The 53,395-nt window shown below is 65.2% G+C and carries 61 protein-coding genes and 2 tRNA genes (2 of these 63 running past the window's edge); 28 read left to right on the plus strand and 35 right to left on the minus strand.

Going from position 1 to position 53,395, the window contains the following annotated elements; genetic code table 11:
* The 5 genes from clpX to BMX57_RS03550 all read left to right on the plus strand — a co-directional run.
* On the plus strand, nucleotides 1–897 hold the 3' portion of the coding sequence (clpX, locus tag BMX57_RS03530; protein WP_092362588.1) for an ATP-dependent Clp protease ATP-binding subunit ClpX. The gene continues 372 nt to the left of window position 1, outside the view; the window shows 897 of its 1,269 coding nt (coding positions 373–1,269); its start codon lies beyond the left edge, outside the window; it ends in the stop codon at nucleotides 895–897.
* Nucleotides 898–1,464: 567 nt separating this feature from the next.
* Complete coding sequence (locus BMX57_RS03535; RefSeq protein WP_092362590.1) at nucleotides 1,465–1,848, plus strand: RidA family protein; 384 nt, start codon at nucleotides 1,465–1,467, stop codon at nucleotides 1,846–1,848.
* A 64-nt stretch (nucleotides 1,849–1,912) separates the two neighbouring features.
* A complete protein-coding gene (locus BMX57_RS03540; protein WP_092362592.1) occupies nucleotides 1,913–2,296 on the plus strand; it encodes an NADH:ubiquinone oxidoreductase subunit NDUFA12 in 384 nt (127 codons plus the stop codon).
* A gap of 12 nt (nucleotides 2,297–2,308) precedes the next feature.
* On the plus strand, nucleotides 2,309–2,764 hold the full coding sequence (mlaD, locus tag BMX57_RS03545) for an outer membrane lipid asymmetry maintenance protein MlaD (protein ID WP_092362594.1): 456 nt from the start codon (nucleotides 2,309–2,311) through the stop codon (nucleotides 2,762–2,764).
* Nucleotides 2,761–3,120, plus strand: coding sequence for a DUF2155 domain-containing protein (locus BMX57_RS03550; protein ID WP_373283075.1), 360 nt, complete (start codon nucleotides 2,761–2,763; stop codon nucleotides 3,118–3,120). Before mlaD ends, BMX57_RS03550 begins: the two co-directional genes overlap by 4 nt.
* Here BMX57_RS03550 and aat read toward each other — a convergent pair.
* From aat to BMX57_RS03600, 10 genes are all read right to left on the minus strand, one after another.
* Complete coding sequence (aat, locus tag BMX57_RS03555) at nucleotides 3,084–3,716, minus strand: leucyl/phenylalanyl-tRNA--protein transferase (protein WP_092362596.1); 633 nt, start codon at nucleotides 3,714–3,716, stop codon at nucleotides 3,084–3,086. The two genes, BMX57_RS03550 and aat, sit on opposite strands and share 37 nt — an antisense overlap.
* A gap of 42 nt (nucleotides 3,717–3,758) precedes the next feature.
* Nucleotides 3,759–5,108 (minus strand): acetyl-CoA carboxylase biotin carboxylase subunit, encoded by a 1,350-nt coding sequence (accC, locus tag BMX57_RS03560; protein WP_092362598.1) that lies wholly within the window; start codon nucleotides 5,106–5,108, stop codon nucleotides 3,759–3,761.
* Nucleotides 5,109–5,117: 9 nt separating this feature from the next.
* Nucleotides 5,118–5,609 (minus strand): acetyl-CoA carboxylase biotin carboxyl carrier protein, encoded by a 492-nt coding sequence (gene accB, locus BMX57_RS03565; protein ID WP_092362599.1) that lies wholly within the window; start codon nucleotides 5,607–5,609, stop codon nucleotides 5,118–5,120.
* A 140-nt stretch (nucleotides 5,610–5,749) separates the two neighbouring features.
* Nucleotides 5,750–6,286 (minus strand): helix-turn-helix domain-containing protein, encoded by a 537-nt coding sequence (locus tag BMX57_RS03570; RefSeq protein WP_092363083.1) that lies wholly within the window; start codon nucleotides 6,284–6,286, stop codon nucleotides 5,750–5,752.
* Between the two features lie 91 nt (nucleotides 6,287–6,377).
* Nucleotides 6,378–7,244, minus strand: coding sequence for a glycosyltransferase family 2 protein (locus BMX57_RS03575; protein WP_092362601.1), 867 nt, complete (start codon nucleotides 7,242–7,244; stop codon nucleotides 6,378–6,380).
* Nucleotides 7,245–7,310: 66 nt separating this feature from the next.
* Nucleotides 7,311–8,066 carry an ABC transporter ATP-binding protein gene (locus tag BMX57_RS03580; protein WP_092362603.1) on the minus strand — a complete coding sequence of 252 codons (756 nt, stop codon included), beginning with the start codon at nucleotides 8,064–8,066 and terminating at the stop codon, nucleotides 7,311–7,313.
* A gap of 12 nt (nucleotides 8,067–8,078) precedes the next feature.
* Entirely contained in the window at nucleotides 8,079–8,834 is a 756-nt protein-coding gene (locus BMX57_RS03585) for an ABC transporter ATP-binding protein (RefSeq protein ID WP_092362605.1), read from the minus strand.
* Between the two features lie 11 nt (nucleotides 8,835–8,845).
* Nucleotides 8,846–10,048 (minus strand): branched-chain amino acid ABC transporter permease, encoded by a 1,203-nt coding sequence (locus tag BMX57_RS03590; protein ID WP_092362607.1) that lies wholly within the window; start codon nucleotides 10,046–10,048, stop codon nucleotides 8,846–8,848.
* 3 nt (nucleotides 10,049–10,051) lie between these two features.
* A complete protein-coding gene (locus BMX57_RS03595) occupies nucleotides 10,052–11,083 on the minus strand; it encodes a branched-chain amino acid ABC transporter permease (RefSeq protein WP_092362609.1) in 1,032 nt (343 codons plus the stop codon).
* Nucleotides 11,084–11,186: 103 nt separating this feature from the next.
* The gene (locus BMX57_RS03600) at nucleotides 11,187–12,533 is read right to left on the minus strand and encodes a substrate-binding protein (RefSeq protein WP_092362611.1); all 1,347 of its coding nucleotides are present in this window, start codon (nucleotides 12,531–12,533) and stop codon (nucleotides 11,187–11,189) included.
* A gap of 232 nt (nucleotides 12,534–12,765) precedes the next feature.
* Here BMX57_RS03600 and BMX57_RS03605 point away from each other — a divergent pair, with 232 nt between their 5' ends.
* The 5 genes from BMX57_RS03605 (at nucleotide 12,766) to BMX57_RS03625 (ending at nucleotide 18,660) form a co-directional block, all read left to right on the plus strand.
* Nucleotides 12,766–14,064 carry a helix-turn-helix domain-containing protein gene (locus BMX57_RS03605; RefSeq protein ID WP_092362612.1) on the plus strand — a complete coding sequence of 433 codons (1,299 nt, stop codon included), beginning with the start codon at nucleotides 12,766–12,768 and terminating at the stop codon, nucleotides 14,062–14,064.
* An 80-nt stretch (nucleotides 14,065–14,144) separates the two neighbouring features.
* Nucleotides 14,145–14,525 carry a response regulator transcription factor gene (locus BMX57_RS03610; RefSeq protein WP_092362614.1) on the plus strand — a complete coding sequence of 127 codons (381 nt, stop codon included), beginning with the start codon at nucleotides 14,145–14,147 and terminating at the stop codon, nucleotides 14,523–14,525.
* Nucleotides 14,522–14,848 (plus strand): hypothetical protein, encoded by a 327-nt coding sequence (locus BMX57_RS03615; RefSeq protein ID WP_092362616.1) that lies wholly within the window; start codon nucleotides 14,522–14,524, stop codon nucleotides 14,846–14,848. Before BMX57_RS03610 ends, BMX57_RS03615 begins: the two co-directional genes overlap by 4 nt.
* A complete protein-coding gene (locus BMX57_RS03620) occupies nucleotides 14,848–17,526 on the plus strand; it encodes a sensor histidine kinase (protein WP_092362618.1) in 2,679 nt (892 codons plus the stop codon). The genes BMX57_RS03615 and BMX57_RS03620 overlap by 1 nt, the downstream gene beginning before the upstream one ends.
* Before the next feature lie 78 nt (nucleotides 17,527–17,604).
* A complete protein-coding gene (locus tag BMX57_RS03625) occupies nucleotides 17,605–18,660 on the plus strand; it encodes a FliM/FliN family flagellar motor switch protein (RefSeq protein ID WP_092362620.1) in 1,056 nt (351 codons plus the stop codon).
* 8 nt (nucleotides 18,661–18,668) lie between these two features.
* On the opposite strand, the gene BMX57_RS03630 is transcribed toward BMX57_RS03625, so the two are convergent.
* A complete protein-coding gene (locus BMX57_RS03630; protein ID WP_092362622.1) occupies nucleotides 18,669–19,100 on the minus strand; it encodes a protein tyrosine phosphatase family protein in 432 nt (143 codons plus the stop codon).
* Between the two features lie 275 nt (nucleotides 19,101–19,375).
* Between BMX57_RS03630 and BMX57_RS03635 the strand changes: the two genes are divergently transcribed.
* A complete protein-coding gene (locus BMX57_RS03635) occupies nucleotides 19,376–19,591 on the plus strand; it encodes a hypothetical protein (protein WP_092362624.1) in 216 nt (71 codons plus the stop codon).
* 23 nt (nucleotides 19,592–19,614) lie between these two features.
* Here the strand turns inward: BMX57_RS03635 and BMX57_RS03640 are convergent, their stop codons facing one another.
* Nucleotides 19,615–19,833, minus strand: a complete 219-nt coding sequence (locus tag BMX57_RS03640; protein ID WP_092362626.1) for a hypothetical protein — start codon at nucleotides 19,831–19,833, stop codon at nucleotides 19,615–19,617.
* A gap of 153 nt (nucleotides 19,834–19,986) precedes the next feature.
* Between BMX57_RS03640 and BMX57_RS03645 the strand changes: the two genes are divergently transcribed.
* Nucleotides 19,987–20,247 (plus strand): DUF2312 domain-containing protein, encoded by a 261-nt coding sequence (locus tag BMX57_RS03645; protein WP_092362628.1) that lies wholly within the window; start codon nucleotides 19,987–19,989, stop codon nucleotides 20,245–20,247.
* Nucleotides 20,248–20,260: 13 nt separating this feature from the next.
* Here the strand turns inward: BMX57_RS03645 and BMX57_RS03650 are convergent, their stop codons facing one another.
* On the minus strand, nucleotides 20,261–21,136 hold the full coding sequence (locus BMX57_RS03650) for a hypothetical protein (protein WP_092362630.1): 876 nt from the start codon (nucleotides 21,134–21,136) through the stop codon (nucleotides 20,261–20,263).
* 132 nt (nucleotides 21,137–21,268) lie between these two features.
* On the opposite strand from BMX57_RS03650, the gene BMX57_RS03655 reads away from it, so the two are divergent.
* A tRNA-Thr gene (locus tag BMX57_RS03655) sits at nucleotides 21,269–21,344 on the plus strand.
* A gap of 243 nt (nucleotides 21,345–21,587) precedes the next feature.
* Here the strand turns inward: BMX57_RS03655 and BMX57_RS03660 are convergent.
* Nucleotides 21,588–21,661: transfer RNA gene (locus BMX57_RS03660), tRNA-Cys, on the minus strand.
* A gap of 226 nt (nucleotides 21,662–21,887) precedes the next feature.
* Here BMX57_RS03660 and BMX57_RS03665 point away from each other — a divergent pair.
* From BMX57_RS03665 to BMX57_RS03675, 3 genes are all read left to right on the plus strand, one after another.
* Complete coding sequence (locus tag BMX57_RS03665; RefSeq protein ID WP_092362632.1) at nucleotides 21,888–22,541, plus strand: protein-L-isoaspartate O-methyltransferase family protein; 654 nt, start codon at nucleotides 21,888–21,890, stop codon at nucleotides 22,539–22,541.
* A 120-nt stretch (nucleotides 22,542–22,661) separates the two neighbouring features.
* Nucleotides 22,662–24,080, plus strand: coding sequence for a TolC family outer membrane protein (locus BMX57_RS03670; protein ID WP_092362634.1), 1,419 nt, complete (start codon nucleotides 22,662–22,664; stop codon nucleotides 24,078–24,080).
* A 281-nt stretch (nucleotides 24,081–24,361) separates the two neighbouring features.
* Nucleotides 24,362–25,222: a prolipoprotein diacylglyceryl transferase gene (locus BMX57_RS03675; protein ID WP_177175376.1), complete on the plus strand. Its 861-nt coding sequence runs from the start codon at nucleotides 24,362–24,364 to the stop codon at nucleotides 25,220–25,222.
* Between the two features lie 4 nt (nucleotides 25,223–25,226).
* Here BMX57_RS03675 and BMX57_RS03680 read toward each other — a convergent pair whose 3' ends face one another.
* Together BMX57_RS03680 and BMX57_RS03685 are read right to left on the minus strand one after the other, a co-directional pair.
* Nucleotides 25,227–26,684, minus strand: coding sequence for a cobyric acid synthase (locus BMX57_RS03680; RefSeq protein WP_092362637.1), 1,458 nt, complete (start codon nucleotides 26,682–26,684; stop codon nucleotides 25,227–25,229).
* 139 nt (nucleotides 26,685–26,823) lie between these two features.
* Complete coding sequence (locus BMX57_RS03685; RefSeq protein WP_092362639.1) at nucleotides 26,824–27,144, minus strand: DUF6280 family protein; 321 nt, start codon at nucleotides 27,142–27,144, stop codon at nucleotides 26,824–26,826.
* 219 nt (nucleotides 27,145–27,363) lie between these two features.
* Between BMX57_RS03685 and efp the strand changes: the two genes are divergently transcribed.
* Nucleotides 27,364–27,927: an elongation factor P gene (gene efp, locus BMX57_RS03690; protein WP_092362641.1), complete on the plus strand. Its 564-nt coding sequence runs from the start codon at nucleotides 27,364–27,366 to the stop codon at nucleotides 27,925–27,927.
* 21 nt (nucleotides 27,928–27,948) lie between these two features.
* Here the strand turns inward: efp and BMX57_RS03695 are convergent, their stop codons facing one another.
* The 5 genes from BMX57_RS03695 to parE all read right to left on the minus strand — a co-directional run bounded on the left by BMX57_RS03695 (nucleotide 27,949) and on the right by parE (nucleotide 33,364).
* The gene (locus BMX57_RS03695) at nucleotides 27,949–28,872 is read right to left on the minus strand and encodes an ABC transporter transmembrane domain-containing protein (RefSeq protein WP_092362643.1); all 924 of its coding nucleotides are present in this window, start codon (nucleotides 28,870–28,872) and stop codon (nucleotides 27,949–27,951) included.
* Between the two features lie 12 nt (nucleotides 28,873–28,884).
* Entirely contained in the window at nucleotides 28,885–29,625 is a 741-nt protein-coding gene (gene ygfZ / locus BMX57_RS03700) for a CAF17-like 4Fe-4S cluster assembly/insertion protein YgfZ (protein WP_092362645.1), read from the minus strand.
* A 65-nt stretch (nucleotides 29,626–29,690) separates the two neighbouring features.
* Nucleotides 29,691–30,443, minus strand: a complete 753-nt coding sequence (locus BMX57_RS03705; protein ID WP_092362647.1) for a hypothetical protein — start codon at nucleotides 30,441–30,443, stop codon at nucleotides 29,691–29,693.
* A gap of 324 nt (nucleotides 30,444–30,767) precedes the next feature.
* On the minus strand, nucleotides 30,768–31,343 hold the full coding sequence (locus BMX57_RS20290; protein ID WP_143057874.1) for a hypothetical protein: 576 nt from the start codon (nucleotides 31,341–31,343) through the stop codon (nucleotides 30,768–30,770).
* A 62-nt stretch (nucleotides 31,344–31,405) separates the two neighbouring features.
* On the minus strand, nucleotides 31,406–33,364 hold the full coding sequence (parE, locus tag BMX57_RS03710) for a DNA topoisomerase IV subunit B (RefSeq protein WP_092362649.1): 1,959 nt from the start codon (nucleotides 33,362–33,364) through the stop codon (nucleotides 31,406–31,408).
* 259 nt (nucleotides 33,365–33,623) lie between these two features.
* On the opposite strand from parE, the gene ppk2 reads away from it, so the two are divergent.
* Nucleotides 33,624–34,499 (plus strand): polyphosphate kinase 2, encoded by an 876-nt coding sequence (gene ppk2, locus BMX57_RS03715; RefSeq protein WP_092363085.1) that lies wholly within the window; start codon nucleotides 33,624–33,626, stop codon nucleotides 34,497–34,499.
* Nucleotides 34,500–34,502: 3 nt separating this feature from the next.
* Here the strand turns inward: ppk2 and BMX57_RS03720 are convergent, their stop codons facing one another.
* On the minus strand, nucleotides 34,503–35,144 hold the full coding sequence (locus tag BMX57_RS03720) for a TIGR02453 family protein (RefSeq protein ID WP_092362650.1): 642 nt from the start codon (nucleotides 35,142–35,144) through the stop codon (nucleotides 34,503–34,505).
* A gap of 103 nt (nucleotides 35,145–35,247) precedes the next feature.
* Between BMX57_RS03720 and BMX57_RS03725 the strand changes: the two genes are divergently transcribed.
* Nucleotides 35,248–36,636, plus strand: coding sequence for an MATE family efflux transporter (locus BMX57_RS03725; protein ID WP_092362652.1), 1,389 nt, complete (start codon nucleotides 35,248–35,250; stop codon nucleotides 36,634–36,636).
* Here BMX57_RS03725 and BMX57_RS03730 read toward each other — a convergent pair.
* The gene (locus BMX57_RS03730; RefSeq protein WP_092362653.1) at nucleotides 36,623–37,024 is read right to left on the minus strand and encodes a hypothetical protein; all 402 of its coding nucleotides are present in this window, start codon (nucleotides 37,022–37,024) and stop codon (nucleotides 36,623–36,625) included. The genes BMX57_RS03725 and BMX57_RS03730 overlap by 14 nt on opposite strands.
* 12 nt (nucleotides 37,025–37,036) lie before the next feature.
* Complete coding sequence (locus BMX57_RS03735; protein WP_092362655.1) at nucleotides 37,037–38,239, minus strand: pyridoxal phosphate-dependent aminotransferase; 1,203 nt, start codon at nucleotides 38,237–38,239, stop codon at nucleotides 37,037–37,039.
* Between the two features lie 91 nt (nucleotides 38,240–38,330).
* Between BMX57_RS03735 and BMX57_RS03740 the strand changes: the two genes are divergently transcribed.
* From BMX57_RS03740 to BMX57_RS03750, 3 genes are all read left to right on the plus strand, one after another.
* Entirely contained in the window at nucleotides 38,331–38,726 is a 396-nt protein-coding gene (locus BMX57_RS03740; RefSeq protein WP_092362657.1) for a helix-turn-helix domain-containing protein, read from the plus strand.
* A gap of 38 nt (nucleotides 38,727–38,764) precedes the next feature.
* A complete protein-coding gene (locus BMX57_RS03745; protein ID WP_092362659.1) occupies nucleotides 38,765–38,983 on the plus strand; it encodes a succinate dehydrogenase assembly factor 2 in 219 nt (72 codons plus the stop codon).
* Between the two features lie 77 nt (nucleotides 38,984–39,060).
* A complete protein-coding gene (locus tag BMX57_RS03750) occupies nucleotides 39,061–39,558 on the plus strand; it encodes a MarR family winged helix-turn-helix transcriptional regulator (protein ID WP_177175377.1) in 498 nt (165 codons plus the stop codon).
* A gap of 22 nt (nucleotides 39,559–39,580) precedes the next feature.
* Here the strand turns inward: BMX57_RS03750 and BMX57_RS03755 are convergent, their stop codons facing one another.
* The 5 genes from BMX57_RS03755 to BMX57_RS03775 form a co-directional block, all read right to left on the minus strand.
* Complete coding sequence (locus BMX57_RS03755; RefSeq protein ID WP_092362663.1) at nucleotides 39,581–40,312, minus strand: DUF1194 domain-containing protein; 732 nt, start codon at nucleotides 40,310–40,312, stop codon at nucleotides 39,581–39,583.
* Nucleotides 40,309–41,028: a DUF1194 domain-containing protein gene (locus BMX57_RS03760; RefSeq protein ID WP_177175367.1), complete on the minus strand. Its 720-nt coding sequence runs from the start codon at nucleotides 41,026–41,028 to the stop codon at nucleotides 40,309–40,311. Before BMX57_RS03760 ends, BMX57_RS03755 begins: the two co-directional genes overlap by 4 nt.
* Nucleotide 41,029: 1 nt before the next feature.
* Nucleotides 41,030–41,458 carry a VOC family protein gene (locus BMX57_RS03765; protein WP_092362665.1) on the minus strand — a complete coding sequence of 143 codons (429 nt, stop codon included), beginning with the start codon at nucleotides 41,456–41,458 and terminating at the stop codon, nucleotides 41,030–41,032.
* Nucleotides 41,459–41,522: 64 nt separating this feature from the next.
* A complete protein-coding gene (locus BMX57_RS03770) occupies nucleotides 41,523–42,947 on the minus strand; it encodes a hypothetical protein (RefSeq protein WP_092362667.1) in 1,425 nt (474 codons plus the stop codon).
* A 13-nt stretch (nucleotides 42,948–42,960) separates the two neighbouring features.
* Complete coding sequence (locus BMX57_RS03775) at nucleotides 42,961–43,899, minus strand: HupA family protein (protein ID WP_143057876.1); 939 nt, start codon at nucleotides 43,897–43,899, stop codon at nucleotides 42,961–42,963.
* A gap of 221 nt (nucleotides 43,900–44,120) precedes the next feature.
* On the opposite strand from BMX57_RS03775, the gene thyX reads away from it, so the two are divergent.
* Nucleotides 44,121–45,035 (plus strand): FAD-dependent thymidylate synthase, encoded by a 915-nt coding sequence (thyX, locus tag BMX57_RS03780; RefSeq protein WP_092362671.1) that lies wholly within the window; start codon nucleotides 44,121–44,123, stop codon nucleotides 45,033–45,035.
* 95 nt (nucleotides 45,036–45,130) lie between these two features.
* Here the strand turns inward: thyX and BMX57_RS03785 are convergent, their stop codons facing one another.
* Complete coding sequence (locus tag BMX57_RS03785) at nucleotides 45,131–45,337, minus strand: cold-shock protein (protein ID WP_092362673.1); 207 nt, start codon at nucleotides 45,335–45,337, stop codon at nucleotides 45,131–45,133.
* Between the two features lie 217 nt (nucleotides 45,338–45,554).
* Between BMX57_RS03785 and BMX57_RS21045 the strand changes: the two genes are divergently transcribed.
* Nucleotides 45,555–45,872, plus strand: a complete 318-nt coding sequence (locus tag BMX57_RS21045) for an ArsC/Spx/MgsR family protein (protein WP_092362675.1) — start codon at nucleotides 45,555–45,557, stop codon at nucleotides 45,870–45,872.
* Between the two features lie 13 nt (nucleotides 45,873–45,885).
* On the opposite strand, the gene BMX57_RS03795 is transcribed toward BMX57_RS21045, so the two are convergent.
* The 5 genes from BMX57_RS03795 to thrS all read right to left on the minus strand — a co-directional run bounded on the left by BMX57_RS03795 (nucleotide 45,886) and on the right by thrS (nucleotide 50,643).
* Nucleotides 45,886–46,449, minus strand: coding sequence for a DoxX family protein (locus BMX57_RS03795; protein WP_092362677.1), 564 nt, complete (start codon nucleotides 46,447–46,449; stop codon nucleotides 45,886–45,888).
* A gap of 4 nt (nucleotides 46,450–46,453) precedes the next feature.
* Complete coding sequence (locus tag BMX57_RS03800) at nucleotides 46,454–47,206, minus strand: HvfC/BufC N-terminal domain-containing protein (protein ID WP_092362679.1); 753 nt, start codon at nucleotides 47,204–47,206, stop codon at nucleotides 46,454–46,456.
* The gene (bufB, locus tag BMX57_RS03805; RefSeq protein WP_092362681.1) at nucleotides 47,203–48,060 is read right to left on the minus strand and encodes an MNIO family bufferin maturase; all 858 of its coding nucleotides are present in this window, start codon (nucleotides 48,058–48,060) and stop codon (nucleotides 47,203–47,205) included. The genes BMX57_RS03800 and bufB overlap by 4 nt, the downstream gene beginning before the upstream one ends.
* 67 nt (nucleotides 48,061–48,127) lie before the next feature.
* Nucleotides 48,128–48,433 (minus strand): BufA1 family periplasmic bufferin-type metallophore, encoded by a 306-nt coding sequence (locus tag BMX57_RS03810; RefSeq protein ID WP_092362683.1) that lies wholly within the window; start codon nucleotides 48,431–48,433, stop codon nucleotides 48,128–48,130.
* 218 nt (nucleotides 48,434–48,651) lie between these two features.
* Nucleotides 48,652–50,643 (minus strand): threonine--tRNA ligase, encoded by a 1,992-nt coding sequence (gene thrS / locus BMX57_RS03815; RefSeq protein WP_092362685.1) that lies wholly within the window; start codon nucleotides 50,641–50,643, stop codon nucleotides 48,652–48,654.
* 238 nt (nucleotides 50,644–50,881) lie between these two features.
* Here thrS and BMX57_RS03820 point away from each other — a divergent pair, with 238 nt between their 5' ends.
* From BMX57_RS03820 to BMX57_RS03835, 4 genes are all read left to right on the plus strand, one after another.
* Complete coding sequence (locus tag BMX57_RS03820) at nucleotides 50,882–51,631, plus strand: alpha/beta hydrolase (protein WP_092362687.1); 750 nt, start codon at nucleotides 50,882–50,884, stop codon at nucleotides 51,629–51,631.
* Complete coding sequence (locus BMX57_RS03825; RefSeq protein ID WP_308419724.1) at nucleotides 51,628–52,626, plus strand: alpha/beta hydrolase; 999 nt, start codon at nucleotides 51,628–51,630, stop codon at nucleotides 52,624–52,626. Before BMX57_RS03820 ends, BMX57_RS03825 begins: the two co-directional genes overlap by 4 nt.
* A gap of 17 nt (nucleotides 52,627–52,643) precedes the next feature.
* Nucleotides 52,644–53,258, plus strand: a complete 615-nt coding sequence (locus BMX57_RS03830; protein ID WP_092363091.1) for a hypothetical protein — start codon at nucleotides 52,644–52,646, stop codon at nucleotides 53,256–53,258.
* A gap of 100 nt (nucleotides 53,259–53,358) precedes the next feature.
* Nucleotides 53,359–53,395 carry the 5' end (the start) of an alpha/beta fold hydrolase gene (locus tag BMX57_RS03835; RefSeq protein WP_092363093.1) on the plus strand. Its footprint extends 680 nt past the window's final position, so only the first 37 of its 717 coding nucleotides appear in the window; its start codon is at nucleotides 53,359–53,361; its stop codon lies beyond the right edge, outside the window.

The raw sequence follows: 53,395 nt of genomic DNA on the forward strand, positions 1-53,395 counted from the left end.
AAGACGCTTCTGGCGCAGACGCTGGCGCGAATCCTCGACGTGCCGTTCACGATGGCCGACGCCACCACGCTGACCGAGGCGGGTTATGTAGGCGAGGATGTCGAGAATATCATCCTCAAGCTGCTGCAGGCCAGCGAATACAATGTCGAACGCGCCCAGCGCGGCATCGTCTATATCGACGAGGTCGACAAGATCACGCGCAAGTCCGAGAACCCCTCGATCACCCGCGACGTGTCGGGCGAGGGGGTGCAGCAGGCGCTGCTCAAGCTGATGGAGGGCACCGTCGCCTCGGTGCCGCCGCAGGGCGGGCGCAAGCACCCGCAGCAGGAGTTCCTGCAGGTGGACACGACAAACATCCTGTTCATCTGCGGCGGCGCGTTCGCCGGGCTGGACAAGATCATTGCGCAGCGCGGCAAGGGCAGCGCGATGGGGTTCGGCGCCGATGTGCGCAACAATGACGAGCGCAATGTGGGCGAGATCTTCCAGGAGCTGGAGCCCGAGGATCTGCTGAAATTCGGCCTGATCCCGGAGTTTGTCGGCCGCCTGCCGGTGATCGCCACGCTCGAGGATCTGGACGAGGATGCGCTGGTCACCATCCTGACCCAGCCCAAGAATGCGCTGGTCAAGCAATACGCCCGCCTGTTCGAGCTGGAAGATACCGAGTTGGACTTTACCGAAGACGCGCTGTCGGCGATCGCCAAGCGCGCCATCGAACGCAAGACCGGCGCGCGGGGCCTGCGCTCGATCATGGAGGATATCCTGCTCGATACCATGTTCGACCTGCCGGGCATGGAGAACGTGACCAAGGTTGTCGTCAACGAAGAGGCCGTGACCTCGGACGCGCAGCCGCTCATGATCTATGCGGATGCCGAAAAGGGCTCGGCCTCGGCCGGGTGAGGCGTCGGCGGGCGGATCTGACCGCCGAGTATGGTGAGTTGTCGGGTGGGTGGCTTGGGTTTGCGGCCATCCTGATGCTAGCCGGCTTCGCTGTTTGGTGGCTGGTTGTCGGCTACGCTGACAAGGTTCGCCGCGCAGAAGACCCTGTATATGCAACAGAGCTTTTCGCGAATTTGCTGCCGGTTGAAGAGATCCTCGCCACGCGGAAATGGCATCCACGGGGGGCGGGCTTAGACTGGGACTGCACCTATGCCATTGCCCGGCTCAAGGACAGCCGACCTGAGGAGCCTCCGACAAGAGGTCGCGCCGAACTCGGGTGGCGGTATCAATTTGGCGGAAACTGGCGCCCGACGCCCGCGCCGAAACTTGGCGACACAACGCGAGATGCGCTGAGCTTCTGCTCCCGGTACTGGTCAGGGCCGTTGGCGGAGGAACTGAATGCAGCTCTGAAATCACCGGGGTCATGGTTCGATCGCGGTGCGGTGGGGGCAACGCTCTTCATCTATGCCCCGGATCAGAGACTTGCCGCGCGCATACGCTTTGACGACTAGCGCAACCGAGTGAACAATGGCCTCCAAGACAATCAAACGCATATCTTCCGGCGGTGAATTCGAAAAGAAGGTGGGCTATTGCCGCGCCGTGATCGCCAACGGATTTGTCTTCGTGGCGGGCACCTGCGCCCAGGGCGACGACATCCCCGAAGATGTGGTTGGGCAATGCGAGTCGGCGCTTGCCGCCATCGGCAAGGCCCTGGCCGAAGCCGGCGCCAGCTTCGCCGATGTGGTGCGGGTGAACTATTACCTGCCTGACATGCGCGAATTCGATCTGTGCTGGCCGCTGCTGCGCGAGACCTTCGGAGACAATCCGCCGGCCGCCACGGTGATCGAATGCAACCTTATCACGCCGCAGGATCGCATCGAGATCGAGGTCACGGCGGCGCTTGCGGGGTAGCAGAGGCTGGACCTTGCCGCGCACATGGTCCATATCTGCGCGGGACGAATAGCCGGAGGCACCCATGGGAATCCTGAACAGCCTGCTGCGCGCGGTCACCTGGTGGCACGGGTCCACGCTCAACACCCAGATCTACACCGCCCGCAAGGGCGTGAAGGTCGGCGAGGACAGCCAGGGCAACATCTTTTACCGCACCGCGGACGACAGCAAGCGCTGGGTGATCTTCAACGGCGAGGCCGAGGCCAGCCGGGTCGATCCGGACTGGCATGGCTGGCTGCACCGCACCTGGGACGATCCGCCATCGGACAAGCCCCTGCCTCACAAGCCGTGGGAAAAGCCGCATCAGGAGAACCTGACCGGCACGCCTCTGGCCTATGCGCCCGCCGGTTCGATCCGCCGTCCCGAACCGGTGGAGCGCAGCGACTACGAGGCCTGGAGCCCGGAATAAGCGAGTTACAGCATGTCCAGTCACAACCCAACCGAGATCCTGGTCGGCGGCGCCGTGCTGGCTGCCGCCATCGCCTTCGGTGTCTATGCCAGCCAGGCCACCGGTCTATCGCAGCGCGCGACGGGATACGAGTTGGAGGCGTCCTTCCGGTCGCTCGAAGGCGTGTCGGTTGGCACCGACGTGCGCCTGGCCGGGGTCAAGATCGGGACCGTGACCGGCGTGGATCTCAACCCCGAAAGCTACCGCGCCGACACGACCTTTTCGGTGGCCGAGGCCATCCAGATCCCCGACGACAGCGCTGCGGTGATCTCCTCCGAAGGGCTGCTGGGCGGCAACTTCCTCGAGATCATGCCCGGCGGCTCTCCGTTCTACTACGAACCGGGCGACCGGATCGAGGACACGCAGGGCGCGGTCAGCCTGATCTCGCTTCTGGTCAAGTTCGTGGCCGGCGACGGGAGTGGCGAGTGATCCGTGCGCTTGCCGCAGCCCTGACCTTCGCCGCCGGCTCGGCGCTGGCGCAAGAGTCGGTGGTCTCGGCCCCCGGTGCTGTCCTGCGCGGGCTGGACAAGGTGAACGGTCAGACCGTCGATGTCGAGGTCGCCAAGGGCGAGACTGCCGAGGTGTTCGGCCTGGACGTGGCGCTGGGCGATTGCCGCTATCCCGTCGACAACCCGACGGGGGATGCCTATGCCTATCTCACGATCTGGGAGCGGGATGCCCGGCAGGCGGTTTTCGATGCCTGGATGATCGCCTCGTCGCCGGCGCTCAGCGCACTGGATCATGCCCGCTACGATGTCTGGGTGATCCGCTGTATGACCCCCTGAGGGGTCTGCGCCACAGCCCGTCCGAATTCCGCGTCCTGGGCCAGGGCCGCGTCCAGGCGCCTGTGATACTCGGCCCGCGAGATCTCCACCGCGCCGAGCGATTCCAGATGCGGGGTGAGGAACTGGGTGTCGAAGAGCTGGAAGCCGGTCAGGCGCAGGCGATCCACCAGATAGGCCAGCGCGATCTTGGAGGCGTCCGTGCGGCGCGAGAACATGCTTTCGCCGAAAAACGCCGCGCCCAGCACGACGCCATAGACGCCGCCGGCCAGCGCCCCGTCCATCCAGATCTCGAGGGAATGGGCATTGCCGCGTTGGTGCAGGCTCAGATACTGGCGGCGGATCTCGTCATTGATCCAGGTGTCGATGCGGTCGGCGCAGCCATCGACCACACCGGAAAAGTCGCGGTCAATGGTAACCTCGAACCCGCCGCGCCGGATCCGCCGTGCCAGCGAGCGGGACAGGTGAAACCCGTCCAGTGGGAAGACGCCCCGGCGGCGCGGGTCGACCCAGAAGATCTCGGGGTCGTCGCGGTGCTCGGCCATCGGAAAGATCCCGATGGAATAGCCGTGCAACAGCAGGTCCGGCGACAGGCTCATGCGCGCTGTGCCGGGGCCGGGCGTGGCGCCCGGCCCCGGCAGTCACTCGGCCAGGTTGGACTCAAGCCAGTGCTCCAGCCAGTGGATGTTGTACTTCCCGCTCTGCACCGCCGGATCCTGCAGGAGCCTCCGGAACAGCGGGATCGTGCTGTCGATGCCGTCCACGATCAACTCTCCCAGCGCGCGGTCGAGACGGGCCAGCGCCTCGGGCCGGTCGCGGCCATGCACGATCAGCTTGGCGATGAGTGAATCGTAGTAAGGCGGGATCGAGTAGCCGTCATAGAGCGCCGAATCCATCCGTACGCCCAGGCCGCCGGGCGCGTGGAACGCGGTGATCCGGCCGGGGCAGGGCGAGAAATTCGGCAGTTTCTCGGCATTGATCCGCACTTCGATGGCGTGCCCGTTGATGGTCAGGTCGTCCTGGCTGAACGACATCGGCAGGCCCGCGGCCACCCGGATCTGCTCGCGCACCAGATCGACGCCGAAGATCCCCTCGGTCACGGGGTGTTCGACCTGCAGGCGGGTGTTCATCTCGATGAAGTAGAACTCGCCGTTCTCATACAGGAACTCGATGGTTCCGGCGCCGATATAGTTGATCTTGGCCACCGCATCGGCGCAGATCTTGCCGATCCGTGCGCGTTCCTCGGGGCTGATGGAGGGGCCGGGGGCCTCCTCGAACACCTTCTGGTGCCGGCGCTGCAGCGAGCAGTCGCGTTCGCCCAGATGCACCGCGTTGCCCTTGCCGTCGCCGAAGACCTGGATCTCGATATGCCTCGGCGTGGTGAGGTATTTCTCGATATAGACCTCGTCATTGCCGAAATTGCTCTTGCCCTCGGCGCGGGCGGTCTGGAAGGCGGATTTCATCTCGGCCGCGGTCCTGGCGACCTTCATGCCCTTGCCGCCGCCGCCGGCGGTGGCCTTGATGATCACCGGATAGCCGATTTCCTCGCCGAGGCGTTCGGCCTCCTCCAGCGAGGCGACGCCGCCTTCGCTGCCGGGCACGCAGGGCACGCCAAGCGCCTTCATCGTGTCCTTGGCGGTGATCTTGTCGCCCATCACGCGGATATGCTCGGCGGTGGGGCCGATGAAGGTGATGTCGTGATCCTCGACGATTTGCACGAAGCCGGCATTCTCGGACAGGAAGCCATAGCCGGGATGGATCGCCTGTGCGCCGGTGATCTCGCATGCCGAGATGATCGCGGGGATCGACAGGTAGCTTTGCGGGCTGGGCGCGGGGCCGATGCAGACGGATTCATCGGCCATGCGCACATGCATCGCGTCGCTGTCGGCGGTGGAGTGCACGGCCACGGTGGCAATGCCCATCTCGCGCGCGGCGCGGATCACGCGCAGGGCGATCTCGCCCCGGTTGGCAATCAGGATTTTGTCGAACATCTGTGCGGCCTATTCGATGATGACAAGCGGCGTGCCGAACTCGACGGCGGCCCCGTCTTCGACCAGGACACGCTTGACCGTGCCCGCATGCGGCGCATGGATGTGGTTCATCGTCTTCATGGCCTCGACGATCAGCAGCGTGTCGCCTTCAGCGACCGTAGAGCCCACCGACACGAAGGGTGCTGCGCCGGGTTCGCCCTGCATATAGACCGTGCCCACCATCGGCGAGGTCACCGCGCCGGGATGGTCGGCTGGATCGGCGGCGGCCGGCTGCGCCGGGGCGGCGGGTTGTGCCGCGGCGGGTTCGGCTGCGGGCGCCTGCGGCGCGGGGGCCGCTGCGGGGGCAGGTGCGGCCTGGGTCATGCGGCTGACGCGCACGTTCAGGCTGTCGTCCTCGCCATAGTCCCGCTTGACCTGCAACTCGGTCAGGTCATTTTCCCGAAGCATCTCTGCCAGTGCCTGGATGAACGCGACGTCCGCTTCGTGCTTGCTGTTTGTCATTGGTGTCCTCGACGGTTCCCCTTGGCCCCATTCTCTGTCGGGCCTTTCAAAAATTACGCGGCGTTATAGGCCATGCGTCCAGCCATGAAAAGCGCAGTCTCGGCGGCCCGACGGCCGTCGCGGCGGAATGGCGGGCGGTTTCATAGTGGCATGCCCGACAGTTTTGCAACCAGCTCGGGCAGCTTGCGCGCGCCGAACTTCTCGAGCAACCGGGCGCGGTGCGCTTCGATCGTGCGATAAGACAGGTCGAGCTGCGCGCCGATCTCCTTGGCGGACAGACCCCGGCAGGACAGGATCGCCACGTCACGTTCGCGCGGGGTCAGTTCGACCATCGGCCGGTCCTCTGAGATGTCGGAAAAGCTCCAGATTCCGTGCCGGAACGGGTCGTCCGGTGTCAGCGACCGGCCGCGGGCGCGGCACCAGAACAGGTCGCCGTCACGCCGCCGCATGATGCGCTCGTCGCTGTAATGGCCGGTCTCGCGCATCTCCTCCAGCCAACGGGCGCCGATGCGCTCATACTCGGCCTGGCTGGGATAGAGGCGCAGTAGCGGCATGTCCCGATACTCATCCTCGTTGCCGCCGAACATCCGGGCGAATTGCAGGTTGCAGCGTCGGATGATCCGGTTTTCCAACTCGACAAGCCCGATCGGAGCATAGTGGAAGGCGGGATCGCTCATGCGGTGCATGGTGGCCCGTAATCGTGCGAATGAGAAGCGCAAAGCGCCTGAGGCGCCGCGATCACACCGAGCCGCCGCCTGCAAAGGCGGCTCAGGTCGCCGAGAACCAGTCTGGCAGGGTGGTGGCCACGTCCACCGGCGCATCACGGACCCGCACCAACCCCTTGTTCGGCAGGCGGACCGGATCGTCGCTGAACTGGCGATAGGCGCTGTCCTCGGCCTCGTCCCAGGGCATGACTGGCAGCGACCCGATCCGTTCGTAGAACTGTTGTGCGCGCAGGTCCGGGCTTTGCCAGGCGGCGCCCGGCAGACCGGCCCCGGGGCCCGAGGCGATGGCCCGGCGATGCGGGTTGGCGGCCAGCAGGGCCTCTGAACAGGCGTATTTGAGGTGAACGAGATAGACGCCGCGCGGCATCGCGAAGCGGAAGCCCTTGGTGAAGCGGGGGCGGACCTCGACCCCGTGGCGGCGCAGCCCGATGCGGCGGCGCACGGCCCAGGCCTTGCTGTAGTGACCCGAGAACTGCGCCAGATTGCGATGCGCCAGGGCGGACATGCCGGACTCCAGGGGCGGATCCTGCGGCCGTTCGGCCAAGTTGAGACCGAGCGCGAACAGGGCCAGCTCGGGCCGGGCCTCGAAAATGTCGGCAAACCCCGAATGACGGGCGGGATCGAAACAGATCAGCTCATCCGCGTCGGTGCGGATGACCCAGTCATAGGTTTCGCACAGGCCGGACTGGAACGCGTTCAGCATCCGCTCGCGCCGCGCGTCGAACTCGCTCAGGTCATCGCGCGGAATGGTCATGATATTGGCGCCGGGGCAGATACCGGCAAGGGCGGGGTCGGCACCGTGGGCCACGATGAACAGGTTCTCGGGACCAAGGTGCCGGGCGTGGTGCGCGAACCACTGGCCCAGCGCCCAGTGGTCGCGGTAGACCATCGTGATCGCGCAAATCTTCATGACGCCATTTAGGCCGCATCCGGCCCGCTCAACAAGCGGGACGGCGGGATGAGCGCGGCCCGTGGGTCAGATGGCCAGGTATTCGGCGCGCAGTTCCTCGTTTTCCAGCACCTCGCCCGCCGATCCGTCGAACACGATGGTGCCGGTGTCCAGGATCACCGCGCGGTCGGCCAGTTCCAGCGCGCGCACCGCGTTCTGCTCGACAATGATCGTGGTCATGCCCTGTTCCTTGATGTGCATCAGGGTCTTCTCGATCTCGTCGACGATCACCGGGGCCAGCCCCTCGTAGGGTTCGTCGAGCAGCAGGACCTTGATGTCGCGCGCCAGCGCCCGGGCGATGGACAGCATCTGCTGCTCGCCGCCCGACAGGGTGGTGCCCTCTTGCTTGCGGCGTTCGCCCAGACGCGGGAACAGCTCGTAGATCCGGTCCAGCGACCAGCCGATGGGCGGGGCGATCTGAGCAAGCTGCAGGTTCTCCTCGACCGTCAGGCCGGGGATGATGCGCCGGTCCTCGGGCACCAGGCCCAGCCCGGCTGCGGCCGCCTCGTAGCTGGCCATCTTGTGCAGGGGCTTGTGGTCCAGCCAGATCTCGCCATGCGTGACCTGCGGATCGCCCAGCCGCGCGATCGAGCGCAGGGTCGAGGTCTTGCCCGCCCCGTTGCGGCCCAGCAGGGCCAGGATCTCGCCCTCGTGCACGTTGAAACTGATGCCCTGCACGATGTAGCTTTCGCCGTAGTAGGAATGCATGTCCCACACCGAGAGGAAGGCCGGCGCGGTCTGCGCCATGTTGGCATTCTTGGAAAAGTCCGGTTTGACGTTCATCTCATCGGCTCCTTACGCGCTCTCGCCAAGATACGCTTCGCGCACTTTGGGGTTGCCCTTGATGTTCTCCGGCGCGTCCTCGACCAGCGGCGTGCCTTGCGCCAGCACCGTGATCCGCTCGGCCAGGCTGAACACCACGTGCATGTCGTGCTCGATGATGGCGATGGTGATGTCGCGGTCTTCCTTGATCTGCTTGAGCAGGTCGATGGTGTTGTTGGTGTCGGCCCGCGCCATGCCGGCGGTCGGCTCGTCCAGAAGCAGCAGGCGCGGCTTCTGGCTCAGGCACATGCCGATCTCCAGCCGCCGCTTGTCGCCGCGCGACATGGCGGCGGCGTGCATGTGCCGCTTGTCCGCCATGTTCATGTCCTCCAGCATCTGCTCGGCATAGTCGACGACCTCGCTTTCGCTCACCACCGATTCCACCGCGTGCATGCGGAAGGACCCGTCGCGGCTGGCGAAGATCGGGATCATCATGTTTTCCATCACCGTCAGGTCGCCGAAGATCTCGGGCGTCTGGAACACGCGGGAAATGCCCATCTGGTTGATCTCGAACGGCGAGCGGCCCAGCACGGATTGCCCGTCGAACATCACCGAGCCGGTGTCGGGGATCAGCTTGCCCACCAGGCAGTTGAGCAGCGTGGACTTGCCCGCGCCGTTCGGGCCGATGATCGCATGCACCGAGTTCTCGGCGACGCTAAGGTTCACCTCCGACAGCGCCTGCAACCCGCCGAAGCGCTTGCCGACATTCTTGACTTCAAGGATACCCATCGTCGCTCTCCTTATTCCGCCGGTTCGGTCTTGCTGCGGCGGTCGTCACGCCGGGCACGCCGGTTGCGCAGCCAGCTCGAGATCCGCTGTCCGCCCTCGACCAGGCCACCGGGCAGGAAGATCACCACCAGCATGAAGATGATGCCCAGCGTCAGGTGCCAGCCCTTGCCGATGAACGGGTAGACGATCGTGACCACGAAATCCTCCAGCCCGTCGGGCAGGAACGCGAACCAGCTGTGCAGGATGTCGGAATTGATCTTGGAGATGATGTTCTCCATGTACTTGATCGCGCCGGCGCCCAGGACCGGGCCGATCAGGGTGCCCACACCGCCCAGGATGGTCATCAGCACGACCTCGCCCGAGGCGGTCCAGAACATCCGCTCGGCTCCCGCCAGCGGGTCCATCGAAGCCATCAGCGCCCCGGCCAGGCCGGCATACATGCCCGAGATCACGAAGGCCGCAAGCGTATAGGGCTTGGGGTTGATGCCGGTGTAGTTCAGCCGCTGCTGGTTGGACTTGATCGCGCGCAGCATCATGCCGAAGGGCGAGCGGAAGATGCGGATCGCCAGGTAGAAGGCCAGCAGCAGGATGACGCCGCAGAAATAGTAGCCCAGGTTGAAGGTGAACACCCATGATCCGATGACCAGCTCGGCACTGTCGCGCATCTCGAAGCCGAACAGGCCGGGCACCGGGATGTTGCCCTCTGGCGTCTGGCTCTGCCCGAGGATCCGGGGGTCATCCAGCGCCAGTTGCAGGCCGGTCTCGCCACCGGTGATCGGCGTGAGCACCGAATAGGCCAGCGCGAACATCATCTGCGCGAAGGCCAGCGTCAGGATCGAGAAGTAGATGCCCGAGCGGCGCAGCGAGATATATCCGATCAGCAGGGCGAACAGGCCCGACATGATCACCGCCAGCACGATCGCCGGGATGACGTTCATGCTGAGCAGCTTGAACATCCAGACCGCGGCGTAGGAGCCGACGCCCAGAAACGCGGCGTGACCGAAGGACAGGTAGCCGGTGAGGCCGAACAGGATGTTGAAGCCGATGGCGAAGATCCCGAAGATCACGAAGCGCTGCATCAGGTCGGGGTAGCCCGCGTTGAACTGCGCCATGGCCGAGCCTTCGGGGAAAGGGTTGAGGATGAAGGGTGCGAACATCGTCAGCACCGCAACGATCACCAGAAGGACGGCGTCTTTCTTGTCGAGACCGAGCATGGGTCAGTCCTCCATCACGCCCTTGCGGCCCATGAGGCCCCGCGGACGTGTCAGCAGAATGATGATGGCGACCAGGTAGATGATGATCTGGTTGATGCCGGGGATGAGGTCGATCACTTCGCGCATGGAGGCAAAGCTTTCCAGGATGCCGAGCAGGAAGCCCGCCAGCACCGCGCCGGGCAGGCTGCCCATGCCGCCGACCACCACGACGACGAAGCTGAGAACCAGGAAATCCATGCCCATGTGGTAGTTGGGCGGATTGATCGGCACATACATCACCCCCGCAAGGCCCGCGACGGCGGCGGCGATGCCGAACATGATGGTGAACCGCTTGTCGATGTTGATGCCCAGCAGGCCCACGGTCTCGCGGTCGGCCATGCCGGCGCGGACCACCATTCCAAAGGTGGTGAATTGCAGGAAGGCGAAGACCGCGCCGATGATCACCGCCGCGAAGGCGAAATAGACCAGCCGCCAGTAGGGATAGATGATCGTGTTGGCGTCAAAGCCGATCAGGACGCCGAAATCGAACGATCCGGTAAAGGCCGAGGGGGCCGGGGTCGGGATCGGGTTGGCGCCGTAGAAATACTTGATGACCTCCTGCAGCACGATGGCCAGGCCGAAAGTGACCAGGATCTGGTCGGCATGCGGCCGCTTGTAGAAATGCTTGATCAGCCCGCGTTCCATGACCACGCCGACCAGGATCATCACCGGAATGGCGAACAGGATCGCGAGCGGCACCGCCCAGTCGACGATTGCCGCGCCGGTGGCTTCTCCGAACCAGTCGTAGATATAGGGCACGTCCTTGGTCAGCGGATTGCCGAGGAAGTCGGTCTCGCCCTCCACCTCGACCTTGTGGCTGAGTCCGATCAGGCGGCTCAGCGTGACGGCGCAGAATGCGCCGATCATGAACAGGGCACCGTGGGCGAAGTTCACCACCCCCAGCGTGCCGAAGATCAGCGTCAGACCCAGCGCGATCAACGCATAGGCCGAGCCCTTGTCGAGCCCGTTCAGGATTTGCAGGATGATTGCGTCCATTGTCCCACCCTTTGCGGTCGGAATGCGGAAAAGTCAGGGCCACGTGGCGGGCCGATCGGGGAGTGCGGTGGGATGGGTGCGGACACCCATCCCGATAACGGCCTCAGCCGCCGTTGTTGCAGGTGCCCAGCGCACCGCCCGCGAATTGCGGGTGATCCGGCGGATAGGTCACTTGCGCGACCGGGGTGACCTCGACGATCTCCAGAAGGTCGAATTCCGAGGTCGGGTTCTCTTTGCCCTTCACCACCAGCACGTCCTTGAAACACTGGTGATCCTCGGCGCGATAGAGCGTCTTGCCGTTACCCAGCCCGTCGAACTCGTAGCCTTCCAGGGCCTCGACCACCGCGCAGGGCTCGAAGGTGCCGGCGCGCTGCACCGCGTCCGCATAGAGCAGCGTCTGCACATAGCAGGTATGCGCCGCCTGGCTGGGCGGGAAGCCGTATTTGGTGCCGAAGGACTTGACGAAGGCCTTGGAGCCGTCGTCCTGCAGCGACCAGTGCCAGTTGGTCGAGCCGAAGATCCCCTTCACGTTCGCGCCGGCACCCTTGGCCATCAGGCGCGAGTAGAGCGGCACGATGATCTGGAAATCCTTGCCGTTGACCTGCTTGTCGCGCAGACCGAACTGGACCGCGTTGGTCAGCGAGTTGACCATGTTGCCGCCATAGTGGTTCAGGACCAGCGTGTCGGCGCCCGATTGCAGCACCGGCGCGATGTAGGAGCTGAAGTCGGTCTGCGTCAGCGGGGTCTTGACCGCGGCGACGGTCTCCCAGCCCATGGCTTCGGTCGAGGAGCGGATCGCTTCCTCGGTGGTGTAGCCCCAGTTGTAGTCGGCGGTCAGGTGATAGGCCTTGCGGTCTGTGCCGTAGTTGGCCGCCAGCACCGGCGCCAGAGCGGCACCCGACATGTAGGAGTTGAAGAAGTGGCGGAAGCCGTTGGCCCGCTTGTCCTTGCCCGTGGTGTCGTTGGAGTGGGTCAGGCCGGCCATAAAGATCACGCCTGCCTCTTGGCAGAGCGCCTGCACCGCCACGGCCACGCCCGAGGACGAGCCGCCGGTGATCATCACCGCGCCGTCCTTTTCGATCATCGACTTGGCCGAGGCGCGCGCGGCGTCCGACTTGGTCTGCGTGTCGCCGGTGACGTATTCGACCTTCTTGCCCAGGATGCCCGTTCCGTCGAGGGCCTTGGAGCTGAAGGTGCTCATCATGCCGCCATCGCCGCCGCCGTTCAGATGCTCGACCGCCAGCTCATAGGCGCGCAATTCGTCGGCTCCCTCGTCGGCGTAGGGGCCGGTCTGGGGCACGTTGAAACCCAGGGTGACGGTCGATCCCGTCGGCTCGTTGGTGAAGGCCGAGGCGGACGACGCAGTGAAGATCGTCGGCAGGGCGACGCCGGCCCCCGCCAGGGCGCCGGACTTCAAAAGGCCACGGCGTGTGACATCATTGTTGGACATGTATTCCTCCCATTTCGCGATTTGCGCGCCACAACTCCTCCATCGCGGGGCGCAGGCACAATGCGTGCAAAACGATTATGGGGGGAGGTTGTAAAATGGCGCAATAAACCCCTTGAAAGGCAGGATAATTTTGAAAATAAGGTTACAGTGCTGGCCCGAATGTTGTAAAAAACATTATGTCGCGGCGCAGAAAGCCGTTGATTAGGCGTCAAAATCGGCAAGGAGATCGCCCATGTCCCGTGACACGCTGACCGGCAGTCGGATCCGAGAGCGTCGCCTGATCGCGGGCATCCGTCAGGCGGATCTTGCACGTAATGTGGGAATCTCGGCGTCCTACCTCAACCTGATCGAACACAATCGGCGCAGAATCGGCGGCAAGCTTCTCAATGCCATCGCCGAGGCGCTGGGCGTCGAGCCGTCCATGCTCAGCGAGGGGGCCGAGGCCGCGCTGATCGCCGCGCTGCGCGAAGCGGCGGCCGATGCGGTGTCGGTATCGGCCGAGACCGACCGGGTGGACGAGTTCGCCGGCCGGTTCCCCGGCTGGGCCGAGGTGCTGGCCCAGGCGCAGCGCAGGATCGCCTCGCTGGAGCGCACGGTCGTCACCCTGTCCGACCGGTTGACACATGACCCGCACCTGGCCGCCTCGCTGCACGAGGTCCTGTCGACCGCCGCGGCCATCCGCTCGACCGCGGCGATCCTGGCCGAGCCCGGCGAGTTGGAGGCGCAATGGCGCGACCGGTTCCACCGCAACCTCAACCAGGATGCCGAGCGGCTGGCCGAAAGCTCCAAGGCGCTGGTCGGGTACCTGGACCAGACCGAGCAATCGGAGGACCCAAGGGGGGTCCCGCAGGAGGAGGTCGAGGCCTTTGTCGCCGCGCATGGGCATCATTTCCCGGCCATCGAGGCAGGGGGCGAGGTGCCCGGGGATCTGCTTGACGACCTGGGCCGCGGCGCCTCGCGCGAAATCGGACGCATGGTGCTGGAGACCTATGCCGCGGATGCGCAGGCCATGCCGATCGAGGCCGTGGCTGCCGCGCTGGACCATCACGGTCTCGAACCGGTCGCGCTGTCCCGCGATCTCGGGGTGGAACTGCCGGCGGTGTTCCGGCGCCTGGCCGGCCTGCCCGAGGACTTGTTGCCCGGCGAGGCCGGGCTGGTGATCTGCGACGCATCGGGCAGCATCCTGTTTCGCAAGCCCGTCACCGGGTTCGCAATGCCACGCCACGGCGAGTCCTGCCCGCTCTGGCCGGTCTTCACCGCGCTGACCCGTCCGATGACCCCGATCCGGCGGCGGGTGGCGCAGCTGGGCCGCAGCCGGGCCGAGTTCGACTGCCTGGCGATCGCATGGCCCCGCTCGCTGCCCGATTTCGACTGCGATCCGGTCTATCGCTCGACCATGCTGATCCTGCCGGTGCCGAGCGACAGGGTCGGCCAGGAGGATGCTCTGCAGGTTGGCAGCAGCTGCCGCGTCTGTCCCAGCCCGTCCTGCGCGGCGCGGCGCGAGCCGTCGATCCTTTCGGAAGGGTTTTGACAGTTTTGCAACGGCGCGGCTAAGCTGATCCACAGGCCGGGGCGGAAACGCGTTTTCCGGCCCAGGGGAGGAAGTAACGCATGAACCGACGGGTTCTGTTGATCGAGGACGAACCGAACATCGCCGAAGCCATCCGTTTCCTGCTCAGCCGTGACGGCTGGCAGGTGGGGCTTCATGCCGATGGAACCGACGCGATCGACCAGATCCGCGCGGAACGGCCCGATCTCGTCATCCTCGACGTGATGCTGCCCGGACGCAGCGGCATGGACATCCTGCGCGACCTGCGGGCGATGGAGGACATGCAGGATCTTCCCGTGCTGATGCTGACCGCCCGCGGCCAGCTGCGCGACCGGGACATGGCCGAACGGGCCGGGGTGAGCCGGTTCATGACCAAGCCCTTCTCGAATGCCGAGGTCCTGACGGCGGTCCGCGATCTGCACGCCCAGGCCGGGCGGGCATGAGCGATCATCCCGAGCCGGAAGACGGACCGCGTCAGTCGCCGCCGGTCTTCCTGGAACGGCAGGGCTATCGCCGGCGCAGGCTGATGGATGCGGCGCGGCTGATCCCGATCCTGGGTGGTACGCTGTTCGCGGTGCCGCTGCTCTGGCCGGCCGGACCGGGTGAGGGCGGCGATGCCCCGGTGCCGATGTCCTCCGCGATCCTCTACATCTTCGGCGTCTGGGCTGCGCTGATCCTGGTCGCGGTGCTGTTCGGGCGGGCATCGCTCCGCTGGTCCGGGCCGGACGGTTCGGGCGGCGAGGGGGCGGGCGGAGGTCGCGGCTGATGGCGTCGCTCAACACGTTGGTGCTGGTCTGCCTGGCCTATGTCGCACTGCTCTTTGCCGTGGCCTTTGCCGCCGACCGGCTGGCCGCGGCGGGGCGTAGCACCTGGTTGCGCTCGCCCCTGATCTACACCTTGTCGCTGTCGATCTACTGCACCGCCTGGACCTTCTACGGCGCGGTCGGATATGCCGCCCGGTCGGGTCTGGAATTCGTCACGATCTACCTCGGTCCGACCCTGGTGATGGTGGGCTGGTGGTGGGGCCTGCGCAAGCTGGTGCGGGTCGGGCGAAGCCAGCGGGTGACGTCGATCGCCGACCTGATCTCGTCCCGCTACGGCAAGTCCAATGCGCTTGCGATCTGCGTGACCCTGCTCGCCGTTACCGGGGTGACGCCCTATATCGCGCTGCAGCTGCAATCCATCACCCTGTCCTTCTCGATCTTCGCCGAGGCCGATCCCGGCTCGATCCACAACGAGACTACCAGCGTGTTCTGGGTGGCCGCGGGGCTTGCGGTCTTTGCGATCCTTTTCGGTACGCGCAACCTGGACGCCAACGAACGCCATCACGGCGTGGTGACCGCCGTGGCCATCGAGGCGGTTGTCAAGCTGGTGGCGCTGCTGGGCGTCGGCATCTTCGTGGTCTGGGGCGTCGCCGGCGGCATCGGCCCCATGATGGCGCGGATCGACGCCTCGGATATCGGCACCTGGGGCGTCGACCGGGGCAGGTGGGCCACGATCACCTTCCTGGCGGCAGCGGCCTTCGTCTGCCTGCCGCGCATGTTCCAGGTGATGGTGGTCGAGAACGACGACGAGCGTCACCTGCGCACCGCGGCCTGGGCCTTTCCCCTCTACCTTCTGCTGATGAGCCTCTTTGTCGTGCCCATCGCCGTGGTCGGGCTCAGCCTGATGCCCGAGGGGTCGAACCCGGACCTCTTCGTTCTGACGATCCCTCTTGCCCTGGGGCAGGAGGGGCTGGCGATGCTGTCGTTCCTGGGCGGGTTCTCCTCGGCGACCTCGATGGTGATTGTCGCGGCGATGGCCCTGTCGACAATGGTTTCGAACCATATCGTGATGCCGATCTGGCTGCGCTCTCGCGGGGGCGGGTTGAGCGTGTCCGGCGACGTCCGGTCGGTCGTCCTGATGGCGCGGCGCGTGTCGATCGCGGTCATCATGTGTTTCGGCTACGCCTATTACATCCTGTCCGGTGGCGGCGCGGCGCTGGCGTCGATCGGGCTGATCGCATTCGCCGGCATCGCGCAGATCCTGCCGGCACTGGTTGGCGGCCTGTTCTGGCGTGGGGCGACCCGGCTTGGCGCGCTGGCCGGCCTGATCGTCGGGTTCGGCCTCTGGGTCTATACCCTGCTCCTGCCGGGCATCGGGGGCGGCGTGATGTCGCCCGGCATGCTCGAATCCGGCCCGTTCGGCATCGGCTGGCTGCGGCCGCAGGCCCTGTTCGGAATCGATGGGCTGGATCCGATGGTTCATTCCGTGCTCTGGTCCATGAGCCTGAACGCGGCCGCGTTCTGCATCGTGTCGCTGCTCGATTTTCCCAGCCCGCTGGAGCGGTTGCAGGGCGCGCAGTTCGTCAACGTCTTCGACCATTCCGCCGGCCCGCGCGGCTGGACCGCCTCGGTGGCGCAGAGCGAGGATCTGATGATCATGTCGCAGCGGATCATGGGCGCGGCCGAGGCGCAGGAATTCTTTCACGCCGAGGCGCTGGCACAGGGCAGCCGCCGCGCGCTGCCGGATCCGACGCCGGCCTTCCTGGAACGGCTGGAACGCAAGCTGAGCGGATCGGTCGGCGCAGCCGCCGCGCATGCGATGATCTCGCAGATCGTCGGGCGTTCGTCGGTTTCGGTCGAAGACCTCTTTGCGGTGGCTGACGAATCCGCACAGCTGCTGGAGTATTCCAGCCAGCTGGAGGAGAAATCCGCCGAGTTGAGCCGCACCGCCGGCAAGCTGCGCGAGGCCAATGACAAGCTGACCCAGATCTCGCTGCAAAAGGACGCCTTTCTGAGCCAGGTCAGCCACGAGCTGCGCACGCCGATGACCTCGATCCGGGCGTTTTCGGAGATCCTGCGCGATACCGAGGGGATGAAGCCCGAGGATCAGCGGCGCTATGCGACGATCATCCATGACGAGGCGACACGGTTGACCCGTCTGCTGGACGATCTGCTGGACCTGAGCGTTCTGGAAAGCGGCCAGGTCACGCTGAACATGAGCGAGGGCAATCTCGAGGATCTGCTCGACCGGTCCGTTGCCGCCGCGCTGACGGGCGCGGATCGTGCGCTACGTGTGCGCCGGGACGCGGCGGCCGAGCGCATCCTCCTGCGTTCGGATCTGGACCGGCTTGGGCAGGTCTTCATCAACCTCATCGCCAATGCGCAGAAATACTGTGACGCGCGCGATCCCGTGTTGACGATCCGGGTGCACGATGCTGGCGGCCAGTTGGTTGTCGATTTCATCGACAATGGCAGCGGTGTGCCCGAGGATTTCCACAAGATGCTGTTCGAGAAGTTCGCCCGGGTCGGCGCCGAGAAGGTGCGCGGGGCGGGCCTGGGTCTGGCGATCTGCCGCGAGATCATGCAGCGGCTGGGTGGCGACGTGTCCTACCTGGCCGGGCAGGATGGTGGCGCGTTCCGCGTCAGCCTGCCGACCCGCCACGAGATGGCTGCACAATAGGCTTGCGTAAACCGGTTCGTAACGGTCCTGCCGCTAGACCTTAAGGGCAGCAATGCCAGAGGCCGGAATGCCTGGACCATGACAACCGCCACGGACAAGACATCGGTGCTTTCGCGCAAATTGCGCCTTGCGCGGGGTGATCCCTCGGGCGGATCGCGCTCGTTGCTGCGCGCTCTGCGGCAATCGCTGGGCCGCGTTGCGGCGCATACGGTCGGGCTGCAGATGTCGGTCATCGGCGCAACCCAGGTCCGCCGGGCGCAGGACGACCTGGCCGGGGGGATGGTGGCCGAGCGGCTGCACCTGCTGTTGTCCGAACCGGACGGCAGATCCGGAGCGGTCAGCCTCGACAGGTCCTGCGTGTCGGCGATCATCCAGCAGCAGACGATGGGGCATGTCCGCGACCAGCCGCCACCGGACCGCGCCCATACCGACACGGACGCGGCCATGGTCACGCCGTTTGTCGACGGGTTGCTGCCACGGGCGCTCGAACTGTGCGAGACGCCGGAGGATCGCCGGTCCCTCCAGGGCTTTCAGGTCGCGGGACGGGTTGGCGATCCGCGAAGTCTTCTGCTGGCTCTTGAGGATGAGCGCTATCGCGTCGTCGATCTGACGCTCGAGATCGCCGGTGGGCGACACCAGGGGCAGATGACGCTTATCCTGCCACAGGTTCCCGATGAGGCGGGCGCAGGGGCCGCCGCCGCCGATGGCCCCCGCCTGGAGCGGTCATTCGGGGCGATGCGGGCCGACCTTGACGTGGTGGTCTCGCGACTGCGCCTGCCGCTCGGTCGGTTCGCCTCCATGCGGCCCGGCGACACGGTTCCCCTGCTCGATTGCCGGTTGGACCGGAGCGAGGTCCTGTCGATCGACGGGCGCTGCGTGGCGCTGGCCCGATTGGGCCAGTGCCGGGGCATGCGGGCCATCCGTCTGAACGAGGCCTTTCCGGATCTGCCTGCCGACCGGGATGCGGGCGAGCCGTTTTCGGACCATCTGCCGGCCGTGATCGGCATACCCGAAGAGCAGGGGGCCTCAGGAACCCATCCGGAGGCGGCCGAGGCGGAATCCGATGAAATCCTGTTGGAAGCGGAAGAAGAAATTCCGGGCGCGCTGGACGGAACGATTACGGACAGCCATTGAACCGATCGTCAGTCGGACGGTTTCGCAAGACTCTCCAATTGCGGGCGCAACGCTTCGAGGTCGTAGCCGGCATCTCGCGTCTTGGCCAGGATCTCGTCGGCCGAAAGCGCCCCCGCCTGACCCAGTGCCCAGACGACAGAGCAGCGCGTTCCCGAGGCGCAATAGGCCAGAACCGGCCCGTCGGCCTCGTCGATCAGGGACTTCTGGCGGGCGATGTTCTCGGGCGTCATCGTCTGGTGGGTCAGTTCAAGCACCTCGAAGCCGACCCCGGCATCCCTTGCGGCGCGGCCGATAGCTTCGGCCTGGTGGCTTGGCGGTACCTCGGCGTCCGGCCGGTTGCAGATGATGCGCTTGATGCCGGCCTCGGCGATCGCGGGGATGTCCTGCGTCGAGATCTGCGGCGAAACGGAATAGCGGGGCGAAAGCTGACGGATGTCCATTCCGCAGTGATACGGTCGTGCCGGGGCGCATGTCCAGTATCCCGCGCCTGGAACTGCCGGCGTCGTGGAAAATGGGGCGGGCGAGGGCGCCCAGATTGACGCCGATCAAGGCGAGCCGGACCTCGCGCTGCTATCCTGATGGTCGAAGCGGCGATCTTTCGCCGAAACTTGTGGCAAGTCGCGTCGCGAAGCGGCCCAGGGGACGAAATTTCGTGGTATGGTTCTTAAATCCGTCACAATGCCATGACAGACAGTTTGCATCTGGGAGGATAGCAATGACCCATCTGGACTTGATGAGCACGGCCGAACGTCTGGAGCAGACGCTGGCCACGGCCCCCCTTGCAAAGCGAATCGCGCTGCAGCCGGAATTCAGCCGCGTGATCCACAGGATGCGCGTGGACGGGATGCGTGTGCCGTCCAGACTGCAACGCCTGGACGCGGCGCTTTGCGACGAGGCCGTCGAGGCGCAGTTCGACAACATGCCGGTCTGACTCTCGGGCAGGACCCGGCCTGCTCAAGCCAGCGAGATCCCCAGGATCACGAGCATCAGGCCGATCACCGACAGGAACAGCGCGCCGAGGTTCCAGGGCAGTACTGCCTGAACCGCGGCGCGCAGGTCGGCGTCCGACAGCCCCGCCTTTCGGGCGCGGTTCACCCTCAGGATGCACCAGATCAGCCCGGCAAGCCCGGCCAGCGAGATGGCCGCGCCGCCCCAGATCATCGCTTCGAACATTCATCGCCTCCGCACCGGTTGCCGCGTGTCGGCCTAGCGGATCACGCCCCTCCGCGCAACTGCCGGCGGCCGCGCACTGGGCGCTTGCGATACGGCGGCGGGCGCTGTATCCGGCAGGCTGCGCTGATTTCCAGACCGACGGAGACAACAAGAATGGACGACGCCCAGACCGATGCCAACTACCGCGTGACCGCAGGCGAGCTGCGCCAGTTCATCGAGCGGATCGAACGGCTGGAAGCCGAAAAGAAGGACCTGGCTGACCAGCAGAAGGAGGTCATGGCCGAGGCCAAGGCGCGCGGCTATGACACCAAGGTCATGCGCAAGGTCGTCGCCCTGCGCAAGCGCGACAAGGACGAGATCGCCGAGGAAGAGGCGGTTCTGGAAATGTACAAGGAAGCGCTGGGAATGACCTGAGCACCTGCGCGCCTCAGGGCTCGATCATCTGCAGCCCGGGGATCCGCCTGACCGCCGCCATGTCCTCGTCATAGCGTTCGGTCAATTCCTCGATCAGCGCCTCGGTCCAGCCGGGCAGATCCAGCTCCTCCTCGATCTGGTCGTCGCGGGCGAACTTCTCGAGAAACGCGGCGATCACCTTGCGCACCTGGACCTCGTTGATGTCGCGGTTCTTGTGCAGGTAGGTGCGGAACCTCTGCATCCCGTCCCGGGTCATGATGGCCGAGAGCAGGGAGAACCCGCCGGAGATCTTGGTGCCGGGTCCCAGCCCGGCCATCTCGCGGATGACCTGCGCCCAGATCATCGGCGCGTCCTCGTTGCACCAGACGGTCAGCGCAACGTCCGGCGCGGCCTCACGGATGCGACCGAAAAGGTCGGACCAGCGCAGGCCCATCAGGTCGAGTTCCGACAGCAGCGCCTTGACCCGCATCGGTGACGCGTCGGACAGGACGGCCGGAAGAAACAGGGCCGGGTTGCGCATCGCCATGAACACTTCGATCCGGTCCGTGGGAAACAGCGCGCGAAACTGCGCGATGCGCCGGTCGGCCTGCGGGTATAGGCCGGACAGCCCGATGGCGTCCCGCTGGGTGCCCAGGAAATGCGTGTTGAGCAGCAAGAGCCGGTCCGCGCTGTCGTCATCCAGGATCTCGTCCAGCAGCACCGCCCGCGCATCGGCGGCCGGCTCGGCCCCGTCCATGGCCTCGAGCGTCTGCCGGAGCAGCGGGCGATAGCGCCCCGGTCCCGGAACGGCGATTCCCTGCCGGGCAAAGGCTTCGCGATTCGCCAGAAGGCATTTCAGCAGCCGCTCATGCTCGGTCGAATGCGCGCCGGTCTGTAAGATGATCTGCATGCGGCCGATCCAGTCGCTGCGAATTGGTATCCGCTAGGGGTTACAGCTATGCCCGAGCGCCGTCAAACCGGCACCCGCCGCCGATTTACCGTCTTGCAGCACGCAGCCTTTCCGATTAATTCGGCACCCAAGGCCCCTATAGCTCAGCTGGTAGAGCAACTGATTTGTAATCAGTAGGTCCGCGGTTCGAGTCCGTGTGGGGGCACCATGCATCGCCAACTCTGGCCTCGGTGCCTCGCTGGCGCAGTAGGTTATCGTCTGCTCGTCCGAATTGCCGACATTTCCAAGATGGACGGTTGGGCGCGCCTTGCCGAACCTTTCAGACCTCGGATGGGCCGTTGAGCCCTGTGAATTGTCATTCCTACAGGCGTCGCCGATCTGGCTACATCAACCGATTTCGCGCGACCTTGAAGGCGTCGTGCTTGGAGGCTTCAGGCAAGAAACAATGGATTGGAGGCGAGTACCGGAATCGAACCGGTGTACACGGATTTGCAATCCGCTGCGTCACCACTCCGCCAACTCGCCTTTTCAAGTGAAAACAATCACTTGCCGTGGATCGAATGAGGTTCTAGCAGCTTCCGGGCAGTTCGTCCAGTGGGGCGAGGGCAAATTCGGCGCTGGATCGGATGCGCCGGGGACCGCTTCAGGTGTGACTGGGGGCAACACACTGTTCCAATTGGGTGCACGGGCCGTTGTCGGGCGCCTGCCGATATGGCAAAAGCACTGTAACGACAAAGGATAAGAGCGTCCCATGACTGACTTCGCGACCCGGCGCCGGGTGATGGTCGACACGCAGGTGCGGCCGTCGGATGTGACGAAATTTCCCATCATCGACGCGATGCTGGCGGTGCCGCGCGAGCTGTTCGTGCCCGACGCCCAGCGAGAGGCGGCCTATGCCGACGACCAGGTCAGGCTTGGGGCCGGGCGGGTGATGCCGGAGCCGCGGACCCTGGCCAAGATGCTGGACGGATTGAACATCTCGGGCGATGAGCTGGTTCTCGATATCGCCGCGGGGCTGGGGTATTCGACCGCTGTGGCGGCGCGGATGGCGCAGTTGGTCGTCGCGGTCGAGGAGGAGCCGGGCCTGGCGGAAGAGGCCCAGTCGATCCTGATGGACACCGGGGTGGACAATGCGGTCGTGCACCAGGGGCCGCTGGCCGAAGGGGCGCCGGAACATGGGCCCTATGACGCGATCATGATTCAGGGCGGTGTCGAGCAGGTGCCGCCCTCGCTGACCGATCAACTCAAGGATGGTGGCCGCATCATCTGCCTTTTCATGGAGAACGGGCTGGGTTCGGTTCGGATCGGCCACAAGTCCGGTGACCGCCTGACCTGGCGGTTTGAATTCAACGCCGGCGCACCGGTGCTGCCGGGCTTCGAAAAGGCGCGCGATTTCGCGCTTTGAGTGTTAAGCTGCATCCGAGATCGTGCAGCCTGCTTCCGGCACCGTGGTGGCGGAGGCGCCATGCCAAGGACAAAAACAAAAATTACGATTGACCTGATTGAGGCGGTGGAGAGACGAGCGATGTGGAATTTTGATCTAGCGGGCCTGGCACGGCCGCTGGCGCTTGCCGGTGGTGTGGCCTTTGCCTGCCTGACGCCTATCAAGGCCGCGGCCGACAACCTGACCGATGCGCTGATCGGGGCCTATAACACCAGCGGTCTGCTCGAGCAGAACCGGGCGCTGCTGCGGGCCGCCGACGAGGATGTGGCCGTGGCAATGGCCGCGCTGCGCCCGATCCTGGACTGGACGCTGACGCTGGAGCGGCAATTGTCGGATCAGAGGCTTCTCGGTTTGTCACGAGATGCGCAGAACACGAACCTGTCAACCGGGCTGCGCCTCGAGCAACTTCTCTTTGATGGCGGTGCGTCGGCGCTGACAAAGCAATCGGCGCAGGAGCAGGTTCTGGCCGCACGTCAAACTCTGATCAATGTAGAGCAGAGCGTACTGTTGCGCGCCGTGACGGCATATCTCAACCTGCTGTTGCAGGAAGAGAATGTCGCGTTGCGGCAGAACAACGTCCGGGTTCTGGGTGAGGAACTGAGAGCCTCGCAGGACCGCTTCGAGGTGGGCGAGGTGACGCGCACGGACGTGGCCCTGTCGGAATCCCGTCTTGCCGCGGCACGGGCCAACCTGGCGGATGCCGAAGGCAATCTGGTGACCGCGCGTGCGGAATACGTGAATGCCGTCGGCCGCGAGCCGGGGCGCACGGCGGGTCAACCGCCCACGCCGCAGTTGCCGGCTTCACTGGATGCCGCCGTGGCGCTTGCTGTACGCAACCATCCAACGATCCTGTCCGAACAGCATCGCGTCCGGGCACAGGAGTTGAACATCCAGGTCGCTCAGGCCAACTTGGGCCCGTCGGCCTTCTTGCAGGCCGAGGTCTTTCTCGAGGACAATGTCGGAAACTCAGATTTCCGAAATGCCGGGACATTGGGCGTCGAGATGCGTCAGCGCCTCTACAATGGCGGCCGAAATTCGGCATTGGTCCGGCGTGCCATGGCGCAGCGCGATGCCTCGCGGGCGAACTTGCTGAACGTGCAAAAAGATGTCGTTCAGGACGTCAAGAACGCCTATACGGACTACCTGACCGCCGGATCGAACCTGACCGCGACCAACGAACGGACACGGGCTGCGCAGGTCGCCTTTGACGGTATCCGTGAGGAGGCAACGCTTGGAGCGCGCACAACCCTGGACGTTCTGACCGCCGAACAGGAATTGCTGGATGCGCAGACCGAGCAGATCGTTGCCCGTGCAGAGCGATCCCTGGCGGCCTATGAATTGTTGTCGGCGCAGGGGCTGCTCACCGCCGAGCAGTTGCGCTTGCCGGTGCAGGTTTATGATCCGACCCTTTATTACAACCTGGTCAAGGACGCGCCCGTGCCGATGAGCAAACGCGGGCAAGAGCTTGACCGGGTTCTCAAGGCATTGGGGAAGAACTGACAATTGACGCTATCTGTTGTGTGACGATGCTGCATTCGCTAGACTTTCCACGAGGAATGGAGTGGTAGACCGCGATGTCTGATCCCGCAGCGAATTTTGAGATCGAAGACGTTCTGTCCTCGATTCGCCGTCTTGTCAGCGAAGAGACCCGAACCGGCAAGCCGGCCACGTCGAAGACATCGGGCAAGAGGGTTGGCCGGCTGGTTCTGACCCCGGCCCTGCGCGTTTCAGATCCCATCGAAGATGTGGCTCAGGACAAGGCACCGGAGGCGCCCAAGCCGTTGGCCGATCCCGCTGCGCCCTGGAAGGATCCCGAGGCCAGGCTGTTCGACGCAGGCCCGGTCGAAGCGGCTCAGAGCGCGCCGGAGGGTGACGTGCCGCCGGAGTTTCGGTCGGAACGGTCCGCGGCCACAACGGGCGACACCGAGAGCGAAGCTCCCGCCGATGTGGACGACACCGAGAGCGATGCGCCGGCCCCCGGTATCGGCCCACTGGAGATCACCGATCATTTCGAGTTCATCGACCAGCATTCCACTCATGTCCTGCCGCCCGAAAAACTACCCGATCCGGTGCAGGATGAGGACGCCGCGGAAGAGCGGGAACTGTCAGAGGATCATGCCGGAACGGCTGACACGCAGCACGAAACAGATGCTTCAGGCGAAGCTGATCGGCCTGAGATGGCCGAACCCGATGCCGCGTCTTTGAAATCGGACGAACTGGCCAGCAAGATCGAAGCGCTCGAGACCGCGATTTGCCGCAGCGAAGAGGAATGGGAGCCCGACGGCAGCAGCGACGAGCCTTACTCGGGGACCCGTGTGGAACGGCTGGATTGGTCGAAAGGGGACGCCATTGGGCAGGACCACGACGATTTGTCCGCCCCGGTTTCCAAGCCAGGCCAGTCCGACAGCAGCGAGCAGCCCACGGTGGACAAGGCCACCCTGGTGCAGGAAGAACCGGTCGAGCGGGGCGAAATACTGGCATCAGGGGCGGGCGCAATAGACGAAGACGCGCTGCGTGAACTGGTCGCGGAAATTGTGCGCCAGGAATTGCAAGGTGCCCTCGGCGAACGGATTACCCGAAATGTCCGCAAGCTGGTCCGACGTGAAATCCACCGGGCGCTGAGCGCGCAGTCGCTGGACTGAACCGTCAGTCGCGCTCTGGCACGGCCGCCAGGTCCAGAACCGCATCCAGGTCCATATGCCGCTCCAGGTGGTCGGCAAGCGAATCCAGGACCTGTTCGACACCGTCGTCATAGGCCAGGTCTGACCGCGCTCCCAGCTCCTCCAGGTATCGCGCACGGAAAGCATCGGCGGTGAACAGCCCGTGCAGATAGCTGCCCTTCACCCGTCCGTTTGCTGATGCCGCGCCTTCTGGCCGGTCGTCGATATGCAGCCACGCGCGGTCGCAATCGGGACCGTGTGTGCGGCCCATGTGGATCTCATAGCCGCGGACAGGTTCGCCGCCGGGCAAGGCTGTGGCTTCACGCTCCGTCACCTGCTTGTCGCCGGCCATGACCGTGTGCACGTCCAAAAGGCCCAGCCCCTCGGCGGTTCCGGGGCTGCCATCCACGCCGTCCGGATCTGCGATGGTCCGGCCCAGCATCTGGTAACCGCCGCACAGGCCAAGCACATGACCGCCGCGCCGGACATGGGCGTACAGGTCGATATCCCACCCCTGGCTGCGGAAATAGGCCAGATCGCCCAGAGTCGACTTGCTGCCGGGCAGCAGGACGAGATCGGCGTCGCCGGGCAGGGCGCGCCCGGCCGGCACGATCTCGACCGTGACCGCCGGTTCGGCCGACAGGGGATCGAGGTCGTCGAAATTGGCCATCCGTTCGAGTTGCGGAACCACCACCTTGCAGGCGCCGCCGGCGACCGAGCGGATGTCCATCATGTCCTCGGCGGGCAGGCGCCAGGCGTCGTTGAACCACGGAACGACGCCAAGACAGGGCCAACCGGTGCGCAACGCGATGTCGTCGCGTCCGGCGTCGAATAGGCTCACGTCGCCCTTGAACCGGTTCACGGCAAACCCCCGGACAAGCGCCCGGTCGGCGGCATCCAGAACGGCTTGCGTGCCGACGATCTGTGCGATCACGCCGCCGCGGTGGATGTCGCCCAGCAGGATCACCGGCACATTCGCGGCGCAGGCAAAGCCCATGTTGGCGATGTCGCCTTTGCGCAGGTTGGTCTCGGCCGGACTGCCGGCACCCTCGACCAGGACAAGATCGGCGTCGCTGCACAACCGGTCAAAGCTCTGCAGCGCGGCGGCCAGCAGCTCCGGCTTGCCGGCGCGGTAATCGCCTGCCGCCATCCTGCCGCGCCGCTTACCATGAACGATGATCTGCGATCCGGTATCGGTCTCGGGCTTCAGCAGGACGGGGTTCATGTCGGTATGCGGTGCCCGACCGGCCGCGCGCGCCTGCAGGGCCTGGGCGCGACCGATCTCGCCGCCGTCCGATGTGACCGCGGCGTTATTCGACATATTCTGCGGCTTGAACGGGGCCACGCGCAACCCGCGCCGCGCAAAGGCTCGCGCAAGGCCGGCCACCAGCACGGACTTTCCGACATTGCTGCCGGTGCCCTGGATCATGAGTGCTCGTGCCATCGCGCCCCCGGTCCTTGTCCGCCCACATGAGCCGATTCAGAGGCCGGGGAAAAGCCCCTGACATCCGTTGGCCCGTGCCGGGGCAAAGAAAAAGACGCGTCCATACGGACGCGCCTGAGACGATCCGGTTCGGGTTGCGTCAGGCTGCTTCGGCCTGCTGGGCGGCGTTGCGGCGCTCGCTTTCCTCGCGTGACAGCGCCACCGAGGTGCGGACACCTCGACCGACGAATTCCATCAGCCCATCGACCACGCGCTCGTTCGGGTCGATGCCGGCGCAGGACAGAACCTCGCGCCCATCGCGCGAGCGCGCCCAGCGGGCGATCTGTTCCGGCCCGTTGCCGTACTTCTTGTCATCGGCAATCGCATCGTCCAGAGCGGCGAGCACCACGGCGGCAAACAGTTTGCGGGCGCGGTTGCCTTGCTCGTTATTGAATGCGGTGCCGTCAACGAAATCTTTCATCTCGTTTCCCTTGTTGTTCTTGCTCTTGCATTTTGCGGCGTGGCGTTCGTTATGACGGATCGTACTCGATTCGAATACCCCGCAAATGCATATGTCCGTTGCGCTTTTTGCATGGCTTGCTGCAGGTGCAGCACTAGGTTTCGTTGTCTTGCCAGGCTCGATCCCGCCAGATATAGGGGCGCTGAGTCGTTCATCAACCGTGTGCGAAGGATTTATGTCATGCCCAAGATCAACGGAAACGAAATCCGGCCAGGCAATGTTCTGGAGCATAATGGCGGCCTTTGGGCGGCGGTGAAGGTCGATCACGTGAAGCCCGGCAAGGGCGGCGCCTTTGCCCAGGTCGAGCTGCGAAACCTGCGAAACGGCTCGAAACTGAACGAGAGATTCCGCAGCGCCGACAAGGTCGAGCGGGTCCGGCTGGAGCAGAAGGATCAGCAATTTCTCTTTGAAAACGATGGGATGCTGGTGTTCATGGACACTGAGACCTATGAGCAGCTCGAGCTTCCCGCCGAACTTCTGGGCGATCGCCGGGCGTTCCTGCAGGACGGTATGACCATCGTGGTGGAGTTCTACGAGTCCGAGGCCCTGAACGCGACCCTGCCGCAGAAGGTCACCTGTCAGGTGGTCGAGACCGAGCCGGTGGTCAAGGGGCAGACGGCGGCCAATTCCTTCAAACCGGCGATCCTTGACAACGGCGTCAAAATCATGGTGCCACCCTTCATCGCGCAGGACGAGATGATCGTCGTGAACACCGAAGCGATGGAATACTCCGAGCGGGCATGACGCGACGTCATGGCTGCCGGGTCAGCGGTCAGGCCGTTTCGGAACCGCGCCGAACACCTCGCGCAGCAATTCGAACTTTATTCGCGTCGCGCTGACTTGGCGGTAGAAGGCGATCAGGAAGCCGGTTGGCCCCTGGATCCGCGTCAGCCCGGTTGTCGCCGCCACGACCGTTCCGACATCGGTGCGCCCGTTCAGGACCAGCCAGCCGCCCAGCATCAGGACCGCGACGGTTCCGATTCCGTTGATCGCGCTCAGCATGAACTTGGCCGAGAGCTTGCACAGGAACATGCGGCGGCGGGTCTCGTAGATCTCGTCGAAATGCGCGCGCACCTCGTCCTCGACCTCGGCCACCCGCGCCTCGGTCAGGCAGTCGTTGGACTGGCGCAGGATCTTGACCCGTTCCGAGACGAAGACATTCACCATGCGCTGCGAGATCACCACGATCGCGATCTGCGGCAGGATCATCGCCAGGGCGATCAGGCCCAGCCTGGGCTGGGTGGTCGAAATATAACCCACGACGCTGATCAGTGTGCCCAACTGCATGACCGGCTGGGAAAAGGCCGACCCCACGAACTTGCCCAGTTCCTCGGCCTCGGCTGAAATCGCGGTGGCGAGCGTGCCTTTCCTCTCTTCGGTGGCGCGATCCTCTTCGGCGCGGTCCAGAAGGCGACGGCGCAACCGGCGGATCGTGTCCTCGCCCAGGGTGCTGGCCAGATACCCCATCAGGAATTTCAGGCCGAGGCTCAGCAGGATCGCCGTCATCATGCCTGCTCCCAGCAGCAGAAGCTGCCGGGCCGCCACGTCGCCTTCGGTCAGGGCGTTGACGATGTTCTTCTGGAACTCCAGCGGAACCGCGGCCAGGGCGGCTACGGCGGCGGAAATGACGATGAGCACGGTCTGCCGACGCCCGGTCATCTGCCAGATCGCCCTGTAGAGCTCCAGCATCAGCGCGCCCGGTCAGTCATCGGACCGCCGGACAATCGCCGGCCCCGCCTGCATCTCGCCCTGCGCACGGTCGAGCCGAAGGTAGGCGATGCCGAGCCCGCCCGATTGCGTATAGAGCGTCCCGGCCGGTTTACCGTCCACGGTGATCGGTGTGCCGGGCGGCGCCGCGCCCTCGACCGCGACCCGGCGCAGGCCCTTGCGCAGCTCGGTCTTGTGCCTCATCCGGGCCGTCACCTCCTGCCCGACATAGCAGCCCTTGCGGAAATCGACGCCGTTCAGATCCGCGAACCCGGCCTCGAGGATGAAGGTGTCGGGCGTCAGCTCGATGCCGCTCTCGGGGATGCAATGGGCGACCCGGATCGCGTCCCAGTCGGTGCCGTCATCGCCCTCGGGCGCGGCGGTATAGGCGCGCCATCCCAGCGCCTTGTGGCGCGGATCCGGCAGGGCGCCGTCAGGCGCGGGGCCGGTGCCGCGTTGCAGGTTGAGGCCGCTCTCGGCGATCTGCACGTCGGCGCGCAGCTTGTACATGGTCAGCCGCTTGACCAGCGTGTCGGCGATATCCTCGGCCACGTCCAGCAGCACGGCATCGCCGTCGCGGGCGAGGAAGAAATCGGCAATCAGCTTGCCCTGCGGGGTCAGGATCGCGGTATAGACCAGGCCATCGCCCAGCCGGGCGATGTCGTTGGTAATCAGCCCCTGCAGGAATTCGTCGGTGTCGCTGCCGGTCAGGCGCAGGATGCGGCGGGTGGGCATGGCGGCTCCTCCATTGCTGTTCGTCTCCGCTCTTACAGGACCGGGGCGGGGCGGCGCCAGAGGGGTCACGCGCGCAGCTCGACGATGGACTTGCCCAGCCGGAAGGGCGCGGCAAAGCTGACCAGGCACAGGGCAAGCACCTGCAGGACAAGGATATGCGCGTTCTCCTGCAGGTATTCCCATTCATCCTTGAGCTTGCCGATCTGCTCGATCAGATTGTCATAGCCCCGCGCAAGGATCAGGAAATCGCCCGCCACCGCCGGCACCTTGCGGCGCAGGTTGTCCACCGCACCCTGGGTGCGCTCGTCAAGCGCGGTGAAGACCAGGAACTGATCGGGGTCGAAGGCGTCGGCCTTGGCCTGCATGGCGCTCATCTCGCGGCTCTTGGCGCCGCCGAAGAGGAATTGCAGCCCCTGCAGCGGCGCCACCTCGTCGGTGACGGCGATGAAGAGCGGCAGTTCGGCATTGCTGGCGGTGGAGGCTGAAAGGAACTCGACCTTCTCGCACAACACGCCGATATCGGTGTCATAGGCCGGGTCGCAGAACCGCAGCCGGAACCGCGCGGCGTCGCGGTCGAAGGCGGATGTGGCGGCATAGGCGATGTCGATCTGCCGGTCGAGGCGTGACGAGTCGGCCTTGTAGAGACCGGCCATGACCGCCACCAGCGCCCCGATGCCGCCCAGCACGACCCAGACCAGATCGGCCAGCCTCCAGGCCCGGTGACCGGCCGGCTTGCGGAACAGGAACCCGGTGCCGACGCAGCCCGTCACGAAGAACAGGAGGAGCAGGGGCAGTTGGTTGTCGGCGATGAAATTCATGCGGGGAGTTTAGGGGAGGGGCGTGCCGGCGCAACGGGGTTCACGGATTTGTAGGATGGTGTCAGAGCCGCGCGATGGTCAGACCGCGGGGTGGCGATCCGACGTCTGAGCGGCGCGCTTTGTGGCGGCCAGATCCGAAAAAGATACGAACGAGGCGCTGACGACCCCCGATCGCCAGCCCGGGGCCTGGCGATCGCGCGGCAGCGCGCAAAGCGCGCCCTGATTCCGCGTGGTAAGCAGTCGTGGGCTCCGGCGGTAGGTGCGAGCGATGACTTCCACTTCAATCTTCCAAAATGCGAATAAGTGCCCAATATGGGCTCAATTTCATTCGAAAGGATCGGAGCCTGTGGAAGAGCGAGAAAACGGATCAGAGCTAGATCTCACGGCATCGCGATAGGATTTCGTACATGCAACAACTTCTTTGAATGCTCTCCGTGAACCATTCAATTTGTAGAGCCCGAGATCAGCCCCTTCATAAGTCCACCTCATTTTTGTCTCACGCATAAACTCTTGAACAAATCTACCTGCGTCATCGGAATCGGCCGGAACATACAATCTAAGCGCTCTAAAATCGTCATCGACACTCCCTGTCATCTCCAAATTCCAAGGCGATTCATTGCCAAATTTGGCGGTTACCTCGTACTCTTTTCCTTCTTCAATCGATCGCCAATCTTTATTCGCAATAAAGATCTCCAAATACAAATCTTCTCGTCCTGCTAAACCGATAAAGAACGAAAACCCTCCATCATAAGCTGCAAATGCAGAGCAGCCTTCTGAGCCAGAATAGAAAGAGATATCCCACCAACCGATTGTCTTCCAGTCAGTGATTTCCGCTTTTGCTTCTCCGGAAAGCACTATTGAAGCAAGCAAAAGTACCGAAATTCGCGTTGTCAGCCACATGGTGTTGTCGATAGTTGGTTATTCAATAATGAAGGCAAGTCTACCCACAGAAGTGCGAAAAATCAAACATCCAACTCCGCCACGAACCTCGCATTCTCCTGGATGTACTGGAACCGCAATTCGGGCTTCTTGCCCATCAGCCGCTCCACAAGGTCGCCGGTCTCGCCGGGTTCGTCCTCGTCTATGGTCACCCGGATCAGCTTGCGCGAGGCGGGGTCCATGGTGGTTTCCTTCAGATCCTTGGCGTCCATCTCGCCCAGGCCCTTGAAACGCGAGACGTCGATCTTGCCCTTGCCGCCGATGCCCTTTTCCAGCAGCTCGTTCTTTTCCGCCTCGTCGATGCAATAGACCCGCTTGGCGCCTTGCGTCAGGCGAAAGAGCGGCGGGCAGGCGAGGTAGAGGTGGCCCGCGTCGATCATCGGGCGCATCTGGGTAAAGAAGAAGGTCATCAGCAGTGAGGCGATATGCGCGCCGTCCACGTCGGCGTCGGTCATGATGATGATCCGGTCATAGCGCAGGTCGTCGATGTTGAAACGGCTGCCCAGGCCCACGCCCAGCGCCTGGGTCAGGTCGTTGATCTCTGCGTTCGAGCCCAGTTTCGAAGAGGCCGCGCCGAGGACGTTGAGGATCTTGCCGCGCAAGGGCAGCAGCGCCTGGGTCTTGCGGTCGCGGGCCATCTTGGCCGAGCCGCCGGCGCTGTCGCCCTCGACGATGAATAGCTCGGTGCCTTCACGGGTGTTGGAGGAGCAATCGACCAGCTTGCCCGGCAGGCGCAGCTTTTTGGTGGCGGACTTGCGCTGGGTTTCCTTCTCCTGCCGCCGGCGCATGCGTTCCTCGGCGCGCAGCACGAGGAAATCGAGTATGGCGCCGGCGGATTTGGTGTCGGCGGCCAGCCAGTTGTCGAAATGGTCGCGCACGGCGTTTTCCACCAGCCGCTGCGCCTCGACCGTGGCCAGACGGTCCTTGGTCTGGCCGACGAATTCCGGCTCGCGGATGAAACAGGAGACCAGCGCGCAGCCACCCGCGATCAGGTCCTCGCGGGTGATCTGGGCGGCCTTCTTGTTGCCGACCAGCTCGCCATAGGCCTTGATGCCCTTGAGGATCGCGGCCCAGAACCCGGCGACATGGGTGCCGCCTTCGGGCGTGGGCACGGTGTTGCAATAGGATTGCAGGAAGCCGTCGCGCGAGGGCGTCCAGTTGATCGCCCATTCGACCTTGCCCGGCGTGCGGAACTTCTGCTGGAAGTCGACGGTGCCGGAAAAGGGCGCCTCGGCATAGGTCGAGGCGCCGTTCATCGTCTCGCGCAGATAGTCGCTGAGGCCGCCGGGGAAGTGGAACGTCGCCTCTTGCGGGGTCTCGCCGTCGTCGATGGCGGATTTCCAGCGGATCTCGACCCCCGAGAACAGGTAGGCTTTTGATCGGATGGATTTGAACAGCCGCGCCGGTTTGAATTTGTGATGGCCGAAGATATCCGCGTCGGCATGGAAGGTGACGGTGGTGCCGCGCCGGTTGGGGGCGGCGCCGACCTTTTCCACCGGGCCCAGCGGGACGCCGCGCGAGAAGCGTTGTTCATAGAGGGTCTTGTCGCGCGCCACCTGCACCACCATGGAATCGCTCAGCGCGTTGACCACCGAGGCGCCGACGCCGTGCAGACCGCCGGAGGTCTCATAGGCCTTGCCCGAGAACTTGCCGCCCGCGTGCAGCGTACAGAGGATGACCTCGAGCGCGGATTTCTCGGGGAATTTGGGATGCGGGTCGATGGGGATTCCGCGGCCGTTGTCGCGGATGGTCATGGCGTGATCGGCGTGCAGCTCGACCTCGATCCGGTTGGCATGTCCCGCGACGGCCTCGTCCATCGAGTTGTCGAGCACTTCGGCGACCAGGTGGTGCAGCGCGCGCTCGTCGGTGCCGCCGATATACATGCCGGGGCGTTTGCGCACCGGCTCCAATCCCTCCAGCACCTCGATAGACGAGGCGTCATAGGTGGCCGGGGCGTCCTGGGTCAGAAGATCGTCTGGCATGATGGCTGCTCTGGTTTTTTGGCTTTTGGGGATTATGGCAGGTGCGGCTGGCTTGGGAAAGGGGGACTGTCGCCCCGGCCGCGAGGCCCGGGCCCCGGACCGGCCCGAGTGTTGATGCCGATCAAGGCGGGAAAACAGGGCTGCGACTATAATCTTTCGCAGGAATTGCCACAGGAGGACAGGCATGGTGCAACCCGCTTCGAAGAATGCAGTCGAACTGGACGGTCAGGCCGCGCCGCCTGTTCAGGAACAGGCCGGGATGGCAAAGACCCCGGCAGAGCCGGGCGCGGATCGCGTGCGCCGTGCTTTTGAGACCGGCCGCTATCCCTATTCCCGCAAGATGGCGCGCCGGAGCTACGAGGCCGAGAAGGCCAGGCTTCAGGCGGAGCTTCTCAAGGTCCAGCATTGGGCGCAGGAGACAGGCGAACGCTTCGTCCTGCTGTTCGAGGGGCGCGACGCTGCCGGCAAGGGCGGCACGATCAAGCGGTTCATGGAGCATCTAAATCCCCGCAGCGCGCGGGTCGTGGCGCTGAACAAGCCGACCTGGGAAGAGAAGGGTCAGTGGTATTTCCAGCGCTATGTGCAGGAATTGCCCACCGTCGGCGAAATGGTGTTCTATGACCGGTCCTGGTACAACCGCGCCGGAGTCGAACGGGTGATGGGGTTCTGCGAGCCGACCGAGTATCTGGAATTCATGCGCCAGGTGCCGGAATTGGAGCGGATGCTGGTGCGGTCGGGGATCCGGCTCTACAAATACTGGTTCTCGGTGACGCGGACCGAGCAGTTGCGGCGGTTCCAAAGCCGCGAGACGGATCCTCTGAAACAGTGGAAGCTGTCGCCCATCGACAAGGCGTCCCTGGATATGTGGGACGACTATACCGAGGCCAAGGAGGCGATGTTCTTCTACTCCGACACCGCCGACGCGCCCTGGACGATCATCAAGTCGAACGACAAGAAGCGTGCGCGGCTGAACTGCATGCGGCATTTCCTGTCGTCGCTGGACTATCCGGACAAGGACGAGTCCGTGGTCGGGGAACCCGATCCGCTGATCGTCGGACAGGCGCATCACGTCATTCATAAGTCCGATCACATCCTGGGCACGGCACTGCACCCCGAACAGCGGATCAAGAGCTGAGCCTCAGGCGACCTGTTGCAGCCGCTCGAAGAGCGGTTGCAGACTGGCGCGGGTGTCGCGCAGCGCCGTCAGCGGCGCATCGAATGACGTGTCCGGAAGATCCCGCCAGACGGCCAGGCCCTTGCGCCGCAGCAGGTCGGCCTGCGGGTGGTCCTTGGCATAGGGCGGCGCCACCCGCTTGAGTTCCGGCTCGCCGATGCGGAACCCCTCCGCGCGATAGCCATCCAGCAGCTTCTGCACTTCGGCGCCGTATGGCCCGTCGACCGCGGCGCGCCAGTCGGCCAGCACCGGCTTGTCGAAACCCATGATGCCGCCACCGAGGCTCACATAATCGGGCGCGATTCCGAAGAACAGCGCGACCGGCTGGCGGGGGCTGCCGGGCAGGGTCCACAGCATGTGCAGATGCGTGTGATAGGGCGTCTTGTCCTTGGAGAACCGCACGTCGCGATGCGGGCGGAACAGCTTGGTCGTCGTGCCGGGGCCGATATCCTGCGCTACCTGGTCGAGAAGCAGGGTCGCGGGCGCCTTCAGTTGGGACTCGTAGCGCTGTTTCTGCGCGGTGAACCAGTCGCGGGCGTTGTTGTCCGCAAGTTCGGACAGAAAGGCGCGTGCCTCGGGGATCAGGCGGGCGAAGGGATCTGACATGGGCACTCTCCTGTGAACCGCGCCATCCTAGCACAGGCCGGGCCCCGCTCGGGGGCAAGACTTGTTCTTGCGCCGATGCGGGCCCGACCCTATGGCTGCATCCATGAGCGTCACGATGACATATGGCGGGCATACCCGCGCCATCGCCCTGCTGGGCCTGCCGCTGATCGGCGGGCATCTGGCGCAGTTCGCGATCGGCCTGACCGACACGGTGATGCTGGGCTGGTACGGGGTCGAGGCACTGGCTGCGGTGACGCTGGCGGGCAGCTATTTCTTCGTGCTGTTCCTGTTCGGCGCCGGGTTCGGCTGGGCGGTGATGCCAATGGTGGCCGCGGCGGCGGCGGAAGGCGACGAGACCAGCATCCGCCGGGCGACCCGGATGGGCCTGTGGTTGTCGCTGCTCTATTCGGTGGTCACGATGCCGCTCTTGTGGTGGTCCTATCCGATCCTGCGCGCAATGGGGCAGGAAGTGCAGGTTGCCGAGATGGCCGCGACATATCTGCGGGTGGCCGGCTGGGGCCTGTTTCCGGCGCTGATCGTGATGGTGCTGAAATCCTACCTGGCGGCGCTGGAGCGGACGCAGATCATCCTGTGGATCACGGTGGCCGCGGCGGTGGTGAACGCGCTCACCAATTATGCACTGATCTTCGGCAACTGGGGCGCGCCGGAACTGGGCGTCATCGGTGCGGCCATCGCCTCAGTCGTGACCAACGGCGTGTCGATGGTCGCGGTGATGATCTATGCGGTGCAGGTGTTGCCCGAGCACAACCTGTTCCAGAACTTCTGGCGCCCCGACTGGGAGATGTTCGCCAGGGTGTTCCGGCTGGGCGTGCCGATCGGGCTGACGACCCTGTCCGAGATCAGCATGTTCGCCGCCTCGGCGGTGATGATGGGCTGGCTGGGCGAGGTGCCGCTGGCGGCGCATGGCATTGCGCTGCAACTGGCCTCGGCTACGTTCATGGTGCATCTGGGGCTGTCGAACGCGGCGACGATCCGCGCCGGAAACGCCTATGGCCGCCGCGACCGGGCGCATCTGGCGCGCGGCGGCGTCGTGGTCACGGCGATGTCGCTGGTGATGTCGGCGCTGACCATCGTGTTGTTCCTGACCTGGGCCGAGCCGCTGATCTCGCTCTTCATGGAGAATGACGACCCCCAGCGGCCGCAGATCCTGGCCATCGGGGTGGGCCTGCTGGCGATGGCGGCGCTGTTCCAGCTGGTCGACGGCGCTCAGGTCATCGCGCTGGGTCTTTTGCGCGGGGTGCAGGACACCAACATCCCGATGATCATGGCGGCGCTCAGCTATTGGGTGGTCGGCATCCCGGCATCCTACCTGCTGGGGTTCCACTACGGCTGGAACGGCATCGGGGTCTGGGCCGGGCTGGTCCTGGGCTTGGCCTGTGCCGCGGTGATGCTGATGATCCGGTTCTGGATGTCGGTCATCAATCGGGTCGGCGCCCCGGCCGTGCCCCGCCACGGCGTCAGCCGCGGGTGAGGCGGTCTGCCTTCTTTCGCACCAGCACCGAGCGCAGGTCGTGCATCGCCAGCAGCAGCGCGTCGGTGACCTGATCGAGCTGTTCGTCGGTCGCCCGTGACTGAGCCCATTGCGTCGTCAGGTTCAGGTGATCCACCGTGCGCAGGATGTCATCGATATCCCGCGCGGCCAGCACCGCCGCGCGCTGGGCCATCCAGGCCTCGATCTCGGCCAGGTCGCGGTCGCTCAGCTCGCGCTGGCCATGCGGCTTGATCTCGCCGTTGCGGATGTTGACGACCGCGATCTGGTCCATCTCGATCCGGCGCTGGCGGTTCTCGGTGTCCACCCGGAACACGGCGGCGCCGTTTTCGCGGACCCGGAAATAGTAGTCTGGCAGCTCGGCGGCCATGTTTGTCCTTGTCTAGGTCAGCGCCGCGCAGAAGCGCTGGATGCGGGTGCAGGCCTCGGTCAGGGCCGCGTCGGAGGTAGCGTAGCTGACGCGGAAATTGGGTGAAAGGCCAAAGGCCGCGCCGAAGACCACGGCCACGCCGGCCTCTTCCAGCAGGGCGGTGGCAAAGGCCTCGTCGCTGTCGATCCGCGTGCCGGCCGGGCTGGTCCGACCGATCAGCCCGGCGATCGAGGGATAGACGTAGAACGCGCCCTCGGGCACCGGGCAGGTGATGCCGTCGATCTCGGAAAGCATCGAGACAACCAGGTCGCGCCGGCGCCGGAAGACGGCGTTGTTGGCCTCGAGGAACTCCTGCGGACCATTGAGCGCCTCGACCGCCGCCCACTGGCTGATCGAGCAGGGGTTCGATGTGGATTGCGACTGCACCTTGCGCATGGCGGCGATCAGATCGGCGGGGCCTGCGGCATAGCCGATGCGCCAGCCGGTCATGGCATAGGCCTTGGAGACGCCGTTGCAGGTCAGCGTCCGGTCATAGAGCGCCGGTTCGACCTGCGCCGGCGTACAGAACCGGAACCCGTCATAGGCCAGGTGTTCATACATGTCGTCGCTCATCACTCTCACGTGGTCATGCCGCATCAGCACGTCGGTCAGCGCCCTGAGTTCGTCGCGGGAATAGCCAGCGCCCGTCGGATTCGACGGCGAGTTGAAGACGAACCACTTGGTCCGGGGCGTGATCGCCGCCTCGAGCTGCTCGGGCGTCAGTTTGAACGCGTTCTCCAGCCGGGTTTCCACCGAAACCGGCGTGCCGCCGGCCAGCAGCACCATGTCGGGATAGCTGACCCAGTAGGGTGCAGGAATGATCACCTCGTCGCCCGGGTTCAGCGTCGCCATCAGCGCGTTGTAGAGCGTCTGCTTTCCGCCTGTCCCGACCGAGACCTGCGCGGGTTCGTAGGACAGGCCGTTGTCGCGCAGGAACTTGGCGCAGATCGCCTGCTTCAGCTCGGCGATGCCGTCGGGGGCGGTGTATTTGGTCTTGCCGTCGGCGATGGCACGCACCGCGGCGGCCTTGATGTTCTCGGGCGTGTCGAAATCGGGTTCACCCGCGCTCAGCCCGATCACGTCGCGCCCGGCGGCCTTCATTTCCGCCGCCTTGGCGGTCATCGCGATGGTCGGAGAAGGTTTGACACGCGACAATGTCGCAGAAAGGAAACTCATCGTCGCTCCCGATTTGTAACTCGGATGGGACTGTCTTAGGGTGCGGCCATGAGACGAGCAAGCTGATTGAGGCCTTGGAGGGCGCAAAGCGATGAACGGCGAAACCAACGACTGGTTCGGTCCTGACACGGCCACTTTCGGCGACCGCGTCGCCGGCGCGCGCGAGGCCGCCGGCATGACGCAGGCACAGCTTGCGCGGCGACTGGGTGTCAAGAAGACGACCGTCGCGGGATGGGAAGAGGATCTGTCCGAGCCCCGCGCCAACAAGCTGTCGATGATGGCGGGGCTTCTCAACGTGTCGATCAAGTGGCTGTTGACCGGCGAGGGCGAGGGCATGGCCGCGCCCGCCGATGCCGGGTCGTCGGATCAGGATCTGCTGGGCGTCGCCACCGAGTTGCGGGCGATCCGCGGCGAGATGCGCGCACTGACCGAGCGCGCTGCGCGTCTGGAAAAGCGCCTGCGCGGCATGGTGGGGCAGGACGGGTGAGCCCGGAGCGCAGGGCGGATCGCATCAAGCGGCTCCGGATGCGGTCGATGCGGCGCGGCATCAAGGAGATGGATCTGATCCTGTCGGCCTATGCCGATGCCAACCTCGAGACCATGAACGAGGACGCGCTGGCGCGCTACGACTCGCTTCTGCACGAGAACGACCAGGATCTCTATCAATGGGTGACGGGGCAGGCGGATTGCCCTGCGCCCTACGCGGTGCTGATCCGGGACATCTCGCAAGTGTTTCAGAAATAGCGCATTTCTCCGCTTAACCGATTGTTCGCCTTTTCGCCCCACTGTGATCGGACGGGACGAGCGAGTCGGAGAGACGGATGAGCATGGAAATGCAGATAGCCCCGGCCGGGGCCAAGGGGTTCATGTCCAGCTACCTTGAATCGCTGGCGCTGGTGGAGCGTCTGCACCGGTTGCTTCTGGACGTGATCAAGGACGAGTTCGAGCGGCTCGGCGTGCTGGAGATCAACGCCGTGCAGGGATTGCTTTTGTTCAATATCGGCGACAACGAGGTGACGGCGGGCGAGTTGAAGAGCCGCGGCTACTACCAGGGCAGCAATGTCAGCTACAATCTGAAGAAGCTGGTCGAGATGGGGTTCATGCACCATCAGCGCTGCGAGATTGACCGCCGGTCGGTGCGGGTGCGCCTGACCCAGCGCGGTCGCGAGATCCGCGACATCGTGGCCGGCCTGTTCTCGCGCCATGCCGAAGGGCTGCAGACACGCGGCGTGCTGGAGCAGGCGGGGATCGAGGACATCACCAGTTCGCTGAAGCGGGTGGAACGCTACTGGACCGACCAGATCCGCTATATCTATTGAGCCTTGGCCCGCAGATCGCGCCTCACGGGTGTCCCGGGCCGGCCGGCGGGCCGCCATGCGACACGACAAGACCCTGCAATTCCCGCTTCAGCTTGCGGATCATCGCGGCCTCGTAATCTTCGAACCCGAGTGCTGTCTCGACAAACGCGTCCGGACCCGTCAGCACCCAGGCCCTGTAATAGGCGCTGAGCCGGGCGATCCCCGCCTGTCGCCGGTCCGTGCCATGCGTGGGATCGGCGCCGATCACCAGCCCGTTCACGGTAATCGGACGCGATGCCAGCCTCCTTTGAACCTCGCGCGGGTGCGGCCCGACATTGCGTTGACCATCGCCGGACAGATCCAGCGTCCGTTTCCAGCAATCGTCCTGCGTCTCCAGCAGCGCGGCGCCGAATTCCATCGCCGTGCCGAGCGCCGTGCCGGGTGGCGCGGGCCGGCGCGCCGTGAACGTCAGGCGCGCGGCAAGCGTGTCCAGGCTGTTGGTGTCGGTGATCGCCTGCCAGTCCAGCAGCAGCCTTTGATAGGCCGGGCCGCTCCATTCGAACACGGCCAGCCGCACCGGGGCCTGCGGCATCGCCAGCAGCGCGGCGCGCACATCGGGATGGCGCAACGCTCCGGCAAGCCCGTCCAGCTGGAGCCGGTATTCGCGCGCATCGACCGACCCGGACACGTCCAGCCCAAGCGCCAGCGCCTGACGGCATTGCGCCACCGCCGGATTTGCGGCCAGCGCCGCCAGCAGCACCAGCGCCCGGATCATCCGCCGTCCGTCCCGGCGCGGGAAGGGGTCATGCCGATCACCGGTCCGGCCAGTTCCCGTTCCAGCTTGCGCCGCATGGCGCGCTCGTAATCCTCGAACCCCTGCGCGATCTCGAGAAAGGCGCCGGGGCCAAAGAGAACCTCGTCCTGGTAGAACTGGATCAGCCCGGTCTCGGCCTCGAAATCGCCGCCGTTGATGACCAGACCGTTGACCACAACCCCCTCGAAGGGGAACGCCTTGTAGGCCGAGGCCGGGCGATACCCCTCGTTGTTCTCGCCGTCGCCGGCCATGTCGATCGTGCGGAACAGGCAATCCGGTCCGCGCCGGAACAATTGCGAACCATAGGCCAGCGCGTGACCCAGCGCCGTGGGCGACTCGTTGGTCGAGCGCGTCGACCGGCCCACCCGTTCCGCGACCCCAAGCAGCGTCGCGCGGTCGGTGATCAGCGTCCAGTCGACCAGCAAAGCCTGGTTGAACCGGCCGCTCCATTCGTAGACGGCCAGGGCCACGGGTTGCGGGGCGGCGAAAAAGGCGGTCTGCACTTCGGGTGCCAACAGGGCCGAGGCCAGGCCGCCGCGTTGCAACGCATCCTCGGCGGCATCCACCGAGCTTGACACATCCATCGCCAGCGCCAGCGCCAGGCGGCAGTTATCTGCCGCGGCGCCGCCGCCGACGCCGGCCGCCAGGGTGGCGGCCAGGATGGCGTGACGTGCCACCCTACCAGTGGCCGGTGTTTTCCATGCTGGACCAGGGTTCGGCCGGCGCCAGCGCGTCGCCGTTCTGCAGCAGTTCGATCGAGATGTTGTCCGGCGAGCGCACGAAGGCCATGCGGCCGTCATGCGGCGGGCGGTTGATGGTCACGCCATTGTCCATCAGGTGCTGGCAGGTGGCATAGATGTCGTCCACCCCATAGGCGAGATGCCCGAAATGCCGGCTGTCATCGGGCAGCGCATCGTCGCCATCCCAGTTATAGGTCAGCTCGATCGGTGTCTCCTCCTGCCCCGGGGGCGCCAGGAAGACCAGGGTGAACCGGCCCTTGTCGTTGTCGTAACGGCGCGTCTCGCGCAGCCCGAGCAGTTCGTAGAAGGCAATCGAGGTTTCCAGATCCTTCACCCGGACCATCGTGTGCAGATATTTCAAACCCATGTGCGGCACTCCTTTTCCTTGCGCCCAGAGACTAACGCTTGGGGCGCCGAGGACCAGTGCCGGATCAGAATTTCGACTCGATCCCCAGGGACACGGTGTATTCGGTGATGTCGAACCGGCTGTCATTCGAGGATTTGCGCCCCGCCCGCAGCCGCAGCATCGGTGCGAATCCGGCATAGTCGTAACGGTCGAAGAACAGGTTGATGTCGCCATAGATCGACTCGTCCTGCCGCCCGCCCGGCACACGGATGAAGCCCGCGGACAGGTATTCGGGGTAGTCGGTATAGCCCAGAACCAGCCCCGCATCCACGCGCACCGGCCCGATCGGCCGGCCAAGCCCATAGGCCAGCCGCAGCGAGGCCGACCGGTAGCTGCCGTTTGGATGCTCGGCATCCGAGTCGCGCAGGGCAAGCGTCGCGGTCATGCTGTCGCCATTGTCGAGTGGCACGAAATAGCGCAGGCCGATCCCCAGGATGTCGGCGTCATTCGTGCTGTAGCGGGCCGAGAACCGGGTCTCGGCCGAGGCATGGGCCCGGATCCGCGAGCCGTCCGACAGCCGCCAGGTGCGCTCGCCGCCGACCCGGGCGAAATCATAGTTGCGCTCACCGCCCCACCAGGACGTGCCCAGCGCCACATCGACCGCCGCCGATCCGCCCATGCCCTCGGGACCAACGGCAAAGGCGTGCCGCAGCGAGACCTCGCCATAGGTCGAGGCGTAATCCGAATTGTCGACCTCGGGCGCCATCTCGCGCGCCTCGTCCGAGAACCGGACACGCTGCACGTAAAGCCGCCCGCCGACCGAGGTCAGGCTGCGGTCGGACTGCCGCAGCCGATAGCTGGTGGCGATGTCGAGTGAGCCGATCACCCCCGACAGCGCCTGCGCGCCGCCGCTCAGCCGGCCGGTGACCGGCACGCCGTCGATGACCTGCAGCGCGGTGTCGGCGCCGTTGTTGATGTTGCTGGATGGCCGCAACTCGCCGCGCAGGCGAAAGGACCACGGGTTGATCCGGCGCAGCACCTTGTAGTCACGGGCGATCAGCGCCTTGGCCTTGTCGTCCGGCGCATGAATGGCAGTGCGGCGCAGCCAGATCTGGGCGAGGGTGGGGCGCTCTTCTTGCAAAGCCAGTCGAGCGGCGAGCTGGGCCGCCTGGAACTTGTCGCCCGGGTCGTCGGACAGGCGATAGGCGCGGGCGGCCGATCTTCGCCCCGGCCCGGCCTGGCCCAATTGAGTCTGCGCGGTCGCCCGCATAAAGTGTATCAACGGGTCTTTCGGTCGGGCCTGCAACAAGGCATCGCTCAGCTTCAGCGCGACATCGGGCCGGCCGATGCGCAGGGCCTGCGCGGTCAGCGCGGCGCCCTGTTCGATCGTCACCGTCTGGGTGTTCGCCGCCTCCTGCGCGTCGGAGGGGGGCGCCGCGGACAGAAGGATAATCGACAGCGCCAGAACCCGCAGCCCCTTTCGCCAGATGGCAGACGGCTGAGTCAACATGGCATGGTCTTGGCTATCGTGTTGCGGTAAAGGCGCCGTATTCGGTGGTGGGCGCGTCGGTCAGCTGGTCGATATGATTGTTCACCTTCAACGCGCCGCCGACGGCAGTCGCCTCTTGTCCGGCGAACGCGCCGGCATATCCGCCGACCGCGGTGAAATCGTCCTTGATCACGGTGCCGCTGAACGTGCCGTCCTCGTTAAGCCCCGTGATTTCGAAATTCAGGTTTTCCACCGGAGCGTTGGCATCCGGCGTTCCGTCGCCGTCGGTGTCGATGATCGGGTCGACCACGGTCCGGTCGAAGATGCCGCCGATGACGTTCTTGCCGCCATCACCGCTGAAATCCGCCTGTACGATGGTCGTTCCTGTGATCTCGGCGATCTGAACCGGATTCCCGGACGTGCCGGTCGGCGGCAAGAGGTCGCCCTGGTCCCCCGCCCGGTTGAGAATGCCGACATATGTGCCGGTATACGTAACCGAACCAAGGTCCGGAACGTTGCTGGCCAGCGGCTCGGAATAGGTGCCAGTGCGCGTGAAGTTGGCTCCGGCCAGGAACTGCGCGAACTGGCCGGACCCGGCTGCCATCGCGACGATGCCATCCTCTTCGCTGACGAAGGCCAGATAGTGACGGGAGTCGCCGTCCACCTGTGACGTGAACGCCTGGAACCCAGGCACATCGAGACCCGGCTTGCGGACGTATTCCGCCGGAGCGCCGGCAACGTCGAAGCCCGCGCCACCGATCGAAAGCGTCGGCGGTGTGCTGCCGTCGCCCGGGTTGAAGGTCACGCTGTCGATTTCGTTTGCGATATCGGCGGGTGCTGCGATCTGAACCGTGTCGTCGATGACGATGTTGCCGTCACCGCTGGTGTCGCCACCGTCATCCTGTGTTCCACCGTCCAAATCCGGCGCCAAAGGAAATACGTCGCTCGCGCCGCATGCCGACAGCAGCGCCATCGCCGCGACCCCAAGCCAATACCGCTTCATCTGCCTCAACCTCGAAGAAATTCGTTTTGCCAAACGCTGTGGTACGGGCCGTGAAAAGTCAATGACAATCGGGTCGTGATCGTGACAACCGTGGCGATAAAGTGACCCCTATATAGCTGTTCACTGTCAGCCGGGGTCAAGATATAGTTATCTCGTCCCGAGTCGGACTCGCCCAGAACAAGGAGCCTTCCATGCCGCTGTCGCCCGAGCAACTCGCCGAAATCGAAGCTCAGCGCGGGCAGGTCCAGCCCACGCGCCGCGTGGTCGCGCCGGGCATGGAGGAGCATCTCTATACCGCCTATCCGGTGCTCGATCACGGTTTCGTCCGGGTGGTCGACTACATGGGCGACGACGCGGCGATCTGCCAGGCGGCGCGGGTGAGCTATGGCAAGGGCACGAAATCGGTGCAGAACGACGAGGGGCTGATCCGCTACCTGATGCGGCACTGGCATTCGACCCCGTTCGAGATGTGCGAGATCAAGCTGCATGTGAAACTGCCGGTTTTCGTGGCACGGCAATGGATCCGGCACCGCACCGCCAATGTGAACGAGTATTCGGCGCGCTATTCGATCCTGGACCGGGAATTCTACATCCCCGCGCCCGAGCATGTCGCGGCGCAGTCGGCGGTCAACAACCAGGGTCGTGGTGCGGCATTGCAGGGCGACGAGGCGGCGCGGGTGCTGGAGATCCTCAAATCCGACAGCGCGCGGGCCTATGACAACTACGAGGCGATGATCTCGCAGGATGGCCAGGAGGGCCTTGCGCGCGAACTGGCGCGAATGAACCTGCCGGCCAATATCTACACGCAATGGTACTGGAAGGTGGACCTGCACAACCTCTTTCATTTCCTGCGCCTGCGGGCGGATGCCCATGCGCAGTACGAGATCCGAGTCTATGCGGACGAGATCAGCCGCATCGTGGCCGATTGGGTGCCGTTTGCCCATCGCGCGTTCGAGGACTACCGCATGGGCGCGGTGAACCTGTCGGCGCAGATGGTCGACAGCCTGCGCCGGATGCTGCGCGGCGAAGAGGTGACGCAGGCGACATCCGGCCTGTCGGCGCGCGAATGGCGCGAGTTCCGCGATATCCTGGATGCGCCCGAATAGGGCCGGCCCGCGTCATGCCATTGAGCGGGCTGCCGGACAGGACGGTGCGGCCGGTCGGCGCACGACGCCCCGGGCGGACCCGGAGCGTCGTCGGATCAAATGGCCTTGATCTCTCCGGCCATCTGACGGCCATCGCGCCCGTCGATCAGTTCGTATTCCAGCTTCTGGTTGTCGGCGAGCCCGGTCAGCCCGGATCTCTCCACGGCCGAGATGTGAACGAACACATCCTTGCCGCCGTCGTCGGGTGCGATGAACCCGTAGCCCTTGGTGCTGTTGAACCATTTCACGGTGCCGGTCGGCATGGTCCCGTGTCTCCTTCTGCCTTGCCATTCACCCCGGTGCGGCGGGGCGTCTTGTGGCGGAACGGATCGGGAAACCGGCCGTCACGCGGGTCGCGGTATGCCGGCCGGGCCGTCGGTCTCGCCGGTGTCAGGATTGCATGGTGGTGCCAAAAATCAAGAAAAAGGGGCCGCGGCCCCGCATTTGCCGGGTTTCCGCCCGGCCGGATCAGGAGGACTCATGAGACTCTACGGATTGAAGACCTGTGACACCTGCCGCAAGGCGCTGAAGTCGTTGCCCGACGCGGAATTCGTCGATGTGCGCGCGCAGGGCATGCCCGTGGACGTCCTTGATCGGGCGCTGGCCAAGTTCGGCGATGCCCTGGTCAACACGAGGTCGACCACCTGGCGCGGCCTGGACATGGCGGAACGGGAGCGGCCGCCACGCGTGTTGCTGACCGAGCACCCGGCGCTGATGAAGCGGCCGTTGATCGAGGCGGATGGCGCGCTGTTCCTGGGGTGGACGGAGCGAACGCGCGCGGCGCTCGGCGTCGCCTGAGAGACGGCGTGCCTCAGGCCAGCGCCGGCTGCGCCCGGCGGCGCAGAAGCGTGTCGACCGAGAGGACGCCCGCACCCTTGACCACGATGTAGGTCAGCAGGAAGATCCAGAACAGGCGCTGGTCCATGATGACGCTGTCGGGGAAGCGATCGAACCAGGCACCGAGCGTTTTTTCGTCGGTCGCGCCGTGGCCATAGACGTCGGTCAGCGATTGCACGATCACGAAGCCGATCATGCCAAGCGCGGCCAGCCGTGTGGCCAGGCCGATCACGATGAGCAGCGGCAGCAGGAACTCGGCATAGGTTCCGGCCATCACGACGACCCAATGGAAGAACCCGAGCTGCGACGCGTCGTATCCCACCGCCTCGAACTGTTTCGGAAAGATCTGGCTGTAGGCGCCGATCGAGGGGCTGAAGAGGCCGAACACGCCATCGCCCAGCTTGGTCAGGCCGGAGTTCCAGAAGTAGAGCAGCAGGGTGGCGGCGAAGGTGAACCGGGCAAAGAGCGGCAGCAGCCAGTCGCCCGCGCGCTCGACCATGTTGAAGACAGACCTGTAGATCGAGACGAGTGCGTGCATGGGCTTACCTTTTTGCGTCAAAAGAAGTGATGGCGCCGCCCGCAAGCAGCAAAGTGAGCGATGCGCCCAGATCGTGTTCCGGGTCTTCCTGCGTGGCCGCGTAGAACGCCTCACCGAGGGTGCGGCCACCTTGCAGGGCCTGGACCAGAGCAGCGCCGCCGGGTGGCAGGAGATGCGGTTCCGGGTCGAACTCCGGACGCAGGATAAGCACATCCTGCGCGCCTGGTTCGGGCTTCGGCGCGCCATCACGGGTGTTGTAGAGCCAGAGCGCGTGGATCGGCCAGCGCGACCGGACAAGCTGCGCCGCAGGCGCAAGCGTGGGGCGCAGGGCCAGCAGCCGGTCGGGGTCGAGAGCCAGCGCCTGCGGGTCGATCGGCGCGGCATCTGCAGCGTGGTAGGATCGGCGCAGCGCCAGTTCCAGCCGCGCGACATCCGGCAGATAGCCCAGGTGGGACAGCTGTTCAGTGCGGGCCAGTAACTCCGGGAAGTGCTCGCCGTAGTGCATCATCAAGGGCGAGCTGGGCGGGTGCGCGCGCAGGTAGAGGCCCGCCAGCCCCTCCATGTTCGCCGTGCCCAGCATCCTGGTGATGACGGGAAAGGCTTCCTTCATGGCCTCCGTCAACGACACCGCGACGTTGTTGCGATAGACGTTGAACCGGCGACCGGCCGGCCGCGCCGCGCCGTCGCTCAGCCCTCCGGGAACGGCCTGCGAAGGGTTCAGGAGCGCGTCGCGGAATTCGTCCTGGGTGACGCTCATGCCGGTATCCGGTCCAGTGCCGCCTGCGCGCGGATGGCCTCGGCCCGCAGGACAGGCCAGTCGGGCACGTCGGTGTCCCATTCCACCAGCACCGGTTTCGGCCCCGAACGGTCGAGCACATGGTCGAGCAGTGCCCAGACCGGATCGACCACCTCGCGCCCGTGGCTGTCGATCAGAAGCGGCGCGCCGTGATCGTCCTCGTCCTCGTCATGGCCGCCGAGATGCAGCTCACCGACCTGTTCGAGCGGGAAGGCGTCGATGTAGCCTTGCGGCGAGAAGTCGAGATTGGTGGCCGAGACAAAGACGTTGTTGACGTCCAGCAGCAGGCCGCAGCCGGTGCGCCGCGCGATCTCGGCCAGGAAGTCGAACTCGGACCACGTGCTTTCGTCAAAGGCGAGATAGCTGGACGGGTTTTCGAGCAGCATCCGGCGCCCCACCGCTTCCTGCACCTGGTCGATATGATCGCAGACGCGCGCCAGGGTGCCGTCGGTATAGGGCAGGGGCAGAAGGTCGTTCAGGAAGTGGCTGTCATGGGTGGACCAGGCCAGGTGCTCGGAGAAGCTCGCGGGGTTCAGCCATCCGACGAGGTGCTTCAGCCGGGCCAGGTGATCGCGGTCCAGAGGGGCCTCGCCGCCGATGGACAGGCCGACGCCATGCACCGAGATCGGGAAGCGTTCGGACAGGTGGCGCAGCTGCGCCAGCGGACGGCCGCCATCGCCCATGTAGTTCTCGGCATGGATCTCGAGCCAGGTCACCGGCCCGGGATCGTCGAGCAGGTCCCGGAAATGCTGCGGCTTGTAGCCGACACCCGGTCCGGCGGGCAGGCCCAGGGGGCGATGCGTGTTGTCCAGCATCCGAGATCCTCCTGTCAGGTGCGGCAGAGGGGGCGGACGGGCCGCCCCCTGTCACATCCGTGGGACATCAGGACGGAAGGTCGCGCTCCAGTGCTTCGAGCGAGCCGCTGCGCTCGGTTCCGTCCGCCATCTCGGGCAGCTCGATTTCCGTGCAGGTGCCGGCATCGACAAGAGTCCAGGCATTGCCCTGGTAGTCGACGGTCGAGGTGCCGGCGCAGGTGGTTCCGGGGCCGGCGGCACAGTCGTTCTGACCCGCCAGCGACACGCCATAGCACTTTTCCTTGGCCTGGGCGCTTGCGGTGGTGGTGGTCACGGCCGTCAGCGCGGCAGCGACGGCGCCGGCAACGGCGAGGGATTTGGTGGTGTTCGACATCTCGTCAATCCTCTTGGGTTTGCGACAGAATTTGCGAATGCCCCGAACTTAGCGGCTCGGGTTCGTTGGTTGAACTCACGAGCACGTGTCTCACGCAGGCGTCAGGGCGCGTCAGAACCCGGGAGTTCGCAAGGAATTGTTTTTAAGGGAAAAACAGCACGGCTGAAACATGCCGTCCGGAACTGGGGGCCGGCCCGTGGCAACGGGCCGGCGAAATGTTACAACTGGTCGGGCGGTGTCGCGGCCGTGGAGAGTTCCTTGATCGCATCCTCGAGCGAGGCCACGCTGGTCTGTTTCTCGCCCAGGCGGCGGATGCTGACGGTGCGTTCCTCGACCTCTCGGTGGCCGACGGCCAGGATCACCGGAACCTTGCCCACCGAATGCTCTCGGACCTTGTAGTTGATCTTCTCGTTGCGGATGTCGGCCTCGGCGCGCACGCCGGCGGCGGTCAGATCGGCCACGACCTCGCGCACATAGTCGTCCGCCTCCGAGGTGATCGAGGCCACGACAACCTGCCGCGGGGCCAGCCAGAAGGGCAGCTTGCCTTCCCAATTCTCGATCAGGATGCCGATGAACCGCTCGAACGAGCCAAGGCAGGCGCGGTGCAGCATGTAGGGGCGGTGCTTGTCGCCATCCGCCGCGATATAGGTCGCGCCCAGACGTTCGGGCAGGTTCGGGTCGACCTGGAAGGTGCCGCATTGCCAGACCCGGCCGATCGCGTCGGTCAGGTAGAAATCCAGCTTGGGACCGTAGAAGGCACCGTCGCCCGGCTCGAGCGTATAGTCGCGCCCGACCGCCTTGATCGCCTTTTCCAGCGCGTTCTCGACATAGTCCCAGGACTCGTCGGACCCGACGCGCTTTTCCGGGCGGGTGGCGAACTTGATCTCGAACTCGGGAAAGCCCAGCTCGCGATAGACATCGGCCAGGAAGTCGATGAAGCGGGCGCACTCCTCCTGGATCTGCTCTTCGGTGCAGAAGATATGCGCGTCGTCCTGGGTGAACCCGCGCACCCGCATGATGCCGTGCAGGGCGCCCGACGGTTCGAACCGCGCGCAGGACCCGAACTCGGCCAGCCGCAGGGGCAGGTCGCGATAGGATTTGAGCCCCTGGTTGAACACCTGGACATGGCAGGGGCAGTTCATCGGCTTGAGCGCGTTGATCCGGGTTTCTGCCCGGTTCTTGGCGCTGGCATCGTCGGTCTCGCCGTCGCGGCTCTCGTCCACCTCGACCAGGAACATATGGTGTTGATACTTGTCCCAGTGGCCGGACTTCTCCCACAGCTTGCGGTCGACCACCTGCGGGGTGTTGATTTCCTGATACCCGCCGGCGCGCTGCTTGCGGCGCATGTAATCCTGCAGCTGGGTATAGACGGTCCAGCCGTTGGGATGCCAGAAGACCTGCCCCGGCGCCTCTTCCTGCATGTGGAACAGGTCCATCTCGCGGCCCAGCTTGCGGTGGTCGCGCTTGGCGGCCTCCTCCAGCATGTGCAGATGCGCCTTGAGCTGTTCCTTGTTCTGGAACGCCACGCCATAGATCCGCTGCAGCATCGCCCGGCTGCTGTCGCCGCGCCAATAGGCACCGGCGATGGACATCAGCTTGAACGCGTCGCCGGGCACCTGGCCGGTATGCTGCAGATGCGGGCCGCGGCACAGGTCCTGCCAGTCGCCATGCCAGTACATGCGCAGCGGCTCGTCGCCGGGAATCGCCTCGATCAGTTCGACCTTGTAGGGCTCGTCATTGGCCTGGTAATGCGCGATGGCGCGGTCGCGGTCCCAGACTTCGGTGGTCACCGGGTCGCGCTTGTTGATGATTTCCTTCATCTTCTTCTCGATCGCGCCCAGGTCCTCGGGCGTGAACGGCTCGTCCCGGTCGAAATCGTAGTACCAGCCGTTTTCGATCACCGGGCCGATGGTGACGCGGGTGTCGGGCCAGATCTCCTGCACGGCGCGGGCCATGATATGGGCCAGGTCGTGGCGGATCAGCTCGTTGGCCTGCTCAGCGTCCTTCATCGTGTGGATGGCGATCTGCGCATCCTCCTCGATGGGCCATTGCAGGTCCCAGTGCCGGCCGTTCACGGTGGCCGAGATGGCCTTTTTCGCCAGCGAGGTCGAGATGTCGGCGGCGACCTGCGCCGGGGTCACGCCGGCCTTGTAGTCGCGCGCATTGCCATCGGGGAAGGTCAGGGAAACGTGTCTGGTGTCCAGGGCCATATCGGCTCTCCTCGTCGGTTTGGCGCCCACGGAACGCCCGGTTGCGGGTATATGTGCGGGTCTGATGTGGCAGGGTGGCGCGAAGGTGTCAAGCGACGGGCTGGACCGGGGACTCTGCCCCCGTCGCCCTGTGGGCGACTCCCCCGAGGAATTTTGGGCCAGATGAAGCCCGATCCGGGATGATTGCGGCGGCGGGCGGGGCGTGCATGATGGGCGGCGGCAACAACACGGAGACACCATGACTGCGTCAACCTTTCTGGACACGCAAAGCGGCCGCAGGCTGGCCTTTCACAAGACCGAGGGGCAGGGGCCGTGCATCGTCTTTCTGGGCGGGCTGAAATCGGACATGGAGGGCACCAAGGCGGTGCATCTGGAGACCTGGGCACGGGCGCAGGGCCGCGCGTTTCTGCGGTTCGACTATTCCGGACATGGCGAAAGCTCGGGCACCTTCGAAGAGGGCTGCATCGGCGACTGGCATCAGGATACGCTCGACGCGGTCGATACGCTGACCGACGGGCCGCTGGTGGTTGTCGGATCCTCGATGGGGGGCTGGCAGGCGCTGCTGCTGGCGCGCGCACGGTCCGACCGGATCGCCGGGATGGTCACCATCGCCGCCGCGCCGGATTTCACCGAGGACGGGTATTGGGCCGGTTTCAGCGACGCGCAGAAACAGGAACTGGAAAGCGCGGGCTTCGTGGCGCTGCCGTCTGACTATATGGAGCCCTATATCGTCACGCGCCGCATGATCGAGGACGGGCGGCAGCACCTGGTCCTGCGCCAGCCGCTGCGCCTGCCGTTTCCGGTCCGCTGCCTGCAGGGCACGGCGGACACGGCGGTGTCGACCGAGACCGCCCTGCGGCTGCTGGAGCATGCGACCAGCGACGACATGCGCCTGCTGCTGGTCAAGGACGCCGATCATCGGTTCTCGGACGGGCCGTGCCTTGCGCTGATCGAGGCGGCGCTTGAGGAGGTGCTGAGCGCGGGGTGATACGGAGCATCGGCAGATGGCTGGGGCGCGTGTTGCTCCTGTGCCTTGCGGCGATCGCCGCGCTTTGGCTGCTGGGGCCGTACGAGCGTGTTGACCTGTCGCCGGAATTCGAGCCGCGCCGGTTCGGAGAAGGAGTCCAAGTCTATTTCGAGAGCGTCGAGTCGCGTCATGACGACATCATCCCCGGCGTCGAGAAGCGCGTGGTCTGGCAGGACGGGGCCTATGAGCGGCGCACAGCATATGCCGTGCTCTATATTCACGGGTTCTCGGCCAGTTCCGAAGAGATCCGCCCGGTTCCCGACCGGCTGGCCGAGGCGCTTGGCGCCAACCTGGTCTATACGCGGCTGAGCGGGCACGGGCGCGGCAGCGCGGCGCTGGCCGACGTCACTGCGACGGACTGGATGGGCGACCTGGCCGAGGGGCTGGCGGCGGCGCGGGCTGTGGGCGAGCGGGTGATCGTGCTGGCCACCTCGACCGGTGGCACGCTTGCGGCGGCTGCGGCGGTCGACCCGGAGCTGGGCCGGGATCTGGCGGCGATAATCCTCGTCTCGCCCAATTTCGGCCTCAACGACCCGGCGGCCTTTGTGCTGACCCTGCCCGCGGCCCGCCACTGGTTGCCGGTTGCGATGGGCGGTGGCGAGCGGTGTTTCGAACCGCTGAACGCGGCACAGGCGCGGTATTGGACGACCTGCTATCCGTGGGCGGCGCTGCCACCCATGGCGGCCCTTGTCGAGCGGGTTGCGGCGCTGGACTTCACGCAAGCGACGGTGCCGGCCCTGTTCTATTTCTCGGATGACGATTCGGTCGTCAGCGCAGACACCACGCGCCGCCTCGCCGGGGATTGGGGCGGGCCGGTCGAGAGTGTGGCGGTCACGATGGGCCCAGGCGACGACCCCTCGGCGCATGTGATCGCCGGCGATATCGTCTCGCCGGGCCAGACCGAGGCGGCGGTCGCGATCATGCTGGACTGGCTTGCACGGAACGGGATCGACTGATGCGCCGCCCCCGCAGCATGTGGAGCCTTGAGACGCTGGGTCGGGTGCGGATTTCGCGGCATTTCTTCATGCGCGATTTCCTGTATTCGGAGATCGCCAATTTCCACGGGCGTCAGAACATCCCCGACGACCCCGATCTCGCCATCGAGACCGGGCGGGCGCTGTGCGAAACCCTGCTGGACCCATTGCAGGAGACCTTCGGCCGCATCGCGCTGCGCTCGGGCTATCGCTCGGCGGCGCTGAACCGGTTCGGCAACGAGAACGGGTTGAACTGCGCCCGAAACGACAATCCGCTGGAGTGCCACATCTGGGACATCGGGCGCGGCGCGGATCGGGTGGCGGGGGCGTCGGTGGTGATCCCGTGGTTCGCCGACCGCTATGCACGCGGGCGGGATTGGCGCGACCTGGCGTGGTGGATGCACGATCACCTGGATTATTCCGAGATCTGGTTCTTTCCCAAGCTCTGCGCCTTCAACATCGTCTGGCGCCCCGAGCCTCGGCGTCGGATCGACAGCTATATCGCCCCGCGCGGCTGCCTCCTGCGCCCCGGCGCGGCGCCAGAAGAAGGAGCGGCCGCGCGAAGGCGGCGCTATGAGGACTTTCCGGGGTATCGCGCCATAGCGTACCCCTGACGGCAAGGCTTGCCCGACGCGCCGAAACGCCGCATCCTGCGCGCAAAAGGGCAGGGACGGGGCGCAGGCGTGACACGGTATCTCGATTGGAATGGCGGCAATGATTGAACCCCTGGTCCTGTTGCCCGGCATGATGT

The sequence above is a fragment of the Cribrihabitans marinus genome, from assembly GCF_900109035.1.
Taxonomy (GTDB): domain Bacteria; phylum Pseudomonadota; class Alphaproteobacteria; order Rhodobacterales; family Rhodobacteraceae; genus Cribrihabitans; species Cribrihabitans marinus.

Bases quoted from the DNA above. Each gene is read 5' to 3' on its own strand.
- BMX57_RS03535 (WP_092362590.1), top strand. From the start codon at position 1,465: ATGGCCTCCAAGACAATCAAACGCATATCTTCCGGCGGTGAATTCGAA.
- BMX57_RS03540 (WP_092362592.1), top strand. From the start codon at position 1,913: ATGGGAATCCTGAACAGCCTGCTGCGCGCGGTCACCTGGTGGCACGGG.
- mlaD (WP_092362594.1), top strand. From the start codon at position 2,309: ATGTCCAGTCACAACCCAACCGAGATCCTGGTCGGCGGCGCCGTGCTG.
- aat (WP_092362596.1), bottom strand. From the start codon at position 3,716: ATGAGCCTGTCGCCGGACCTGCTGTTGCACGGCTATTCCATCGGGATC.
- accC (WP_092362598.1), bottom strand. From the start codon at position 5,108: ATGTTCGACAAAATCCTGATTGCCAACCGGGGCGAGATCGCCCTGCGC.
- accB (WP_092362599.1), bottom strand. From the start codon at position 5,609: ATGACAAACAGCAAGCACGAAGCGGACGTCGCGTTCATCCAGGCACTG.
- BMX57_RS03570 (WP_092363083.1), bottom strand. From the start codon at position 6,286: ATGAGCGATCCCGCCTTCCACTATGCTCCGATCGGGCTTGTCGAGTTG.
- BMX57_RS03575 (WP_092362601.1), bottom strand. From the start codon at position 7,244: ATGAAGATTTGCGCGATCACGATGGTCTACCGCGACCACTGGGCGCTG.
- BMX57_RS03580 (WP_092362603.1), bottom strand. From the start codon at position 8,066: ATGAACGTCAAACCGGACTTTTCCAAGAATGCCAACATGGCGCAGACC.
- BMX57_RS03585 (WP_092362605.1), bottom strand. From the start codon at position 8,834: ATGGGTATCCTTGAAGTCAAGAATGTCGGCAAGCGCTTCGGCGGGTTG.
- BMX57_RS03590 (WP_092362607.1), bottom strand. From the start codon at position 10,048: ATGCTCGGTCTCGACAAGAAAGACGCCGTCCTTCTGGTGATCGTTGCG.
- BMX57_RS03595 (WP_092362609.1), bottom strand. From the start codon at position 11,083: ATGGACGCAATCATCCTGCAAATCCTGAACGGGCTCGACAAGGGCTCG.
- BMX57_RS03600 (WP_092362611.1), bottom strand. From the start codon at position 12,533: ATGTCCAACAATGATGTCACACGCCGTGGCCTTTTGAAGTCCGGCGCC.
- BMX57_RS03605 (WP_092362612.1), top strand. From the start codon at position 12,766: ATGTCCCGTGACACGCTGACCGGCAGTCGGATCCGAGAGCGTCGCCTG.
- BMX57_RS03610 (WP_092362614.1), top strand. From the start codon at position 14,145: ATGAACCGACGGGTTCTGTTGATCGAGGACGAACCGAACATCGCCGAA.
- BMX57_RS03615 (WP_092362616.1), top strand. From the start codon at position 14,522: ATGAGCGATCATCCCGAGCCGGAAGACGGACCGCGTCAGTCGCCGCCG.
- BMX57_RS03620 (WP_092362618.1), top strand. From the start codon at position 14,848: ATGGCGTCGCTCAACACGTTGGTGCTGGTCTGCCTGGCCTATGTCGCA.
- BMX57_RS03625 (WP_092362620.1), top strand. From the start codon at position 17,605: ATGACAACCGCCACGGACAAGACATCGGTGCTTTCGCGCAAATTGCGC.
- BMX57_RS03630 (WP_092362622.1), bottom strand. From the start codon at position 19,100: ATGGACATCCGTCAGCTTTCGCCCCGCTATTCCGTTTCGCCGCAGATC.
- BMX57_RS03635 (WP_092362624.1), top strand. From the start codon at position 19,376: ATGACCCATCTGGACTTGATGAGCACGGCCGAACGTCTGGAGCAGACG.
- BMX57_RS03640 (WP_092362626.1), bottom strand. From the start codon at position 19,833: ATGTTCGAAGCGATGATCTGGGGCGGCGCGGCCATCTCGCTGGCCGGG.
- BMX57_RS03645 (WP_092362628.1), top strand. From the start codon at position 19,987: ATGGACGACGCCCAGACCGATGCCAACTACCGCGTGACCGCAGGCGAG.
- BMX57_RS03650 (WP_092362630.1), bottom strand. From the start codon at position 21,136: ATGCAGATCATCTTACAGACCGGCGCGCATTCGACCGAGCATGAGCGG.
- BMX57_RS03665 (WP_092362632.1), top strand. From the start codon at position 21,888: ATGACTGACTTCGCGACCCGGCGCCGGGTGATGGTCGACACGCAGGTG.
- BMX57_RS03670 (WP_092362634.1), top strand. From the start codon at position 22,662: ATGTGGAATTTTGATCTAGCGGGCCTGGCACGGCCGCTGGCGCTTGCC.
- BMX57_RS03680 (WP_092362637.1), bottom strand. From the start codon at position 26,684: ATGGCACGAGCACTCATGATCCAGGGCACCGGCAGCAATGTCGGAAAG.
- BMX57_RS03685 (WP_092362639.1), bottom strand. From the start codon at position 27,144: ATGAAAGATTTCGTTGACGGCACCGCATTCAATAACGAGCAAGGCAAC.
- efp (WP_092362641.1), top strand. From the start codon at position 27,364: ATGCCCAAGATCAACGGAAACGAAATCCGGCCAGGCAATGTTCTGGAG.
- BMX57_RS03695 (WP_092362643.1), bottom strand. From the start codon at position 28,872: ATGCTGGAGCTCTACAGGGCGATCTGGCAGATGACCGGGCGTCGGCAG.
- ygfZ (WP_092362645.1), bottom strand. From the start codon at position 29,625: ATGCCCACCCGCCGCATCCTGCGCCTGACCGGCAGCGACACCGACGAA.
- BMX57_RS03705 (WP_092362647.1), bottom strand. From the start codon at position 30,443: ATGAATTTCATCGCCGACAACCAACTGCCCCTGCTCCTCCTGTTCTTC.
- BMX57_RS20290 (WP_143057874.1), bottom strand. From the start codon at position 31,343: ATGTGGCTGACAACGCGAATTTCGGTACTTTTGCTTGCTTCAATAGTG.
- parE (WP_092362649.1), bottom strand. From the start codon at position 33,364: ATGCCAGACGATCTTCTGACCCAGGACGCCCCGGCCACCTATGACGCC.
- ppk2 (WP_092363085.1), top strand. From the start codon at position 33,624: ATGGCAAAGACCCCGGCAGAGCCGGGCGCGGATCGCGTGCGCCGTGCT.
- BMX57_RS03720 (WP_092362650.1), bottom strand. From the start codon at position 35,144: ATGTCAGATCCCTTCGCCCGCCTGATCCCCGAGGCACGCGCCTTTCTG.
- BMX57_RS03725 (WP_092362652.1), top strand. From the start codon at position 35,248: ATGAGCGTCACGATGACATATGGCGGGCATACCCGCGCCATCGCCCTG.
- BMX57_RS03730 (WP_092362653.1), bottom strand. From the start codon at position 37,024: ATGGCCGCCGAGCTGCCAGACTACTATTTCCGGGTCCGCGAAAACGGC.
- BMX57_RS03735 (WP_092362655.1), bottom strand. From the start codon at position 38,239: ATGAGTTTCCTTTCTGCGACATTGTCGCGTGTCAAACCTTCTCCGACC.
- BMX57_RS03740 (WP_092362657.1), top strand. From the start codon at position 38,331: ATGAACGGCGAAACCAACGACTGGTTCGGTCCTGACACGGCCACTTTC.
- BMX57_RS03745 (WP_092362659.1), top strand. From the start codon at position 38,765: ATGCGGTCGATGCGGCGCGGCATCAAGGAGATGGATCTGATCCTGTCG.
- BMX57_RS03750 (WP_177175377.1), top strand. From the start codon at position 39,061: ATGAGCATGGAAATGCAGATAGCCCCGGCCGGGGCCAAGGGGTTCATG.
- BMX57_RS03755 (WP_092362663.1), bottom strand. From the start codon at position 40,312: ATGATCCGGGCGCTGGTGCTGCTGGCGGCGCTGGCCGCAAATCCGGCG.
- BMX57_RS03765 (WP_092362665.1), bottom strand. From the start codon at position 41,458: ATGGGTTTGAAATATCTGCACACGATGGTCCGGGTGAAGGATCTGGAA.
- BMX57_RS03770 (WP_092362667.1), bottom strand. From the start codon at position 42,947: ATGTTGACTCAGCCGTCTGCCATCTGGCGAAAGGGGCTGCGGGTTCTG.
- BMX57_RS03775 (WP_143057876.1), bottom strand. From the start codon at position 43,899: ATGGCGCTGCTGTCGGCATGCGGCGCGAGCGACGTATTTCCTTTGGCG.
- thyX (WP_092362671.1), top strand. From the start codon at position 44,121: ATGCCGCTGTCGCCCGAGCAACTCGCCGAAATCGAAGCTCAGCGCGGG.
- BMX57_RS03785 (WP_092362673.1), bottom strand. From the start codon at position 45,337: ATGCCGACCGGCACCGTGAAATGGTTCAACAGCACCAAGGGCTACGGG.
- BMX57_RS21045 (WP_092362675.1), top strand. From the start codon at position 45,555: ATGAGACTCTACGGATTGAAGACCTGTGACACCTGCCGCAAGGCGCTG.
- BMX57_RS03795 (WP_092362677.1), bottom strand. From the start codon at position 46,449: ATGCACGCACTCGTCTCGATCTACAGGTCTGTCTTCAACATGGTCGAG.
- BMX57_RS03800 (WP_092362679.1), bottom strand. From the start codon at position 47,206: ATGAGCGTCACCCAGGACGAATTCCGCGACGCGCTCCTGAACCCTTCG.
- bufB (WP_092362681.1), bottom strand. From the start codon at position 48,060: ATGCTGGACAACACGCATCGCCCCCTGGGCCTGCCCGCCGGACCGGGT.
- BMX57_RS03810 (WP_092362683.1), bottom strand. From the start codon at position 48,433: ATGTCGAACACCACCAAATCCCTCGCCGTTGCCGGCGCCGTCGCTGCC.
- thrS (WP_092362685.1), bottom strand. From the start codon at position 50,643: ATGGCCCTGGACACCAGACACGTTTCCCTGACCTTCCCCGATGGCAAT.
- BMX57_RS03820 (WP_092362687.1), top strand. From the start codon at position 50,882: ATGACTGCGTCAACCTTTCTGGACACGCAAAGCGGCCGCAGGCTGGCC.
- BMX57_RS03830 (WP_092363091.1), top strand. From the start codon at position 52,644: ATGTGGAGCCTTGAGACGCTGGGTCGGGTGCGGATTTCGCGGCATTTC.